The following is a 54,815-nucleotide window of genomic DNA, read 5'->3' on the forward strand; positions in this document are numbered from 1 at the left end:
GCAGTACTACTTCGGCACGAAGCGGGAATTCCTTCTCGCGACGCATCAAGCTGTGCGTCAGGATGCGGGTGCTCGCTTGATGCAGGAGTTGTCTGTTCTTGGCGCGGAAGCGACACCCCGCGAGGTTATTTCAGCGTTCCTTGTTGGCATGCTCCCGCTCGATCGACAACGTCGGGAGGAAGCGATTGTTCTCGGCGCCTTCCATGCTGCCGCACTGACCGGACAAGGAATCGCCGCCGAGGAAACCCTCACTGCCCCAAGAGAGTTGACAGCACTCATTTCCGGCCAGCTTCAACGAGTGACCAATCGGGACGCGGTTGCGCCGTCAATGGATCCCGACCTCGACGCCGAGCTCATTCTGGCGGCTGTCGCCGGGCTCGCCCAGGGGATGCTTCCCGGCTACGCCACAGCAGAATTGGCGGTCCAGTTGGTTGAGCGTCTCCTCGATCGCATTCTCGGGCCAACGAGACCTCAGGCCACGAATCAACCCGAAGTCGGCCGCCGTTAGTATTCCGGGATGTCTCCTGTGAACCCAGCGCTCGCCGGCCGGGTGTTTCCCTCATCTTCGTACCTTGTCGGGCGCGAGAAGATTCGCGAGTTCGCTCTGGCGGTGCGTTCGAGCAATCCCTTGCACCATGATGTCGGTGTCGCCAGGGAGGCCGGGTTCGTCGATGTCATCGCACCGACAACATTCACAACCGTTGTCCAGCAACGAGCGATCATGGCACTGCTGCGCACGCCGGATACCGGGCTCGATCCGACTCGTGTGGTCCATACTTCCGAGAAGATCGAGCATCAGCGTCCGATAGTCGCCGGCGATGACCTGTCTACGACACTGACGATTACAGGGGTGACAGTGCGTGCAGGCAGTGCGATCCTGTCGACAGTTTCCGAGATCCACGACGTGACCGACGCTTTGGTAGCAACGGTCACCTCGACGCTGCTGGCGCGAGGAGAAGGCGCATGACCGTACCCGTCGTGCCGGTTTTCGAAAACCTCGTCCTCGGTGACATCGTCGCGAAGGTTGATCTGGTCCTCACTCGTGATGACCTAGTTCGCTACGCCGGTGCCTCCGGCGACATGAACCCGATCCATTTCAACGACGCAATCGCTACCGCGGCTGGGCTACCGGGAGTTCTGGCTCACGGAATGCTCACTGCCGGAATTGCTTTGCAGGCCATCGTCGACTGGGTTGGCGATCCGAGCGGTGTGTTCTCGTACGAAACTCGCTTTACTCGACCCGTCGTAGTCGATGCCGTCGATGGTGCTGATCTCTCCATCACTGCGAAGATCGCGCGGATCGACGCCACGATGCGGACAACGCGGATCGATGTCACAGTCACGCACAAGGGCCAGACGGTTCTGGGAAAGACCCAAGCGCACCTTCAGTTCCCGGGCGCCTGACAGGATTGCGGGCTGTCACTGGTCACATCGGGACCTACGCATCCGGGCGGGAGATCAACTGCATTGTGGCGCAGCACTACCGGAAAGACACCAACAGCTCGTCCGACGCTTGCATCGGTGCGTATCCGTCGGCGATGACGCGCCGACAGCCGTCGATCTCGACGGTGAGTAATCGTTCCTCGTTCGTGGGACGGTCCACGTAGATCGTCGACGCCACCTCGGTGGCCACCGCGTCACAGTCGGGAGCGGGTGGAAGTCCGTCGAAGGTTTCCGTCGTAGACGATGTGCCTACGAATTCGGTGGAGGAGAATCGGCAGAAAACGCTGCCCGCCGACAGCGATGTCAGCGCCGTTGTACCTGTCGTGGCTGGTCGGTAGGTCGGCCTGCAATGCGACAGTTCGTAGATCTGATCGTCGGACAACGCTATTCGGTGTTCGGTACTGCCGACCGGTGTCAGTTCCTTGATGGCGGCCAGGCCACCGGGTTTCGGTAGTCCACACGAATCGGAGGGATACCCCGGCCGAGTTGCTCGGCCTCGATCGTCGACCAACCAGAATTGCTCCAGGACAGCCAGGCTGTAGTTGTCACCGCAGCCTTCGGGGAACCAAGTCTTGTGCGCGGACGAGCGGTTCAGCATTTCCACCGCCCGACTGAAATCGCCCTCCCAACGGTGAGCAGAGAAGCTGACGGTTCGGTCGGCTGCCACGTTGTCGCTGACAAACGGGTCGCACGTGACGGCGGCGACGGGTACGAAATCGTCTGGAACTGTCGCAGTTGGTGTCGTCTGGAGCGGGCCGATCGGATACGGGGTCGCGCACCCCAGCGTCTCGGCGTCGACTATTGCGGCAACAGGACGGTCGGGGATGGTCACGTGCCAAATGCCGGCAACAGCGAGGATGACGATCACGACTGCGAACCAACGCCAGAGCATGAGCACACCGTATCGGTCCCGATGTGCGCCGAGGCTTAGTCCTCCGTTTACCGCCGAAGTCCTCGCATCCAAATTGAGTGGATCCAGGTTGCGGCTCGCAGATATGGTCCACTGGTGGCGCATCCGAATGGTCGAAACGACAGTCCGATCCTGGTGATTGGTGCCGGCGTCGTCGGCGCGTCGATCGCGTATCACCTGGCGCGCGTTGGTCTCCGAGTCACCGTGCTGGAGCACGGCTCGGTGGCGGGAGGGGTGACCGGCAACTCCTTTGCCTGGGTCGGCCTCTCGAAGAGTGCCGCAGAAACTTACTCAGATCCGTTCCGGCAAGGCGCTGCAGTCGAAATCGACCGCCTGGAGCGCGAACTCGTCGAGCCAATCGGTTTGCGCCGCAGAGGCGCGATCACCTGGGAAGAGACGGAAGCGGAGACCCGGGCGTTCGTAGATGCTCATCGAGCACTCGGCCATCCCGTCGACCTCATCGGTAAAGAGGAGATCCTTGCTCGTGAGCCGGGATTGCGGACGGCCCCCTCGGTCGCAGCGTACGCGCCTGATGACGGTGGCGTTGACCCGGTTGCGTTCGCTCGATCGCTCCTGCGAGGTGCCGAAGAGTACGGTGCCACAGTGTATTCCGATGTCAGTGCGCTCGGGGTGCTCGCGGAGGGCATGAGAGTGTGCGGAGTAATGACTGCCGACGGTCCCGTCTACGGATCGGCCACCGTGCTCGCTGCGGGTACCGCGATTCCTGGACTCGCGGCGTCGGCGGGAGTCGACGTCGAGGTCGACGCCTCCCCGTGTTGCCTCATCAGATTCTCGACGCCCTACCCATTGGTGAACGGAATACTCTCCTCTCCGGATTTCGAGATCCGGCAATTGGACGACACGACACTGATTGCGGCTGAAGATGTTCCGGTCGGGTTCTCCGGAGATGCTCGTGAGCTTGCGGGGCCGACGCTGCGCGCGATCCGCAGTCAGCTCGAGGACGGTGACCAAGTGGAACTGATCGAGGCGGTAGTCGCTGACCGTCCCATCCCGCGTGGTGGCCGCCCGCTGCTGGGCTTCGCCGAAGGCGTGTCGGGGCTCTATCTGGCCGCGACGCATCCGGCGATCATTCTGTCCGGAGCAATTGGAGCCCACGTGGCCGGGGACTTCGCCCGAGCGTCAACCCTGGACGGTTAGACGACGACGCCGGAGCCCGGTTCGACAAGGTTCGAGCCGATATTGCGGTTCCTAGTTCTCTCTAGGACACGCGCTAGAGAGCGGGATATTCGTCTACTCGGCTTGTACCGTCGATGGGCATGGACCCCGTGCGCAATCCGTATGCCCCCGGTGCCGGTCAACGCCCGCCGGAACTCGCCGGGCGCGACAAGCAGATCGACGCCTTCGACGTCGTTCTCGAGCGAATTGCGCGTGGCCGCCCGGAACGAAGTGTTGTCCTCACCGGATTGCGTGGCGTCGGCAAGACCGTCCTGCTCAATCAGTTGCGTTCGGCCGCGATCTCCCGAAGCTGGGGGACAGGCAAGATCGAGGCGCGCCCCGATCAGGATTTACGACGCCCACTCTCGTCAGCGCTCCACATGGCAGTCCGAGAGATCGCGGTCTCCCATCGCGATCCGGAGCGGGTCGAGCAGTTCCTCGGAGTCCTCAAATCGTTTGCCCTACGCGCCACTGCAGACAAGGGAATGCGCGAGCGCTGGCAACCAGGCATCGACGCACCTGCGATCAAAGGTCGCGCGGACAGCGGCGACATCGAGATCGACCTGGTCGAGTTGCTGCTCGACGCGTCGTCGCTGGCCAGAGATGTCGGCGTCGGGATCGCCATCTTCATCGACGAGATGCAGGACCTCGGAGCAGCGGATGTCTCGGCGATCTGCGGGGCCTGCCACGAGTTGAGTCAGGACGCGGCACCGCTGATCGTCGTCGGTGCAGGGCTTCCGCATCTGCCTGCTGTGCTGTCGGCGTCGAAAAGCTACTCGGAGCGCCTGTTCAGCTACCACCGGATCGATCGCCTCGAGCGTGAAGCTGCAGATCAGGCACTGATTGCACCTGCCGAGCGTGAGGACGTCGAGTTCACCGAATCCGCGCTCGACGCTCTCTACGAAGCGGCTGACGGGTACCCGTACTTCGTTCAGGCCTACGGAAAGGCCACGTGGGATGTGGCGGCGTCGAGTCCGATCACGGCAGAAGACGTGCGCGTCGGCGCGCCGACGGCTGAGGAAGAACTCGCTGTCGGTTTCTTCGGATCGCGATACGAGCGAGCAACGCCCGCGGAGCGTGAGTACATGCGCGCCATGGCCGATCTCGCCGGTGACGACGGGCCCGTCGCAACCGCGAAGATCGCCGTCGAGTTGGGGCGCAAACCGGCTTCCCTGTCGCCGGCACGCGATGGACTGATCAAGAAGGGGCTGATCTATTCGGCAGAACGTGGATCCATCGGATTCACGGTCCCGCACTTCGGCCGATACCTGCGCGGACAAGCGGAGTGAACGCGCTCGAAACCGCGTGGGATCGGGTGGCGGCGCTCAGTCCCAATCCGCCGGCCTGGGTGGTTCAACTGGCCGCGTTGATCGCCGTGATCATCGTTCTCGAACCACACCTGTGGCGGATCGCCCGCAACGTCGTCACCATCGCACACGAGGGCGCTCATCTGATCGTCGCCGTCCTGGTCGGTCGACGGTTGAAAGGTCTTCGCCTGCATTCGGATACGTCGGGGGTCGCGATTTCGTCGGGCAAACCGACCGGCTTCGGCGTCATTCTGATGACGTTCGCGGGGTACGTCGGACCGTCGATTCTCGGACTCGGCGCGGCCGGGTTGTTGGGCGCGCAGCGTGCGGTCTCGGTGCTGTGGATCGGCGTATTCGTCATCGCGGTGATGATGGTCCTGATCCGAAACCTCTACGGAGTCTTCTCACTGGCAGTCGTGGGAGCCGTGTTGTTCGGGCTCGTCTGGTGGGGGACCCAGGAGCAGCAAGTGGCCGCAGCGTACTTCCTGACGCTCTTCCTCCTCTTTGCCGGACCACGCCCGGTCGTGGAACTTCAACGGCAGCGAATGCGACGAGGCGGGGCACCGGACTCGGACGCCGACCAATTGGCCAGGCTCTCACCGATACCCGCGATCGTCTGGGTCGGGTTGTTCCTGCTCGTGAACGTCGCGGTGCTCGTGCTCGGCGGATGGTGGATTCTGCGCCCGGTGGGTGGCTGACCGGATTGATCCGTTGTCCCGTCAGGACAACGGACCAACGATTGTTGATGCTCTGCGGACGTAGTCATCGCATGAAGGCGCTCATATCGTGGAAGTCGACGAGTGGTCGTGCCGGGACTTCCCGCGGCCACACCCGCAACGACGAAGACCGTCGACGATGACAAGGATTCGTTTTGGACGACAAGAACTTCCGCGGACGAACCGCGATCATGTCCGGGGGAAGCCGTGGCATCGGACTTGCCATCGCCCGTGCGATAGCGCGCCGCGGCGGAAACATCGTGTTGCTCGCCAAGACCGATACGCCGGATCCCAGGCTGCCTGGAACTATCCACACGGCTGTGGACGAGTTGAACGAGCTCGAGGGTCATGCCGTTCCGGTCGTCGGCGACGTGAGGAACGACGACGACATCGCGCGGGCCGTGGCTGCAGCGGTAGAGCACTTCGGTGGCATCGACATCGTGGTCAACAACGCGAGCGTCCTCGACATCTCGAAAACCGAAGATCTCGCGATGAAGCGATTCGATCTGATGCAGCAGGTCAACGTCCGTGGCACCTTCGCGCTCACCCGCGCGTGCCTTCCGTACCTTCGGGTTTCGGCCAATGCGCACGTATTGACGCTGTCGCCGCCGCTCAACTTTTCGCCGCACTGGTTGGGTGCTCATCCGGGCTACATGTTGGCCAAATACGGAATGACATTGGCGGCCTTGGGCATCGCCGCAGAGTATTCAGGTGCACCGATTTCGAGTAATTGCCTGTGGCCGGAGACCATGATCGCCACGGCCGCTGTCGGAAACCTGCTCGGGGGAGACGACAGTATCGAGCACTCGCGTTCACCCGAGATCATGGCCGATGCGGCTGTCGAGATTCTCGGGCGTCCCGCCGGCACGGATACCGGTCGTACAGTGCTCGACGTCGAGATCTTGCGCGAGGCGGGGATCTCGGATTTCTCGCAGTACGGCGGTCGGTCACCGTTGGCGATCGACATCTTCGTCGACGCGCCAATTCCGTGATCTCGGGCGATCTACAGGTATCTAGCCAAATCGCTAGATACCTGTAGATCTTCCTCACGCCACCTCGTGCTCGCCGCCCGGGGCAACCTTCTGAAGTCCGCGATATGCGTCGCTGGCACTTTGGCGACCACCGATGACGGCCTCGACCTCCGCGGCAATCGGCATGTCGACGCCGTATTCACGGGCCAGATCCATGACAGTGGGGGCGGTCTTGACGCCCTCGGCGACCTGACCGAGCTTGGCGACCGCCTCCTCGACGGTCAATCCCTGCGCCAGAGCTTCGCCGACGCGACGATTGCGAGAAGTCGGAGCCATGCAGGTGGCAATCAGATCGCCGACGCCCGTCAAGCCGGCAAAAGTGCGCGGGTTGGCGCCCATCGCCTCACCGAGTCGGGTCATCTCGGCGAGACCGCGTGCGAGCACCATCGCACGAGTGTTGTCACCGACTCCCAGACCGTCGGCCATGCCCGAGGCGATGGCAACGATGTTCTTGAGGATGCCGCCGAGTTCACAGCCGAGTACGTCGGTGTTGCGGTAGACGCGGAAGACCGACGATGCGAACAGGGGTTGCAGCGCGGCGGCGACGCGATCGTCCTGGGTGGCCACGACCGATGCCGCGGCCATGCCGTCGACGATCTCCTTGGCGATGTTGGGGCCCGCGAGCAGTCCGACGGGATGGCCGGGCAGGCACTCGGCGATCACTTCGGTGGGGCGCTGCCGGGTGCCGGGCTCGAGACCCTTGGACAGTGACAACACCGGGACCCACGCCCGAACCTCGTTGGCGATCTCGGCGAGGGTGGAGCGAACGGCGTGCGAAGGCACCCCGCATACGAGTACGTCCGCTTCGCGGGCGGCTTCGACCAGATCCGAGGTTGCCTTGAGCCCCTTGGGAAGTTTGCGCTCACCAAGGTATTTGGAGTTGGTCCGTTGCGAATTGATCTCGTCGGCTGCTTCGGAATTGCGTGCCCACAACAGGGTCGGGGTGTTGCGGGCAGCGAGGCCGGCCACCGTGGTTCCCCACGATCCGGCACCGAGGACGACGACGCGTACCGGGCGGGCCATCAGAGTGCGCTGTTCTGGGTAGCGAGTGCTGTCATGGCGCCAAGCGTTCCACTTGCGGAGCAGTTGCGGGCCAATTCCGCCGAGTCTGTGGCTCGACTTACAGATGAGGCGGCGGTTCGGGGCTTTCGCGCATTGTTTCGACCGCTTCTGCGGATTCCGCGACGATCGAGCGCATGGCGGCTTCCGCGGCGTCGGCGTCTCCGGCCTGAATGGCCGATGCGACCACTCCGTGCAGGTGAATCGCTTCGGGGTCGGCCTCGTGGGGCATCAACGAGTGGCGGGTGCGGCCTTCGAGTATCTCGACGACGATCTGCGACATCGCCCGCAGCATCGGGTTACCGGAGGCGGCGAGCAGGGTGCGGTGGAAGTCGGAGTCATGGCCGAGATAGGCGCCGGTATCGGCAGCGCGAGAGGTAGCTGACATGCCGATGACGGCTGCAGTGAGAGCGCCGCACTGCTCAGGTGTGGCGCGAGTTGCGGCGAGTCGCGCAGCCAGAGGTTCGATGCCGGAACGGAGTTCGCTGAGGATAGACAGCTGCTCGAACCGATCAGGACCGGCCAGTTGCCAGCGGATGACATTGGGGTCGAGCGAGTTCCAGTGTTCGGAGCCCAGGATGGTGATTCCGACGCGTCGACGAACCGAGGCAAGTCCGAGGGATTCGAGAACGCGGACAACTTCGCGGATGACGGTTCGCGACACGTCGTAGCGCGTTGCCACCTCGTCGGCGGAGATCGTGGTACCCGGAGCGAGCACACCACCGACTATGTCTTGGCCGAGCTGTTCCAGCATCGAGTCGTGTAACTGCTGAAACGGGACAGAAGGCATACGTAGATCGTCCCATGCGTATGGAGTAAGCCCGGTGGAAGCCGAATAAATACTACAAATTAGTGTCTGCTCTTGAAATTGTAGGTTAATTAAGGAACAGTGACCTCAATCACTCATCGGACTGGGAGTCCCTATGAACACCACAGCATTGCTGGCGGCCGAGGTCGTCCCCGCTGGTAGCGACGCACGATTGATCATCGCTGCAGTCGCCGGCGTCGCGGTTATCATCGCGCTGATCACCTGGCTCGACCTGCACCCCTTCCTCGCACTGTCCATCGGTGCGGTTGGTGTCGGTCTGGCGGCCGGCCTCGGATCGGCCGAGTCGGTCGCGGCGTTCGCCACCGGCTTCGGGTCGACCATGGGAAGCGTCGGAATCCTGATCGGTTTCGGCGCGATGTTCGGCAAACTCCTCGCCGATTCCGGCGGTGCCGACCGAGTGGTCGACACGCTGGTCGGCCGCTCCAGCACCAAGGCGCTTCCGTGGACCATGGCTCTGGTCGGCGCAGTGATCGGTCTGCCGATGTTCTTCGAAATCGGTCTCGTCCTGTTGATGCCGGTCATCATCCTCGTCGCGCGGCGTTCCGGCTTGTCCCTGATGCGCATCGCGATCCCCACCCTCGCCGGCCTCTCGGCCATGCACGGGTTGGTTCCCCCGCACCCCGGGCCGCTGGTTGCAGTCTCTGCTTTGAACGCAAACCTCGGCCTCACCCTCGCACTCGGTGTCCTCGTCGCGATCCCCACTGTTGTTCTCGCCGGACCGGTCTTCAGTAAGTACGCCGCACGGTGGGTCGACGTGAAGGTCCCGGATCTTTTTGTCACAGGCGAAGATCGAGGCGAGGAAGAGAAGAAGCAGCGTCCCTCGTTCGCGGCTACTCTCGCAGCGATCCTCCTCCCGGTTGTTCTCATGCTGGGCAAAGCATTTGCAGACGTGATCGCACCCGATTCCGAGGCACTCCCCAAGTCCGTCCTCGACTTCCTCGGAACACCCGTTGTGGCTTTGGGTCTCGCGGTTCTGGTCGGTATGGTGCTGCTGGGTCGCGGCGGCGGAATGGACCGCAAGGCCATCTCGAAGTCACTCGAGAGTTCCCTACCTCCCATCGCAGGCATCTTGTTGATCGTCGGCGCCGGTGGTGGTTTCAAGCAGGTCCTGATCGACACCGGTATCGCCGGAGTGATCGCCGACGCGATCAAGGGCAGCAGCCTCCCCGTGCTGTTCCTGGCCTGGCTGGTAGCGGTATTGATCCGCGTCGCAACGGGTTCGGCAACGGTGGCAACGGTGACGGCGTCGGGCATCCTCGCTCCGGTTGCGGCAGACCTCTCGTCCGCACATGTCTCGCTGATGGTCTTGGCGATCGGTGCGGGCTCGCTCTTCCTCTCGCACGTCAACGACGCCGGATTCTGGTTGGTGAAGGAGTATCTGGGCGTCAGCGTGGTACAGAACCTCAAGACCTGGACCGTGATGGAATGCATCATCTCGGTATCGGGCCTGGCCGGAGTGCTCGTGTTGAGCGCATTCATCTAGGTAGGCGAGCACATGAACAGCGAAGCGGCACAGCAGAAGCAGTATCCCGTGCTCGTCCTGATGGGTGTCTCGGGTTCGGGAAAGTCGACGGTCGGCGGCATGCTCGCCGGAGCGATGGGTTGGGACCTTCAAGAAGGCGACGATCTCCACCCGCAGGCGAACATCGACAAGATGGCGACCGGGCATCCGTTGAACGACGAAGACCGCTGGCCCTGGCTCGACAAGATCGCCGTCTGGATCAAGAGCCATACCGACGCCGGTCAGCCGGGCATCGTCACGTGTTCGGCACTCAAGCGCAGCTACCGCGACGTGCTTCGCGGTGAGCACGTCGTGTTCGTGCACCTCGCCGGTTCGCGGGATCAGATCGGCCAGCGATTGACCGCTCGCCTCGATCACTACATGCCCGCCTCGCTGCTCGACTCCCAGATCTCGACACTCGAGGCCGTCGACCCGGACGAACAGGCCATCGTCGTCGACGTGGGCGGGAGTCCCGCCAAGATCGCGGAGGAGATCCTGCGACGCGTGGAGACATTCGAATACTGAGCAAGCCCGGCGTGTAAGCACCCGAGGTTCGGGTTACGGTGCTTGGGTGACTGCTGCTGAAGAAGGCCACGACGTCGATCAATTGCGTGTCGATGCCCAAGCGCGTCTGGAAGTCGCGGTGGGTGAGGGGCGTTTGACCCTCGAGGAGTACTCGGACAAGGCGGCAGTGGTGTGGTCGCCCACCGCAGATCGAGGGCAGCTCGAGCAGATCGTGCCGTTCAGTGCGGCACCACCTGCTGTGGTGTCGCCGCCGCAAGCAACGATCGTCGGTGTCTTCGGTGACACGAAGCGCTCCGGCCGTTGGTCTTTGGCGAAAAAGACACTCGCTCTGCTGTTGTTCGGGGACGTCAAGTTCGATCTGCGATCGGCAACCATCACAGCGTCCTCCTCGACGATCACCATCGTGTCGATCTTCGGGGACACGAGGCTGCGGGTTCCGGAGGGTGTTTCAGTCGAGTTGGGTGGCTTCGACCTTTTCGGAGATCGGGAATTCGACGGGGGTCGACAGGATCCCGGCCCAGGTGCACCGGTTATTCGTGTCGTCGCGTATTCGTTGTTCGGCGATCTCACCGTGCGTACCGGCTAGCTCGGACGCCGTGACCGACTTCGACTTCCACAGCGTCTGGACGCTTCCTGCCTCTGCTGACCGCGTCTACGAGGTTCTCGCGGATGCCGAACGGTATTCGCAGTGGTGGCCTCAGATACGCCGAGTCGGGACGATCGACGAGCATTCAGGCTCCATGTCCATCCGCAGCGCTGTCCCTCTGACGCTGCTGGTCTTCGGGCGACGCGAGGTGGAAGACTCAGTTGACCGCTTTCTGAAAGTGCGTCTCACCGGCGCAATGACCGGGTGGAGTAGCTGGGCGGTGCGCCCCGCTGGATCTGGTTGCACAGCCGAATTTCGGCAACAGGTAGCGGTGTCCGGAGCGCTTGGTCTGGCCGCGAAGGTCGCGAAGCCGCTGTTCGAGTGGAATCATGAAGCGATGATGCGTGGAGGGCACCGCGGACTGTGCGCATATCTCTCCCGGCCGTGATCGCGACCAGAACTTGCACACGCTCGAGCAATTGATCCATACCCGTCGTGTCATTTTGACGCAGCGTCAGTTATCGTTCACATCAGCAGCCGACAAGTATGTGTAACTCGAATGCACAAAACGGCTTGACCTGGGAGGACGCTATGCGGACGCGAGATTCGACGGTATGGCATTGGAACGTGAGTCCGCGAGCGCGGGTCATCTTCTGCCTGACCAGGACGTTCGTGAAGCCGATGTTCACCCTCTGGCCGACCACCGAACGTGGTATCCACCAACTCGAGCGACTCGACGCGATGGCGGACAAACTGCCGAAGCCGAAGAACCTCGATATCGAGCCTTTCACGCTGGGTGGTGTGCCCAGCGAGAAGGTGCAGCATCCACGCAAAGCGCAGGGCGAGTTGGCCGGCGCCACGATCCTCTACTTCCATGGAGGGGGATTCGTCTTCTGCGGTCTGGCAACGCACCGGGCACTGTGCGGTTTGCTCTCTGCGAAGGCCGGAGTACCGGTGATCTCCGTGCGCTACCGCCAGCTGCCGGAAGGTTCCATCGGCACCTCCGTCAAGGACGCAATGGCCGCGTACACCGCGTTGCTCGAGACAGCCGAAGACCCGAACAAGATTGTGGTTGCCGGTGACTCGGCGGGCGGATACCTGGCCATGAAGGTCGCCGAAATTGCCGCACTGCGCGGAATCACGCGGCCCGCTGCCGTGGTGGGATATTCCCCTCTTCTCAACGTGAACCTCGAGGACCATGATCCCGATTTCATGAAACGTGATGCCTACCTACCGATGTCACAGGTGGAAAAGCTCAAGGACCGGTGGCTCGAGGGTCCGGACGAGATTCCTGGTGCGCAGTCGCCGATCAACGCCGACGCCAGTCTGATTCCGCCGTCGTTCCTGGTGTCCGCCGAATACGAACTGATGCGTCCGGACGTCGAGATCATGACCGAAAACTTGATCAAGGCAGGACAAGCCGTCGAAACGCACATCTGGAGTGGGCAGATCCATGCTTTCCCGGTGATCGGGAAAGCTCTTCGGGAGGGGAAGGCGATCGTCGATCTCACGATCAAGTTCCTCGAGCGAACGATGGCCTCGCAGAACCAGATCAGCGCCTGACGCTTTTCAGCCGATCGATGTGAGTGTTGCGTAGTCGTCGTTGTCGAGAACGCCGTCGACGACTGCGCGAACTTCCGAGGCGTGCAACGTGATCGAACCGCCGTGATTGTCGAGGAAGGCTGTGTCTGCGGCATCTCGGCCGGTCGAGATGCGCACAAGATTGCTGCGCGGCGCCAACTGCGTTGCATCGACCACGCGCCAGACGTGGTCGATATTGGCTTCGACTACGGCGTGAAAATCCATCGGATCGCAGCCCGGCGCGTAGACGGCCACCAGTCGAGCGGGAATCCCCACGGCGCGCAGCAGTGAGATGGTCAGGTGCGAGTAGTCGCGGCACACTCCGGCGCCGGCGAGCAAGGTGTCTACCGCACTGTCGGTGCCGCGACTGGTGCCGGGAACATAACTCAAATGTGTACTCACCCAGCGAGTGACTTCGAGGAGGAGTTCGGCCGGGGGAGTGGCGAGATCGAATTGCCCGGCGACAAAACCGAAGAACTTGTCGGCCTCGGCATACCGGCTGGGGCGCAGATATTTCGACACGTCGTAGTCGCTGACCGACAACGGTTCTGCGCGGCCGATGACGGTTGCGTCGTAGCTGGCAATCAGTTTGCCTGGGGCACAGTCGAGTAGGTGGATCCGGGTACCGTGTTCGGCGGTGATCTCGCGGGGTTCGAGCGGATTGCCGTCATGGACGAACGACATCGTTTCCAGCAGTTCGACACCCGGCGCGCGCGTCACCGCGATCTTGAACTCCAGGTTGGTCGCCTCGTCGATCTCGATGTCGAGCAGGGCGGCGACGGTACGTTTCATCGGGCCATCTTTACACCGAATACGGACACCCACCACCTGGGAGGATTGTGACGTGCGATCAGGCTTCGGGATAGTCGACGTCGACGCCGCTGCTGAGGTCGCTGCACTCCACCAACTCGACCCCGTGTTCGCGTAGGTAGGTGCTGGCGCCGCCGTCCCCGGTGAGTGACTTTGCAAGCGTCGGCCAGTGGTCGCGTCCGATCAGGACGGGATGGCCGGGTCTTCCGTGAAAGACAGCTCTTCGCAGTATGTTTCGTGATGGGGAGCTGTGACCCACGATCCGCGTCACGGTGTCGGCGTTGAGGTCCGGGACGTCGACCAGAGAGATCGCTGCCGCATCTGCGTCGTCGATTCGCATGGCGGCCTCGAGTCCGCAGCGCAGTGACGCGCTCATTCCGTGTTGCCAATCCGATATCACCACAATGACATCGGTGGTGGGCAGTAGTTCGAGGGCGTCCTCTGCCTGCGCGCCGAGGACCACGATGACCGGTGAGAGGCCTGCGGACTGCAGTGTCGTCACCCCGTGGTGGAGCCAAGACTGACCCTCGGTGTTTGTGACGAGCGCTTTGGGTTTGCCCATGCGGGATCCGGCCCCGGCCGCCAGCAGGATCCCGCACGTAGACATGACTATGCTCCGGTGACCCGCGGACGCAGCCACTCGATCAGATCGTTCAGAACTTCTTCCTGCTCAGGCTCGTTGAAGATCTCGTGGTACAGGCCGTCGTACACCTTCAAGGTGACATCCGAAGAGCCGGCCAGATCTGCGACGAGCTTGCTGCCGGCCGGGTCCGTCAAACGGTCGTCCGAGCCGTGTTGAAGCAGTACGGGAATGGTGAGCGAGGGCAGCCGCGCCGGGAAGCCTTCCGCGGCGGTGATCATGCCGCGCGCGATGCCGGCGGGAACCTTGCCGTGGTGAACCAGCGGGTCGGCGTTGTACTTGTCGACGACCTTCTGATCACGCGATACGGCAGCAGCTTCCAGGTTCTCGACGGGCACGTCCGGGAGGTATTTGCCGACGATCTTGCCCAGCTGCATCACGATCTTCGGAGTGCCGGTTGCGATGATCACCGCAGGTCCGGACAGGGCGAGGGCTTTGAGATCGGCCTGATGGTCGAGGGCGTAGGAAAGGGCGATCGCGCCGCCCATGCTGTGCCCGAGCAGGAACTTGTCCTTGCCGGGATGTGCCGCCGTCACGATCGAGAACAACGTGTGGACGTCGTCGGTGAAGTCGGAGAATTCCTTGAGGTGAACGCGCTTGCCGCCAGAGCGTCCGTGCCCGCGATGGTCGGGTGCGTACACGATGAGCCCGAGTTCCCCGAGTCGCGCAGCCACGTGGTCGTAGCGCCTCGCATGTTCGCCGAGTCCGTGGCACAGGACGAGAACCCCGGTGGGTTCGCGGTCCGGTGTCCACACGTCGTAGACGATCTTGGTGCCGGCCACTCCGGTGAACGACGACTCTTCGTGCTGCATTGTTGCGCCCTCTCTGCGACCGGTTCCGGTACGCGGATTCTCACATGCTATTCGCCGCGTGCGCAGGGCGCGGGTGTTCAGGGTGTGAGGTCGTCGAGGAAAATTCGACACTTGTTTGTTACGTCTGGTTACATTAACTTAGGGGCGTGACCGGACAAACCGTTGATCGTTCCGACCCTGTTCCCGCCACCCGCTCGCGCCGATTGTGGCGACCCGCGGTTCGGGCCTTGCTGGACGGCGCGCTACCGCTGATCGACAAGCGAATGGCGGAATCGGTACGCCCGTTCGATCGGCCCGACATGATGCGTCCGCACCTGGCTTCGCGGAAGTTCGCGTGGACGCACTACGGGATCTTCGTTCCCCGGCTGCCAGGGCCTCTCCGTTACCTCAACACCATGACGTTGATCGGTGCAACCGGGACGGTGGTGTTCGACAACGACTATCTCGCTGCACCAGACGCGCGAAACACCGCAACCGTGCTGAGTTCCACCGCAGCGCCGGGCCATCACTTCTACCGGGCGTACGACGCTGCCGATGAGTGTGCATTCGAAGAAGATGGTTCGCGAATCGCCTTCGGTGACAACCTGATCATCGAGAACAGCTATCCGAACTTCCGTGTCACCGGGCGATACGACTCATTCGACGTCGATCTCGAGATCGTGGCAACGGACCAAGCGTCGTGGTTCGTGCGTAATCCCGTCTACGACCACGTCAGTCTGCTGGCAGAGTGCTCCGGAACAATTGCGAGTCCGGATGGACCGATGAGTATTTCGGCTCCGTGCACCGTCGAGTACGCGCGGTGCATGACACCGCAATCGTTGACTCGCCGCGCGCTTCCCGAGTCGTGGAAGCTCCCGGCCGACTTTTTCACCTACCAGATCGTTCAACTGGACGACCGGCATCAGTTGTTGCTCAACGATGTTCGAGCGTCAGGGGTTACGGCGTGCAAGCTCGCCTACATTCGGACTGTCGACGGTAGTGCGAAGGTCTTCGACGACGTCGAGTTCGACGTGCTCGAGTACGCCGACGCATTGCACGTCGACCCACAGGGTCGCGAGATGCGTGTGCCGCGCGTACTGCGTTGGCAGGTACGCGATCACGGCAGGACGGTCGTGGAGTTCGAGGCCGAGATCGACTCGGAGTGGCGCTACGGTCACGGCAAGGGATACGTCGGCGCGTACACCTACCGGGGAAGCTTCGACGGTGCGTCGATCAACGGCACCGGTTACATCGAATGGGTGGACTGCGAAGTGTAAGGCCCCTAGGGTGTATCGGTGCCTTTCGTAGACCCCGCCGCGCTGACGATTCGTCCGCAGAAGATCCTTGTCGCGGGGACTTCCGGTGCCGGAAAGACGACTCTCGCCGGTCGAATCGGGCGGCTTCTCGAGATCGAACACACTGAGCTGGACTCGCTGTTCCACGGGCCCGACTGGATTCCGCTCGACAGTTTCGAAACCGAAGTACGACGCTTTTCCAGCGAGCCGGCCTGGGTGACCGAGTGGCAGTACGGTGCGGTGCGTGAGCTTCTGGCCGAGCGTGCGGACCTGATGCTGTGGTTGGATCTGCCTCGGCGGACGGTGATGCGCCAGGTGATCACACGAACCGTGCGTCGGCGATTGCATCGAGAGGTGTTGTGGAATCGCAACATGGAGCCGCCACTGCACACCATTCTGTTCGATCCGGATCATGTGGTGCGCTGGGCCTGGCGAAGCGACGGACGCAACGTCGGGCGTATGGCCACGGTCCTTGTCGATGTGCCGTCGTTGCCGATAGTTCGGCTTCGCAGTCGAGAAGAGATCGAGGCTGTGCTCGAAGTCCTCAGCCGTCTGCCCTCAGATCGTTTGAGCTAGGCGAAATCCCAGGTCGTCGATTGCAAACGTCGGATGGCTTCGCCTCCTTACGGTAGCGCCGCAACCGCGCTCGCTTTCGGCCCAACTGCCGCCGCGAAAGATCCGGTACGTGCCGTAGACCTCGGGGTCGTAGAGATCCCAGCACCATTCCCAGACATTGCCGATCATGTCGTACAGGCCCCAGTTGTTGGGTGCCTTCGTTCCGACGGGACGAGCCCTACCCTCTGAATTGTCGCTGTACCAAGCAATCTCGTCGATCTCGCCGTAGCGGTAGCCGGAGGTGCCGGCCTTGCATGCGTACTGCCACTCGGCCTCGGTGGCGAGCCGGTAGCCAGTTGCGCCCCGGTCCCACTGCGGAGAATCGGTGTCGACGTCTCGATATGCGGGTGTCAGACCGTCCGCGACCGAAAGTGCGTTGCAGGTTGCGATGGCGTCCTTCCATGAAAGGTTGACCGCTGGTTTGCTCGAATCGTCCGACGAATCTCCGTGAAGCAGCGCCCTGGTGGTGAGATGGCGTGCGAGGCGGAAGGATTCGACTTTCGAGGTCCACGCAGTACCTTTGCGGTCGTCCCGAAGGTGCACCTCGCCGGCAGGGATCTCGATCATCAACTCCGCTGCTCCGGTCATTCGTTCATCATCGCAGAGGTTGTCGCTCACCCGGGGAGACGCTCGAACGCTGCTTGTGGATCAAGGCCGGTGCGCATGCGCCATGCGGTCAGCGCAAGCCCGAGGCAGACCACCTGTGCTGGATCGTCGAGGGAAACACCCATCAGCTTCTCGATACGCGTGAGCCGTGCATAAAGCGACTGACGCCGAATGCCGAGGAAATCCGCGGTTCTCGCCTTGCCGCCCCGATGTGCGAGGTACGCGTCGAGCGTTCGGACGAGATCGGCGGAATGTGCTGTGTCGTATGCGATCAGCGAGCCGAGTTGCTCGGTTACGAACATGGACAGCGAAGCGGGAGTCGTTCCGGCGGCGAGCAGTCGCTGGACGCCGACGTCCCTCGCGAGGATCACTCCGGTCCGGGTGCCGAAGCGCCGCGCGATCTGGACGACTTCGCGAGCTTGCGCGACCGCCGCCCCGACGCCCGACAGGTCCGCGACCGGCGTCGCCACTCCGAGCGTGCGTACCGCGGAACCGCCCGGCCCGCGGCGTAGCAGTTCGTCGGCTTCGGTGAACTCAGTCCGCACTCGAGCGGGGGATGCGGACGCCCACCCGTGCGCAAGCACGACGACGTGATTGGCCGCAGTCCCGACGACACAGGAGCCGAATACGGCCCGCACGGCGTCGCGTACTTGGTCAGCGAGCTCTCGAACCGGCGTTTGCCGATCGACGTCGACAGCGGCGACGAGGACATGGTGCCCCTCCGACAACGGCGTCCACCCTGCCGCTGTCAGTCGCTCGGACAAGTCGCCGTGCGATGTGAGCACACCGCCCACCACGTCGGTGATCACCGATTGGGCGAGTGACTGTCTTGGGCCGAGATCGCCGTGACGGCCGAGTTCCAGAGCTACCGCGACGGCGGCGCAGTTTGCGACGGCGGTTCGGCGTGTGGTTGCCGGCCCGCACAGGACAAGTCGACCGAGTGAGTTCGTCGGGCCGCGTACGTCGTGGATAGTGCGTTCGGTCTCGGATCGCTCTGCGCCGGTTGTGCTGCGCTCGACGGTTCTGCCATCCGCGTCGAGCAGATCGACGCCGCACCCCGCGAGTCGTGACACTTTGTCGAGCAGCGCAGTCATGCCCTGGCCTGCAACCACGAGACTCAGAAGTTCTTGCCAGACAGGCTCGCCCGCTTGCGCCGAACCGAGAGTGCGGCGGAGCATGAGGTCGTGAAAGTCTTCGACCATCCGCTCGAAGGGCACTACTGCGTGCAGGGCCAAGAACGCGAGTCCCCGTCGGCGCGAAGCTTCGACGAGTTCGGGAGGGGCCGTGAGGAACGAGCGCCCGACTTCCATCGCGAGTGCGACGCATCCCGCGTCCGCCAATTGGTCGATGTAGGCGGTGAGCTGCTCGGGAGATCGCCCGTGCAGACCGAGGCCCGTGGTCAGAAGGACCTCACCTCCGGACAGCAGCCCACCCATCTCGTACACCTCGGACGAATGGACCCAGCGGACCACCGCGGTATCGACGTCGCCCGCGAGCACCTCGATTGCGGCGGCCTTGAACGAGGGCATCGCAAGAACTTGTCGCAGAGTCGGGAGCATTTCTATATCGTCCGCCGAGGGGGCACTTCGTCATAGAGCTAGTTCTGCCGAACTGACAGGTTGTCCCTTGTCGGGCTGTTACCACCGTGGTCGGATTGTGACACGAGCCACAATCGACGATTTTGGTCAGACTCCAGGAGCGCACATGAATCATCCGGCACACACCGATGAGTATTTTCTCGGACTTGCGATCGAACAGGCGAAGATCGGTTGGGAGGAGGGCGGCGTGCCGATCGGCGCGGCGCTGATTCACCGGGGCGAGGTTCTCGCAGTCGGACGTAACCGTCGGGTCCAGATGAACAGCGCCATCCGTCATGGAGAGACCGACTGCATCGAGCGCGCCGGACGACTGCCGGCCTCGGTGTATCGCGAGTGTGTCCTCTACACGACTTTGTCGCCGTGCTTCATGTGCGCCGGAACGGCTCGCCTGTACGAGATCCCTCGAATCGTGGTCGGCGAAAATCGTTCCTTCGAGGCATCGGAGGAATGGTTGCGCAGCAGCGGAATTCAGGTCGACGTCGTCGACGACGCGGAGTGTGTGGCACTGATGGACCGCATGCTGGCCGAGCGCCCGAGCCTGTGGCTCGAAGACATCGGCGAAGTTGTATGAGCAGCGCCGTCGAACCTGCCACGGTCGCAGGCGATTCGGAGAGCGCAGGCCCCCCGGTCGATCCAGACTATCCCGTCACTCCGGTACCGCTTCATGCACGAAAGCCGTTCTTCTCGCTCGCGGTGGTGTTGTTGGGGTTCACCATCTTCACGCCGACGATGTTGGCCGGAGCAGCGCTCGGTACCGCGTTCTCGTTCTGGAAACTGATGGTGGTGATCGCCGCCGGATCCGCCATCTTGGGGGTTTACGTCGCCATGATGGGGTTCGTCGGAGCTCGAACCGGACTGACCACAGTTGTGATGGCGCGTTACAGTTTCGGCACTCGCGGGTCCAAGCTCGCTTCGATCCTGCTGGGCGGTACTCAGATCGGCTGGTACGGCGTCATCATCGGCACGATCGGCGATCTCACCGCCCAGGCGCTGGGCTGGGATTCCTACCTCGCCAGGGCGTCGGTGATGATCGCGGCGAGCATCTTGATGTGCGTCACCGCCTGCTACGGCTACCGCGGAATGTATTGGGTCTCGCTCGTCTCGACGCCCTTGATCCTGGCGTTGGCCTGCTGGGTCGTGTTCAGGTCCCTCGAAGAGGTCGGTGGATTCTCCGGCCTGGTCTCGGTTCAACCGCAGACGACCATGACGATCGCGCTCGCAATCACCACTGTCGTCGGCACGTTCGTATCGGCGGGAACGCAAGCGCCCAACTGGACCAGGTTTGCCCGTTCCGGATCACAAGCGGTGTGGGCCTGCGTTATCGGGTTCCTCCTCGGAAACGGATTGATGATCCTGTTCGGCGCCATCGGAGCCATCACGTTCCACGAGGGTGACTTCGTGTTGATCCTCTACAACCTCGGGCTTGTCGGCTGGGGTCTGGTCTTGCTGTTCGGAAACCTCTGGAAGAGCAACGCAGACACCGCATACGCATTCGGAGTGGCCGGTGCCGAGCTGTTCAGAAAGCCCCGCAAGACCCCGTTCGTCATCGGTGGATGTGTGATCGGCACGGCGCTCGCTCTGACCGGTGTGCACAACCATCTGGTCGACTACCTGAGCCTGCTCGGAACTTTCATCCCGCCGTTGGGCGGCGTGATCATCGCTGACTTCCTGTGCCGGTGGCGGCGAGGCATACCCGAGGGGTACACCCCGCAGCCGGTCCACTGGCGAAACCTGGCCGTCTATGCCGTCGCAGCGTTCCTCGCTTGGCTTTCCGGTGAGTTCGAGGTGGGAATCCCGCCGCTGATCGGCATCGTCGTAGCAATTGCTCTGACGATGTTCCTGCACCGGGTGTTTGGCAACAGCTCGGCAGATCGGGAGGTCTCGACCTCCACCGTCTGAATCGTGCTTCAGGCACCAGCGAGCCCCCGGCGGTATCGACCGCGCCGGGGGCTCGCGTACTTGATGGAAAGGGCAGACGCTTCCGTCTCAACCGTCATCGCAGAACAGGCAGGTACGGTGCCTCGATTCCCTGCTCTTCGAACGCAGTCAGCGCCGAGCGCGCAAATGCGCGCTGGACTGCCCATTGGCGCCCAGGCTTGACCTGCGCCGTCACTCGAATGGTAATCGCCTCGGCAGTAACCGAATTGACTCCCAGCATCTCCGGCTTGTCGATCATGTCCGCCCTGATCGGTTCGGACTCCGCCGCCTCGAGGACAGCTCGCGTCGCCACCTCACACGCTTTGTGCACGTTCGCATTGTGGGCGATCGGGAGATCGAGAACTGCAGTGGCGTAACCCTGACTCATGTTGCCCACTCGCAGGATTTCGCCGTTGCGGCAGTACCACAAGGTGCCGTTGACATCTCGAATCGTGGTGACGCGCAGGCCCACTGTTTCGACGGTGCCGACCGCGTCGCCGAGATCAACGACGTCGCCGACACCGTACTGATCCTCGAGCAACATGAAGATGCCGGAGAGGAAGTCACGCACCAGGTTTTGTGCACCGAAACCGATGGCAAGGCCGATGACTCCTGCGGATGCGATGAACGGCGCGACGTTGATCCCGAGGATGCCGAGAATCTGCAGCACACACCAGACCAGGATGACGATGGACACCGTCGATTTGAGTACCGAACCGATGGTCCGGGCTCGCTGCGATCTGCGCTCGTTCACCTTGGCGTTCGGAGACTTGCGAGGCTTCGACATTCGATCGATCCCGCGGTGCAGTGCGAAGCGCAGAACGACTGCGAGTGCCACGTAGATCGCGATCTCGACGGGTCGGTGAATCAACCAGTCTCGGTTGGTATCGGTCAGTTCCCATGCTTGTATTTCGGAAATCATCTCCATGCAGTCTACGGATTCGGGCCGATCCGGGCATCGGTGCAGCGCAGACGGTCCAAAGCCGAACAGGCAGCTAGGCTTACGTCATGGCTGCGTTCACTGGCATACCCGTTGCTGCACTCGATTTCTACGAAGACCTGGAAGCCGACAACAGCAAGACCTGGTGGGCAGCGCACAAGGAGACGTACGACGAAGTGGTTCGTCGTCCGATGGCGTCGTTGACCGCGGCGTTGGAGGACGAATTCGGCACGGCCAAGCTCTTTCGGCCGTATCGTGACGTTCGATTCTCGAAGGACAAGATCCCGTACAAGACGCACCAGGGAGCGTTCGTCGGTCTCGCCGAGAGCTGTGGCTACTACGTGCAGATCGACGCGGCAGGGTTGATGGTGGCCGGTGGTTTCTACGCCAGCAGTTCGGAGACCATCGCGCGTTATCGTGCGGCTGTCGACGACGACGTTCGAGGGCCGGAGCTCGAGAAGATCCTGGCCTCCGTCGAGAAGGCCGGATTCACGATCGGCGGCGACAAGCTCAAGACGGCGCCTCGCGGATACACGGTCGATCACCCGCGGATCGAATTGCTGCGTCACAAGTCGCTGACTGCTGGTCGTAGTTACCCAAGCCCGTCGTGGCTGGACAGCGCCAGGACATTGAAGGAAGTTCGCACAGCGTGGCGCGCACTGACGCCTTTGGTCGAATGGTCCGGACAGGTGCTCGGACCGAACTGACCGTCCGACAGAAAAGTGTGACGTAGCCGTAGGAGAGTTCACCTCGAGTTCATCAAAACTCGAGACGCCTGGGGCTAGCGTGGTGTGTGTAACCGAAAGTTTCGGCCCCGCTTCGAGTCGCAGCGCCGCAGTTCGAAGCCATTTTCTCTCGATCGACATCGTGAACAACCCGTGTCAGTGGAGACCATCATGGCTATGTTTCTCGCTCTCGTCCTGATCATCTCGGTCCTCGGAATCGTCGGCACCTACCTCGCGTTCAGTGCGGTCTACTTCGTCGAGATGCGCAAACTCGACAAGTAAGGGGTGCGAATTGGCCTGATTCGACTATTTCTGGGCCGATCGCGACGACCCTCCCTGCGTACGCTGTTAGGGCATCCTTATCCGCTCGCAACAGTGGATGATTCATTTCTTTTGGAGGTTCGACACGCATGCCCGCTCAATCCACGCTCTTGCTTCCCGAGGGCTACTCCGACAACCGCCTCGTTTCGGACCTCACACGTCGGCAGTTCTGCTTCGGTGCCGGAATCGCCGGGCTGGGCGCGTTCCTGGCGGCCTGCGGTGACAGCGGGAGCAGTTCGGGTGAAACCGAAATGCGTTCTGTGACGACACCTCTCGGAACGTACGACATTCCTGTCAATCCGAAGAGGGTTGTCGCGATCGACTCGCGGCTCGATCTGGAACCTGCTGTAGCGCTGGAACTTCCGCTCGTCGGCTACGCGTACGCCCAGGCGACACCGTGGGTGCCTATCGATTCGTCGGTACCGTTCCTGTCGGAGATCCCCAACCGCGAGCAGATCTTGGCGCTCGAGCCCGACCTGATCGTGTGCCTGAACTACGAGAGCGAGTGGTGGCCGGTGGCCGAGATGTCCACCATCGCACCGGTTCTGACGACAGAGTTCACCGACGACTGGCGCACAAACCTCTCGCGGTTGTCGGGCTGGCTCGGTCGAACGGCCACACTCGATCGATTGACGCTCGACTACGACAATCTGATTTCCGACATCCGCAGTCGTCATGCCGAGAAGATTGCGTCCAAGACCGTCGCCAGTGTCTCGTTCATGCCGGACACGAACACGCTGTACGTCACGAGCATCCGTACCTCCGAGAAGGGCGACAAGCCCAGCGACATGACGCTCGGCGACATCGGTGGCAAAACCGCCACCTCGGAGGGGCTCGATCCCGAGGGCGGCGTCAGCCTCGAAGGCCTCGACGTGCTGGCCGGCGTCGACGGCTTCATGATCACCGAGAACGAGGACAGTGCCGCGTACCAGGCATTGGTGGCGAGCAAGCTGTGGCAGCGACTCCCGGCAGTGCAGGCGGGCAACGTCACCAGTCTGGGTGGCTCTACGTTCTACGGTTCGATCTACACGATTTCGTACGTGGCACAGGGTTGGGATGCCCTGTACAACAAGATCAGCTGAAGCCTCTGCCGACCGGACCGATGAGTTTCGGTAGCGCGGGCGGTCTAATCAGGTAGGCATTGACCAGACCTGAGGAGATCGACGTGCAAACAGAGCAATCCCCTGCGGTAGTGCAATCCCGCGACGGTACGACCATCGCATACGAACGCTCCGGTGCCGGACCAGCAGTGGTCCTGGTCGCCGGAGCGTTCTGCGACCGCGGATGGTTCGATTCCCTGGCTGCAGAGTTGGCGGCGGACTTCACGGTGTATTCGTACGACAGGCGCGGACGCGGGGACAGCGGTGACAGTCGCGCGTTCTCGATCGACGCCGAGGTGGAGGACTTGCGGGCGGTCGTCGCTGCCACCGGTGAAACACCGCTCGTTTACGGATTGTCGTCGGGTGCCGCGCTGGCTTTGGAGGCCGCTGCGCAGGCCGTTCCGATGCGTAAGCTCGCCGTCTACGAGGCGCCGTACATGGACGACGACCAGCGTGACGAGACTGCCCAAAGTGACCTGGAGCGATTGATTGCGGGCGGCGACAGGGAAGGTGCTGTGACGCGTTTTCTGGATCTGACCGGCGCGTCTCCGGAGATGGTCGACGAGATCAAGCGGAGTGCCGATTGGCCCGACATGTGCGCCATCGCGCACACCTTGCCTTACGACGTCGCGGTGTGTGATCACGGCTGCGAGTCGCTCGATTGGCTGGCCTCGATTACCGTCCCCACGTTGGTCATGTACGGCGGTGACAGTGGTCAATGGGCGCCTGCTTCGGCAATGCGAATTACCGCACAAGTCTCGGGGACAAAGACTTTGGAGATCCCCGGTCAGGGCCACGGCGTCGCCGACGACGCTATTGTCCCGGCTCTGCGTGAATTCTTTTCCGGCTGAGCACTGGGCGGCGAAAACGATCGTCAACCTAGGGTTGACGTTTTCGATTGCGTCAACCTATGGTTGACGCATGAGTAAACCAGTGGAAATGACCAACAAGGTTCGACTCGACGACCTCATCGACGCGATCAAGAAGGTGCACACCGACGCGCTCGACCAACTTTCCGACGCCGTGATTGCCGCTGATCATCTCGGTGAAGTTGCAGATCACCTGATCGGCCACTTCGTCGACCAGGCGCGTAGGTCGGGAGCGTCGTGGACGGAGATCGGCGCGAGCATGGGTGTCTCGAAGCAGGCTGCGCAGAAGCGTTTTGTTCCCAAGGCGCCGAGTGATCAGAAGCCGATGGATCCGAACGAAGGGTTCAACCGGTTCACTCCCCGGGCGAAGAACGTCGTCATGGCCTCGCAGAACGAAGCCCGCGCCGCCGGTAACGCAGAGATCCGGCCGGAGCACCTGCTCCTGGGGCTCGTCGAGGAGCCTGCCGGGTTGGCTGCGAAGGCGATAGTGGCGCAGGGGGTGGAGCTCGGATCCGTCCGAGCTGCAGTGGCCGGTGTACTACCGGCTCCGACTTCCGAACTACCAGAACTCATTCCGTACGACGCTCGTGCGCGCAAGGTCCTGGAACTGACGTTCCGTGAGGCTCTTCGCCTGGGCCACAACTACATCGGAACCGAGCACATCCTGCTCGCACTGCTCGAACTCGAAGACGGATCAGGTGTTCTGGCTGATCTCGGAATCTCGAAGTCGGTGGCGGAGTCGAACATCGTTGGAGCGTTGGCTGTCATTCAGGATCAGTGATTCAGAGGTGAATCCGATGCAGAAGAGGGCCGCACCCTTGCGGGTGCGGCCCTCTTCTTGTGTCACTGATCAGACAGCGCGCACATTGGTGGCCTGAGGACCCTTCTGGCCCTGGCCAACCTCGAACTCCACACGCTGGTTCTCGTCGAGCGACTTGTAGCCGTTGCCCGAGATTTCAGAGTAATGAACGAACACGTCCGGTGTTCCGTCGTCGGGAGCGATGAAACCAAAGCCCTTTTCGCCGTTGAACCACTTCACGATGCCCTGTGCCATACCGATACTCCCTACAAACTCGATCCGGGCCCTCACATCGAAGTCCCGATCTCGATATGTCTATCCTCCCACGCCGCGCAAGTCGAACGGTGGGCGACGTGCAGAAAGCGAGTTGTCAGGACTATCGGAGGTGGCTGCGCTACTGATCCTCGACGCTGGTTCTGACCAATTCACGGAAAGCGAGGACCAGTGGTTCGCGTGCCCGTCCGCGGCGATAGATCAGGGAGAACGGTGCCTGATATCCGAAGGAGGCGGGCAAGAGTGGGCGCAATCGTTGCTGGTCGACCCAGTATCCGGCGTAGTGCTCGGGCAAATATCCGATGTATCCGCCCGAGAGGATCAGAATGAGTTGCGCCTCCATGTTCTCGACGGTGGCCGATCTCTCGGTGAATCCTTGGCGAGCCAACTCGGCTTCGCTCCAATAACCCCTGGTGACCATTCGTTGACGGGTGATGACGTCCGGGTGCACCCGCTTGCTCGAGAAGAGCGGATGTTTGTCGCTGCAGTAGAGCCAGTGCTGCTCGCGGTGTAGAGCCTGCGCTGTCAGGCCGTTCATGGGCGAGGCGAACGCTCCGATCGCCACGTCGATGCGGTCGTCGAGAACGCCTACCTGAAGCTCGTGCGGAGTTTGGATTTTGAGGTCGAGATAGACACCGGGGTGTGTTCGGCTGAATTCACCGATGACGTCGGCGAGCGGGAGCGTCGAATCCGTGACAGTCGAATCCAGTACCCCGACGGTCATCGTTCCCCGAAGTTCGCCTTGGAGTGCGGTGGCATACCGCTCGAACCCCTCCAGCTCGCCGAGGATGCGGACGCATTCCTGGTGGTAGAGCTCGCCCTTGCTGGTCAGGCTGAACCCACTGCGACCGCGGTGGCACAGGACGATGCCGAGTTGGCGTTCGAGTTGGCTCATGTAGGTGCTGATCGCCGAGGCGGACAGTCCTAGATCCTGCTGTGCCGGCGCGAAGCCCTGATGGCGCACCACGGAGGTGAAGATCCGAAGCAGTTTCAGATCGGGAAGTGTGCTGCGCATCGGGTACCTCGGCAGAGTCGAGAACAGATACATCAGAAATTTCTGAAGTGATTATTTGTATCAAGTGATTTATTTCACGTCAATCGTCTTCTACGGTTTCCTCAGGCGGTCTGACGAGACCGGCGTCTGCTCTCGGACCTGCTGGTACTTCACGAAGGAATCGTCACCATGGACATAGCCATAATCCTGACCTACCTGGCCGCAATGCTGGCTTTCGGTTGGTGGGGCAAACGCCGCGCGAGCAACTCCAGTGAGTACCTCGTCGCCGGTCGAAGGCTCGGTGGAGTTCTCTACACGAGCACGATGGCCGCCGTCGTCATCGGCGGAGCGTCGACGGTCGGCGGTGTCGGCCTCGGCTACAAATACGGAATCTCCGGTATGTGGTTGGTTGTCTCCATCGCCGCTGGTGTGCTCCTGCTGAGTTTGTTGTTCGCCTCCCGGATTCAGCGTCTGAAGGTGTACACGGTTTCGGGAATGCTGAAGTTGCGCTACGGAATCGACGCAACCGGCGCGTCCGGCATCGTGATGATGGCCTACACGTTGATGCTCACCGTCACGTCCACCATCGCCTACGCCACTATCTTCAACGTGCTCTTCGGTTTCGACCGGACGCTCTCCGTAGTCCTCGGTGGATTGATCGTCGTCGCGTACTCCGCGATGGGGGGCATGTGGTCGATCACGCTGACCGACGTTGTTCAGTTCGTCATCAAGACGATCGGAATCTTCTTCCTCCTGCTCCCGTTCACCTGGTCGAAAGCGGGTGGGTACGACGGGATCAAGGAGCGTGTGGGCGACGCAGCGTTCTCACTCGGCACTATCGGCACCGGCACGATCATCACCTTCTTCGTCGTGTACACGCTCGGAATCCTTATCGGGCAGGACATCTGGCAGCGCGTGTTCACGGCCAAGTCGCCCGAAGTTGCGCGCTGGGGCGGCGTCGCTGCGGGCGTTTACTGCCTGCTTTACGGTGTGGCAGGTGCGCTGATCGGTCTGGCGGCTTCGGCTCTGATGCCCGACATCGGTTCGTCCGACGACGTCTACGCCGACGTCGCCGTTCACGTTCTCCCGATCGGTCTCAGCGGAATTGTGCTGGCAGCCGCCGTCGCAGCGATGATGTCGACCGCTTCCGGCGCACTGATCGCCACTGCCACAGTGGCTCGGCAAGACGTCTTGCCTCTCGTCTCGAAGATCTTCGGGCGTACACAGCCTGGCCTGGATACGTCCGATCCGGAAGCAGATGTGCGCGGAAACCGCCTGTACGTCATCGTGATCGGCCTCGTCAGTATCGTTCTCGCTGCTCTGATCAACGACATCGTCGCGGCGCTCACGATTGCGTACGACATCCTCGTGGGTGGCCTGCTCGTCCCCATCCTCGGTGGTCTGGTGTGGAAGAGGGCCACCGGAACCGCGGCAATGGCTTCGATGGCGGTGGGAACGGCGGCGACTCTGATCACGATGTTCGTCGTCGGCGACGTGCTGGCCAACGAACCGGTGTACGTCGGTCTGGTGAGTGCACTCGTTGTCTTCGTTGCGCTGAGTCTGACCACGGCGCCGACTCCGCCCGCGGTGATGAAGATCTGGAACGAGCGAGTTTCCGGAAAGGACACGGAGACGGCCGAACCGGAAGTTGCCCCGATAGCCTGAAGGTCGGTGCGTGCAGGAGTGCACGCCACAAGGAGGTAGATCGTGCCCAAGGTCGTTGATCACGACGAGCGACGGTTGGTGCTGGCCGACGCTGTTCTCAGCCTGATTGCCCGCGAGGGTATCTCGGCGGTGACCACCAGGGCGGTTGCCGAGGAGAGTGGATGGTCGACCGGAGTGTTGAACCACTACTTCAATTCTCGGCACGAACTTCTCCTTGCCGCACTGCGCCGGGCCGCGGACATCCAAGGTGATCAGTATCAGGTCATCCTGGATCAGGCAGACAACTCGGCGCTCGAAAAGTTGCGGGGAATCACCGCCAGTGTCTTGCCGCTCGACGATCGACGCCTGGCGATGACGCGCGTGTTCCTCTTCTTCTACGCCGAAGGCGCACAGGAAGAGAAGGCTCGCAGTGAGATCGCGGGCTTTCTCGCTCGGTGGCGCCGGATCGTTCGCGAGACGGTTCTGGAGGCGCAACAGGAGGGATCGGTGCCGGCAGATGTCGACCCCGACCTCGTGACGATCAGGTTGGTCGGACTCACCGACGGCCTTGCCATGCAGTCGATTCTTGATCCCTTCATGATGGACGCCATTCGGGCTCCCGGCGCGGTGGCCCGAGGCGTCGACGCAGTCTTGCAAGCGATATCCGCGGAGGCTCGGACGTGACGGATCGAATCGTGGTGCTCGACGATTTCATCGACCTCGGCACTCTGCGAGAAACTCTCGGCGCCGCCGGGATCGACGTCGGCGTCGAGTTCAGTTCCGAGATCCCGAGCGGCGCAGGCATAATCGCGCTACTGGTGGGGCCGGAGACTGTAGGGCTCGACGCACATCATCTCGACTCCTTGCCGGATCTGCGTCTCCTCGCGGCCACCTCGGCCGGGTTCGATCACCTGCCGGTGGGCGCGGCGAATGATCGGGGCGTCACCGTCACTCGCGCGGTCGACTACTGCACCGAGGAGGTGGCCGATCATGCGCTGGCGTCGATCCTGTCCTTGCTGCGCTCCATCGGTCCGCTTGATGCCGCAGTGCATCAAGGTCGTTGGAGTGTCGTGGAGTATCCGCCACGTCGGATTGCAGGAACAGTTCTGGGCCTCTATGGATTCGGACTGATCGCTCAGGCACTTGCCAGCCGTGCAGCAGCGCTGGGGATGACGGTCTTGGCAGCGGGGCGTTCGCTCTCGGCCGGAGCGCCCGGCGTCGAGGTCGTGGAGTGGGACGAGATTCTGCGCCGATCGGACGTGTTGAGCGTGCATGTTCCGTTGACTGCGGAGACCGCAGGCCTCGTGAACGCTCAGGCTTTGGCGTCGATGAAGCCGGGATCGTTCCTGGTCAACGTCTCGCGCGGAGGCCTCGTCGATCACGAAGCGCTCGGAAGTGCTTTGCGTAGCGGCAGATTGGCCGGCGCTGCGGTCGACGTGCTACCGGCAGAACCGCCGACTGCTGATGATCCGATACTGCAGATTCCGAACCTGACGATCACTCCTCATGCCGCCTGGTATTCGTCGGCGGTCTCGGGGACCCTGGCCAGGCAGTCCGCACTCAACGTCGTTGCGGTGCTGACGGGAAAGTCCCCGGTGGGCGTTGTAGCCGCACCGGGGTCCTGAGGGGCGCTCGCCTCAGTTCTTGTATTCCGGATCGATTCGATCGAGAAGGCGAAGTAGTGCAGCCCAGGCTAATTCGTAAGCCTGGTCGTCACTGAACTCGTCTTTCACCTCGCCCGCGAATTGTCTGGCGGTGTACTCCGCCAGTTCAGGGGAGGGTAGGCGCAGACTGCCGGAAGCCTGTGCGGCGATCTGGATGTCGCATGCTTTCTCCAGGTAGAACATTCGCAGAAATGCTTCCGACGCAGTCTCGCCGACAGTCAGCAGGCCGTGATTGCGGAGAATCAGCGCGGGGTGAGTGCCGAGATCCTTCACCAACCGCTCACGCTCGACGGTGTTGAGAGCGATGCCCTCGTAGTCGTGGTAGCCGACCCGATTGTAGAACTCCATCGAGATCTGGTTGAGCGGCAGCAGACCGTCTTCCTGTGCCGCTACGGCGCAGCCGGCCTTGGTGTGCGTATGAAGGACGCACTGTGCGTCTGACCGCGCGGAGTGCACTGCCCCATGGATTACGAATCCTGCTGGGTTGACCTGATATTCGGACGGCTCGACGAGGTTCCCGTCGAGATCGATCTTGACCAGGTTGGATGCTGTGATCTCTTCGAAGAGAAGGCCGTACGGATTGATGAGGAAGTGATGTTCGGGCCCCGGTACGCGCACCGAGACGTGCGTGAAGATGAGGTCCGTCATCTTGAAGTGGGCGAGCAACCGGTAGACGGCGGCGAGTTCGCGGCGAAGTTCCAGTTCGGACTTGGCAATTGTTGGCGGGGTGGTGGCCGGCGCGCTCATGCGGTCTCCGTTTCTATGAGCAGTAACTTTCGTTTAAATATATCAATCGATATATTTAAACGTCAATGGTTGCCGTACACCAAAACGTAGGAGCCCCACTCGTGCTCAGGGTGGGCTAATCTCGCATTCGCTGTGCCCTCGGCGCGCGCAGCAGTCGCCGAGAAGGGGAGTGCATACATGTACGGAACGATTCGCGAATCACCGACGACCGCTGAACTTGTGGACCAGCTCAGTCGCCGTGGGTTCTTCGGGGTCGGCGCAGTGGCAGCGGCCGCCATCCTTGCGGGGTGTTCGACTACATCAGATGCTTCTGATGCCGGCGAACAACGTGAGGTGATCAATGCGCTCGGAACCACCACGATCTCGGGAAAGCCGGAAAGGATCGTTGTTGCCAGCGACTTCACGGATCTGGAATTCCTGCTCTCGCTCGGCGTTCACCCAGTCGCCTACGGCAGCACAGGATCGTGGGACCGCGGTTCACTGCCTTGGCAGAGCACCGCGGGAATAGCCGACCTCGAAAGCTTCGGCACCACAGGCGAAATCAACCCGGAAATCATCGCGCGCTACTCGCCGGACCTCATCATCGGAATGAAGACTTATCTCGAACCTGCAGCCGAGAGGCTCAGTCAGATCGCTCCGGTCATCGCGCTGGACTGGACCACCTCGTGGCGTGACGGCGTCGCCACGGTCGGGCAGGCAGCTTTTGTCGACGAGGCTGCTGCTGCAGCGATCGCCCGGACCGACGCTCTGATCTCCGACACCGCAGCTTCCCTGAACGGCTTGGGTGGCAAGACGATCATGATCGGCTCGATGTACGGCGATCAGTTGTATGTGCAGGGGGATGCCAGTGCGCCCGGGGTTCTGCTGCGCGAACTCGGACTCGACTATCGCGGATACAACGCCGAGCAGATGACTGCGCTGTCGATGGAGCAGGCGGAGGTACTCGCACCCGCAGACATTTTGCTCAGCCTCGCTTCTGATCAGGAAGCGACGACGAGGTTGGAGAACTTCGCAGTTTTCCAGAACCTCCCCGCGGTGAAGGCGCGAGCCTATGCGCCGGTCGAACTTCTGCTCTCGAATGCCTTTGTCGACAATTTCGGTCCACTGAGCGCACCGTACGCCTTGCCGCAGCTCGCCGAGGTCTTGACCGGGCTTGCGGCGGGCCAGGGAAAACAGCTCCCCTGACCTCGCTTCCGAGCCTATTGACGCCGCGTCGGCCTAGCATCGAAACATGGTGGACATAGATCTGACGGGCCGCGCCGCAGTAGTCGGCGGATCACAACCGCTGCGAGCGATACTCGAAACCCCCACTACCCCCGGCCCGTGGCCGGGGGTAGTGATGATTCACGAGGCCTTCGGGCTCGAGGAGGTGATGCAGCGGCAAGCCAAGCGGCTGGCCGCTGCGGGGTTTTTGACGCTTGCTGTCGACCTCTACAGCGCGGGCGGGGCGAAGCGGTGCCTAGTGCCCACCATGACGTCGATGCTTCGAGGACACGGCAAGGCGTTCACCGACATCGAAGTCGCTCGCAGTTGGCTGGTGGAATCCCGGGACTGCACCGGAAAGATCGGTGTCATCGGATTCTGCATGGGCGGCGGCTTCGCGATGGTCAGCGCCGGAGATTTCGACGCTGCCTCGGTCAATTACGGTCAGCTTCCACGCAAACTCGATGAGGCCGTGGTGGATGCGTGCCCGATCGTCGGGAGTTTCGGAGGCAAGGACTTTTCGCTCCGGGGCGCGGCAGCGAAGCTGGAGACGGCGCTCAGCAATGCCGGTATCGAGAACGACGTCAAGGAGTACCCCACCGCCGGCCACGCGTTCCTCAACGACGCGGAGGCCGGACCCAAGGTGCTTCGTCCTTTGGAGCGCATCCTCGGAATCGGTCCCGATCCTGTTGCAGCGCAGGATGCCTGGAAGCGAATCGACTCGTTCTTCGAGCGCCACCTGGCGTGATCAGCGACTGGTTCTCTCACCGCCGTTGACTGCCAATACCTGACCGGTGATCTGCCGGGCACCCGGTGAGGCCAAGAAATGGACGGCTGATGCGATGTCGTCCGGGGTTCCGGCGCGCTTGGTGCTGGTGGATTCGATCAGCATCGCGCGACGCTCGTCCGTCAGAAAGTCCCGGAAGAACTCGGTGTCGGCGATGTAACCGGGGGAGACGATGTTCGCCGTGATGCCTTCTGGGCCCAGTTCGGCGGCCAGATCGACATTCCACGTCGCAACTGCTGCTTTGGCAGCGCCGTACGCTCCAGCTCCCTTGTCGGCGGCAATCGATCCGATGGTGATGACGGCACCGCCACTGGGGATTCGATCTCGAACTGCTGCTGTGGTCAACACTGCCGAGATCAGATTGGAGTCCAGATTGGCCCGCCACCCGGCGGCCAGGGATTCCAGATCTGACGGCGCTTCACGATCGAAGTCCGTGTTACCGCCGGCGCAGTGCGCCACGACGTCGATGGTTCCCGGAAGCGAATCCTGCAGCCGCTTCAGGTCTTTCGGGTCGGAGTTGTCACACGTCAAGGCGTGAACATTATCGCCCAACTCCTCCGCGGTCTTTTCGAGTGGTTCCGTGCGTCGGCCGGTGACAAAAACGGTGTCTCCGTCCCGGGCGAACGCCGCTGCAATTGCGCGCCCGATCCCTGTTCCGCCGCCGGTTACCAGAACTGTGCGTGTCATGCCTACCTCCGTGAGCTACGTTTAGACCTATACGAAGAACGTATCATTTAGAGCTAAACGAGGTGTGCAGTGGTGGGCGACTACAACCCGGACGACGCGGTGGACGCGGTTGCCTTGGCGTGGCTTCGCGAAAGGCCGGGCACGCCCGTAGAGGGTATCGGCATCGTCACCAGGCTGTGGATGTGCGCCAAGCTGCTCGGTGAGGATCGCCGACGGGTACTCGCCACGGCCGGTGCGGACACAGCGACGCTGGACCTGCTCAGTGTCCTGCGGCGATCCGGCGAGCCGTATCAGTTGACGACTCGCCAGATCACCGAGCAGACCGGAGTCACGGCCGGTGCGATCTCGCAGCGACTCGCGCGCGCGGAGAACGCGGGTCTGGTGGAGAGGTCCTCCGCCGCGCAAGGGTCACGAATAGTGCTCGTGACCCTCACTGCCGCCGGTCACGAACTGGTGGAGCAATTGGTGGACCGAGTTCTCGGCCGTGAAGCCGAACTGACGTCGATTCTCACCGAGCAGCAGCAGGCCGAACTCACCGAACTGCTGCGTGTCTTTCTCGACGGCCTACGCGGCGAACTCGGTGACTCCGGCGTCGCGCACGTCGGGGCTTGATCAGGACAGGCGCTCGAAGACCGCAGCCAGGCCCTGCCCGCCGCCGATGCACATCGTCTCGAGGCCGTAACGCGCTTCGCGACGGTCCATCTCGCGCAACAGGGTGGCCAGGATTCGTCCACCCGTGGCACCGACCGGATGTCCGAGGGAGATGCCGGAGCCGTTGGGGTTGATGCGTGGGTCGTCGGCCTCGAGATTCCAGCTCTGCAGGACTGCAAGTGCTTGTGCCGCAAAGGCTTCGTTGAGTTCGATGACGTCCATGTCCGCCAGGGTCAATCCGAGGCGGCCGAGTGCCTTCTCCGACGCCGGTACGGGGCCGATGCCCATGGTGCGCGGCGGAACGCCCGCAACGCTCCAACTCGCGAGGCGTGCGAGCGGTCGCAGTCCGAGGGTACGAGCTTTGTCGGCGGTGGTGACGATCGCCAGTGCTGCGCCGTCGTTCTGACCGCTGGCATTACCTGCAGTCACGGTGGAGTCGGGGTCGATCTTTGCGTGCATGGGACGAAGGCGCGCAAGCGATTCCATCGAGGTGTCGGCGCGTGGATGCTCGTCGGTGTCGACGAGCAGGGCCTCGCCCTTGCGCTGCGGAACGGATACCGGAACGATTTCCTCGGCGAAGACGCCGTTCTTCTGTGCGGCGACTGCACGCTGATGGGACTGAACCGCGAGTGCATCCTGATCCTCGCGGCTGATGGAGAACTCGGCGCGCAGGTTCTCTGCCGTTTCGATCATTCCGCCGGGAACCGGGAAGTCACGTCCGCCGGCTGTGACGCGGGCCCGCGCGAGACGATCGCTGAGCGCAACTCCTTCACCCTTAACGCCCCAACGCATTCCGGTTGCGTAGAACTCGGCCTGGCTCATCGACTCGGCACCGCCCGCGAGGACCAGGTCACTGCCACCGGACTGAACCTGCATGACGGCCTGGATGACTGCCTGTAATCCCGACCCGCACCGGCGATCCACCTGCATGCCGGGAACATCGATGCCCAGACCCGCGTTGAGCGCCGCGATGCGTCCGATCGCCGGAGCCTCACCGTTCGGCGAAGCCTGGCCGAGAATGACGTCGTCGATCTCCGCGCCGGAAATGCCGGTACGCGTGACGAGTTCGGTGATCAGCGTCGAGGCGAGATCTTCCGGGGCTACGTCACGGAAGACACCGCCGAAGCGGCCGACAGGGGTACGGAGCGGTTCACAGATGACAACGTCAGGCATTGGTTCTTCCTTGGGTCTGCTCGGTCAGCGGGTGGCAGCCGAGTGATTGTTGGACGACTGAGTACGTCCGAGATCGACGGAGATGGCGTCCGCGGTGGCGACTGCGGCCGGAACTAGTTCACCGCGAACAGCTTCGGCGCTGTAGCGGGCGGCTTGGGTGGAGATGTTGACGGCCGCGACCACGTCACCGGTCGCGTCCCGGATGGGTGCGGCGAGCGAGCGCAGACCCTCTTCGAGTTCCTGATCGACAATCGCGAACCCGTCGGCGCGAATCTTCTCGAGTTCGGCACGCAGACCGTCCGCGGTGGAGATGGTCTTGCCGGTCAGGCGGGCGAAGGACACTCGGGCGAGGTAGGCGTTTAATGCGTCGTCGGGTAGGCCCGCGAGCAGGACCCTGCCCATGGACGTCGCATAGGCGGGAAAGCGCGTGCCGATGGTGATGGACACCGTCATGATGCGGCTGACCGGAACACGAGCCACGTACACGACGTCGTCACCGTCGAGGATCGACACGGACGTGGATTCACGGACCTTGGCGGACAAGGCTTCCAGATGCGGCCCGGCGATCTCGGGAAGGGACAGACTGGAGAGGTAGCTGTAGCCGAGTTCGAGGACACGGGGCGTCAACCAGAACACCGAACCGTCAGTACGTACGTATTCGAGTTCGACGAGTGTGAGTAGGAAGCGGCGAGCGGTCGCACGCGTGAGATCGGTGTGCCGGGCAACCTCGCTGAGGGTGCGACGCGGGTGCTCACCGTCGAAAGCCTTGATGACGGAAAGCCCACGGGCCAGCGACTGCACGTAGTCCGGGGACGGTCCCGGCGCCTGCTCGCTGCTGTTCTCACTCATGTTGTCTCGTTCTCCTCAGGTTCGGCCGAGAGGTCCGCGAGTGCTTGCTTTCCCAGCGCAAAAGCCAAGTTGCTGTTCGGCACACCCGCGTAGACCGCGGTATGGAGAAATACTTCCACGAGTTCGTCGGGATCGATCCCGGCACGCAGCGCAGCGCGAATGTGCATGTCGAGTTCGTGTTCGTTGCCGACGGCGGTGAGGATCGCGAGAGTGAGGAGCCTGCGGGTGTGGTGATCGAGGCCGGGGCGCGACCAGATGTCACCCCACGCCGTGCGAGTGATGAAGTCCTGGAAAGGGGCGGTGAACTCGGTGGCACCGGCAATGGAACGGTCGACGTGGGCGTCGCCGAGCACCTGGCGTCGTACGGTCATGCCGGCCGACACCGCGGCGCTACGTTGGGCGAGCGCAGATGTGTGCGAGGCAATATGCGTTGCAAGTAGTTTGGTGACGCGCCCGGCTTGTTCGACGTTGGCCAGGTGTGCGCCCGGATCGACCACGTGCAGTACCGCATCGGCGATGCCGTCGGCGATCGCACCCAACGTCGACGGAGGCGTCGCCGGATCCTGCTCGCCCGCGACGAGGAGCGTCGGAGCGACGATGCGGGCCAGGTCGTTGCGGCCGTCCCACGTCGAAAGCGCCTCGCAGCAGGCGGCATAGCCCTCGTCGGGTGTGGCTTCGACCATCGCGACGTGGCGGGCGACAAGCTCCGGATCGTTTTCGGCCAGTCCCGGCGTGAACCAGCGTCCGACGACGGCGGCCGCGATGGACGCGATGCCGTCCGCACGGACAGCCTGCGCACGATCGATCCACGGTTGAGCCGGGGCGAACTGCGAGGACGTGCACATCAACGTCAACGTCTCGACGCGAGTGGGGTGGTGCGCGGCGATCCATTGGCTGACAGCGCCGCCGAGGGAGAGCCCGACGAGATGTACGGACTCGAGTTCGAGCGAATCGAGGAGAGCGATGACATCGCCGGCGAGATCGGCAATTGAGTAGGGGCCCGTAGCCACCGGTGACTTGCCGTGGCCGCGATGGTCGACGGCGATGACGCGGTAGCGATTCGACAGCGCGTGAATCTGCGGCTGCCACATGGACAGATCGGATCCGAGTGAACCCAGGAGAACCACTGCCGGGGCATCGAGATTGCCGGTCTGTTGAAAGTTGAGCGCGACGCTCATCGAGATCCTCCTGTGGGGCGTTCGGCGAGGGCGCGGTCGACCAGATCGGTGGCGTGGCCCAGATAGTGTGCGGGGTCGAGTAGTTCGGCGATCTCGGTTTCGCTCAGGTGCTCTGCGATGGCGGGATCACGATCCAATCTGGTTCCGGAAGTGGCTGCCGCGGTGACGATGTCGCGCGCTCGATCAGTGTGTGCGGACAGGGCCTTGGTGACACGCTCGGCGAGAATCAGGCCACCGGTGATGTCGAGATTGCGAGCCATCGACTCGGTGTGTACTTGCAGGCCGGTGAGGCTCACGGAAAGCTGGTGCGCCGCTCCGCCTGCCAGACGCAGGAGATCGGTGACTGTTTCCCACTCGGCGTGCCAGGGGCCTGCGGCGCGAGCGAATTCGTGATCCATGTTCGACAGGGCTGTGGCCACCAGCGCGGGAGCACGTCGCGCTGCCGCGCGGGCGGTGATCGCGGCAACCGGATTCTGCTTGTGCGGCATGGCCGAAGAGCCGCCCGGAGCGCTCTCGGCGACCTCGGACAGTTCGGTGGACGCCATGACGGAGATGTCGGTGGCGGGCTTGGAAACGGCGCCGGCGACGATACCGAGTGTGGTCGCGAGTTCTGCGATGGTCACGCGGTCGGTGTGCCACGGAGTGACCTGCCTGGCCAGACCGAGTTCGTCGGCCAGCGCGTCGGCGATCCTGAGCCCGTCGGGATACAACGCAGCGAGTGTTCCTGCGGCTCCGCCGAACTGAACCGGCAACGTGGACAGCACGATCTCGAGGCGAATCGCTGCGGCGTCGAGTGCCGTGAACCAACTCGATGCCAGAAGGCCGAAAGTGGTCGGAAGTGCTTGCTGGCCCAGAGTTCTCGCGACCATCGGAGTGGAGCGATGGAGGCGGGCGAGGTGGGCGGCGGAATCGGCGGCGCGCGTCAGGTCGGCCAGAACCACCGCGCCCGCGCGTCGCGTCAACAGCATCAGCGCACAGTCCATGATGTCCTGGCTGGTGGCTCCCGGATGCACCACGGAGGCAGGCACACCTTCCTGTCCCACCCTTTCGCGAAGCGTCTTCACCAGCGGAATGACGGGATTTCCACCGGCTGCCGACGCCCGGCCGAGCGCCACGATGTCCAGACCACCCGGTTGTGAGAGTTCGGCCGCAGCAGCAGCCACCGCGGCGCAATGTTCCCCGTCCGCCAATCCGACGGTGGCCATCGCACAACTCAGTGCGGCCTCCACGTCGAGCAACGCGGTGACCCACGCCTGGTCGGACAGGTGCTCCGATACGCGGGTGGCCCCGAACACCGGGTCGAACAGTGCGCCGCGAGTGGGCATGTGTACTCCTCTTACAGCTCGAAGAAGGGCGTCTCGACGCCGTTCGCGTCCTCGTCCTGAACATAGACCGTCCAGGAGTACCCACCGTCGACCTTGGTTGCAACCAGCTTCGCGCGTTCGGTTTCGCTCAGTGAGGACAGCACCGGATCTGTTGCGTGTGCGTCGGCGTCTTCGGGGAAGTACAAGCGGGTGACCAGGCGGTCGAGCATGCCGCGAGCGAAGACCGACACGTTCACGTGTGGGGCCTCGTCCGCATCCGTTTCAGTGGGCTGCGCACCGGGCTTGACAGTGTGGACCAATGCAGTGCCCGTGGGATCCGCTGCGCTGCGGGCGAATCCGCGAAAACCAGCCGGAGTGAGCTCCACTGCGCCACGGGGATCGTCCGGATGGTTGAAGCGTCCGAGCGTATCGGCCTGCCATGTTTCGATCATCGCGTCGGCGACGGGTGTACGGGCGCCGTCGATCACCGTGATGGCCAGCGTGATTCGTCCGGGGGCATCGGCGGGAGCGGCGTCGGGGCCGTCCGTCCAGGGGAGGCCGATGTGCCAGTACGGCCCGACGGTCTGAGAGGGCGTGACACCGAAGGGGGCGGTGGTGAAGTCGCCGGGGACGACCGGATAAGTGGGTGCGGGCTTCGCGGTGTGATCAGTCATCGTGGTCTTCCTCGTTCTCGAATACGGAGGCGTTACGGCCGCGCAGGACGATGTCGAAGCGGAACCCGAGAGCCCAGTTGGGGACTGTGGCGTCGTAGTCGAAGACGCTGACCATGCGGTGACGTGCTGCTTCGGGTACCGCGTTGTAGATCGGGTCCTGGAAGAACATCGGATCGTCGGGGAAGTACATCTGCGTCACGAGGCGCTGCGTGAATGCCGTGCCGAACAGCGAGAAATGGATGTGGGCCGGTCGCCAGGCGTTGTCGTGGTTCATCCACGGGTAGGCGCCCGGCTTGATCGTGGTGAAGCTGTAGTGGCCGTTCGCGTCGGTGACGCAGCGACCCAGGCCGTTGAAGAACGGATCCAGCGGCGCGGGCCAGTTGTCGCCGGTGTGGCGGTAGCGTCCACCTGCGTTGGCCTGCCATACCTCGAGCAGTGTGTGGGGGACGGGTTTTCCGTCGCCGTCGAGTACGCGGCCGTGAACGACGATGCGCTGTCCCTGTGCTTCGCCGCCGTTGGCAATGGTCAGGTCGTTTTCGCCGGCGCCGACGCGATCCTCGCCGAATACCGGCCCGGTGAGCTCCGTGAGCCGCTGGGGGAGCAGCTTCAGCGGCTGCTTCGGGTGGCGAAGGGAAGTCGTCTTGTAGTCCGCGAAATCGGCCGGGGCGTTGACGCCAGTCGGCCGCTGGTACCTCGGCGGTAGATGCAGCATAGGGAACCTCGTCGTTCGGTTACGTGAAGTTGTTCGCAATGTGTACATGTGTTGCGCTCTGCGAACAGAATAGTTCGTAGATGTGACCCAGGCAATGCCGGGGGCGAAAAATGTTCGTTATGCGGACGGGGGTTCACAATACGTACGGGTCGCGCTACTGTGATCGACATGATGGACAAAGTCATTCCCACTGCTGCCGAGGCCGTCGCCGACGTGCCGGACGGCGTCACGATCGCTGTTGGAGGTTTCGGGCTCGTCGGAGTGCCGGAAATCCTCATCGATGCGCTCCTCGAGCAGGGCGCGACATCACTCGAAACGGTGAGCAACAACTGCGGCACCGACGGGTTCGGGCTCGGAGTGCTTCTTGAGAAGGGGCGTATCCGTCGTACTGTCAGCTCGTACGTCGGCTCCAACAAGGAGTTCGCGCGTCAGTACCTTTCCGGTGAGCTGGAAGTCGAACTCACGCCGCAGGGCACGCTCGCCGAGCGCATGCGCGCCGGGGGAGCGGGCATCCCCGCGTTCTTCACCCCGGCCGGCGTCGGCACCCAGGTCGCCGACGGCGGCCTGCCACTGCGTTACGACGGTAACGGCGGCATCGCAGTTGCCAGTCCGCCCAAGGAAACTCGTGACTTCGACGGCGTCACCTACGTGATGGAGCGCGGCATCGTCGCCGACTATGCACTGGTCCATGCCTGGATAGGTGACCGGCACGGCAACCTCGTCTACCGCGCGAGTACCCAGAACTTCAATCCGGCTGCAGCAACGTCGGGGCGCATCACCATTGCGCAGGTCGAGCACCTCGTAGAGCCGGGTGAGCTCGACCCCGCCGAGATCCACACGCCGGGCATTCACGTTCAGCGTGTTGTCCACGTCGGCCCCGTGACGGTCGGCATCGAGAATCGGACGGTACGAGCATGACTTCTGTACTACCCACCAAACTCACCCGCGAAGAGATGGCGGCCCGCGTCGCGCGCGAACTCGAGGACGGGCAGTACGTGAACCTCGGCATCGGTATGCCGACGCTGGTTCCGAACTACCTCCCGACCGATATCACCGTTGTATTGCACTCGGAGAACGGCGTTCTGGGCGTGGGGCCGTACCCGACCGAGGACGAACTCGATCCCGAGCTGATCAATGCGGGCAAGGAGACCATCACCGTTCTCCCCGGTGCGTCGTTCTTCGACTCCTCAGCGTCGTTCGGCATGATCCGCGGCGGCCAGGTCGACGTTGCCGTGCTCGGTGCCATGCAGGTCAGTGCCACCGGAGACCTCGCGAACTGGATGATCCCCGGCCACATGGTCAAAGGCATGGGCGGCGCGATGGATCTGGTCCACGGCGCAAAGCGCGTCATCGTGATGATGGAGCACGTCTCGAAGAAGGGTGAGCACAAGATCGTCGAGGAGTGCTCGCTTCCGCTGACCGGTAAGGGCTGCGTCCAGCGAATCATCACCGACATGGCCGTGATCGACGTGACTGACGACGGTCTCCGCCTGGTGGAGACGGCGCCGGGCATCAGCGTCGAGGACGTGGTTGCTGCTACCGGAGCGAAACTGATTCTTTGACAGTCTGTTTCATCTGATGGCTCAGCCGCCGGGTCGTGACTTCCATCCGACCTGGCGGCTGTTTTACGCCCCGACGTCGTTCAGCTCGCTCTCGACCGGAATCCAGAGCTCGAACCGTGCGACGGTGAAATCGTCGTTGTATTCGGTACGCATGATCTCGGGACCAGGTACGGAGCGAAAAGGGTTGGCAGGGAACCATTCCGTGTAGATATCTCGCCACAAATACTGCACAGATTCGATTTCCGACCCGTCGGCGGTGAAGACGGCCCACGTGTGTGCGTCGACCGTCAGCACATCGAAACCCGTGGGTGAAGGTTTGCCGGTGACCACTCCCAGGTAGTAATCCAGTTCTGTGCCTTCGGTTCTGGGATGCGCCAAATTGTCGACGACACTGACGATTCCCGCCGGGTCCTGATCGGAGAGCTCGCGCAACCCTCGCAACGCAACCTTGTCCACGGAGCGGGTGAAATCTTCGATCGCAGAATTGGGACCTTCGTGAACCAATGGAACCCGGGTCTTGAACCCGACTACCGTCAGGGCAGGTTTGTCCACAAGCATGTAGTCCATCGGTGTGGCTCCTTCCAGTGTCACGTGAATGACAAGTTTCTGTTGGGATTTGAGAACGGCGGGAGCGCGTGTGACCGCGCCGGGGCTCACGCCGTGAAATGCGGTGAACGCTCGTGTGAAGGCCTCCGCGGACGAGTAGCCGTACTTCACGGCGGTCTCCAACACTCCTGATCTGCTGACGGACAACTCGGCACCAGCCAGGGTGAGTCGACGTCGACGGATGTATTCGGATACGGGAATGCCGGCCAGGGCCGAGAACATCCTCCGAAAGTGATACTCCGAGGTGGTTGCCAGCCTTGCCATCTCGGCTGTCTCGATCTCGCCGCTCAGATTGCTTTCGATGTAGTCGAGCGCGCGGTTCAGTCCGTCGATCATCGTGTCTTCCTGTTCACGGGTTTCACGCTACGCAGATCACTTGGGCCGTACCCGACTATCCGTGCCCGAAAAAGTAGGGCAGGAAATGCATCTGGACAACTCAGTTAATCATCATTATCTTGAATCGAACATCGATGGTTGACCAGGAGGCACAGTGAGCACCCGTTTTCCGCAGGCTGAATTGACCGAGGTGCCCGAGGACATCGCCGCCAAGATTCTCGAGATCCAGGAGAAGTCGGGGTTCGTGCCCAACGTCTTCCTGATGTTCGCTCGGCGCCCAGCCGAGTTCCGGGCATTCTTCGCATACCACGACGCGATCATGCTCAAGGAAGATTCCGCACTCACCAAGGGTGATCGAGAAATGATCGTCACCACGATCTCTGCGGCCAACAAATGTACGTACTGCGTTGTCGCGCACGGCGCAATTCTGCGTATCTACGAGAAGAAGCCGTTGGTTGCCGACCAGGTTGCGGTCAACTATCGCACCGCAGAGATCTCCGATCGTCAGCGCGCGATGCTCGACTTCGCCACCAAGGTGAACTCCGCCTCACACGAAATCGCCGACGCCGACTTCGACGCCCTCCGTGTGCACGGCTTCGGCGACGAGGACGCGTGGGACATCGCCGCGATCACTGCATTCTTCGGGCTCAGCAATCGCATGGCGAGTTTCTCCGGCATGCTGCCCAATCCGGAGTTCTACCTGATGGGGCGCGTTCCGCGGTCCTGATTCCTGCGGGTAGAGCAGCAGCTCTCAATTTTTCGGACCGACCGGTCGTAACGTCTGGAAGTCAGCCGACGAAGTAAAGGCTGTCCACGCCGGAATTGCCGTCTTCGTAAAGAAGGCCGAAAGGTTGAGCGCTATGTCGGAGAAGTCCATCGCCCATTCTCGGAGGGTCCGCTCTGCGGCCGCCGGTGCCGTACTAGCTCTCGGATTGGCGGTGGGCGGCACGGGAATTGCATCGGCAGAGCCGGAAACCGTGTGTACCCCGAGCGCTGATCCGCTGGTGACCTGCGCCGAGGAAGAGGCAGCTGCCACCACCGACGCCGACGCGGCGACGAGCACCGAGACCACGCCGGAGAAGGTTGAAGCCGGGGTCGCGGGCACGGGCAGTGCCGAAACCGCTGGTACGGACGCTGCAGCACTGGCGGAAGCCGAAGCAAAAGCCAAGGCAGCTGCCGACGCGGCAGCGAAGGCCGCCGAAGCAGCCGCGACGGCAGGGGTCGACTCGTCCGCAGCGACAGACACTTCGGTGAAGGCGACCGAGGCAATGACCCAGGCGAGCGTCGAGGCAACCAAGGCGGCGGTCGAATCGACCAAGGCCAAGGCGGAGGCCGGGGCCGCGGAACAGTCTGCCAAGGAAGCCGAAGAGGCGGCCAAGGTTGCGGAGTCCGCGGCGGCCGATGCCAAGGAGGTAGCAAAAACAGCTCAGGCAGAAGCCGACACGGCCGCAGCCAAGGCTGCGGAACTCGAGGAGGCTGCGAAGGCCGCCGGTTCGGGGCCCAAGACCGAAGAGGCAGCAAAGGCGCGCGCCGAGGCTAATGCTCTGCAGGCCAAGGCCGATGAGGCGAAGGCTGCCGCGGATGCAAACGCCAAGCTGGTCGCGGACAAGAACAAGGAAGCCGAGGAAGCCTTCAAGAACTGGGATTTCGCGAAGGCAGCCGTCGCTAAGGCTCAGGCGCTGGCCGCGGCTTGGAACGCCAAGCAGCTCGCGATCACCGTCAAGGAAACTCAGAAGGTGGCCACCGCCGCTGAAACCACGGCCAAGGCAGCCGAGTCCGCAGCTGCCACCGAGGTAGAAGCTGCTACCGCCGCCCGTAAGGCCGCAGATCAAGCGGCGGCTACTGCGGCTTCCGCGCAGAAGGATGCCGACGCTGCGCAGAAGGCCGCGGAGACGGCCCAGGCCGAAGCCGATGCTGCGGGCGAGGCTGCCACCGACAAGCGAGCCATCGCCGACGAAAAGGCTGCCGAAGCCGCCAAGAAGGCCGAAGCTGCCGAAGCGGCGAGCAAGAAGGCGCAGGATCTCTACCTGGCCGCCGAAGACGCGAAGGCCGCAGCCGACGCCGCGGCAGCAAAGGCCAAGGAAGCTCAGGCCGCTGCAGCCGCCGCAAAGGCCGAAGCGGATGCAGCGCAGAAGATCGTCGACGAGCTCAAGGCAAAGGGCGAGAAGGAGATCGACAACGGAACAGGCGTCGGCGGTGAAGTGATCATCGGTGAGCACACTGACGACGGCTCCGGGGTCACGAAGGTCGACGAGACCACCGCTGTAGTGAACAAGACCGGCGTCAAGCTGGTCGGCTACTACAACAACAAGGGAGCCTTCGACGTCGTCGACTACTACGTCACCGATGCCGACGGCGATCCGGCGCTCGCCGGAAGCCTGCCCCCGGTCGACCTTGCTCTCGGTGACACCGCAAGCAGCAGCACCAGCGGTAGCAGCAACTCCAACCTGCCGGCTGTATTGATCGGCGTCGGAGTCGTGGGCGCTGCCGCCGCAGCAGCTACGACGGTGGTTGTTCGTCGCAAGCGTCATGACGGCCCGGGCAACACGTCTGCGTAGCGCCGGTCTCTCGGCGGTAGCGATCCTCGCCCTCCTCGTATCCGGATGTTCGGGCGAGAACGCGGGATCGCTACCTGACCGCTCGCCGGTGCAGTCGCATATCGCGGCTGCACCGGCTTCGGTGACCGTCGATCCGGCAGAACCCGAGAGGATCGAGTTGAGGTCTGCGTCCGGGGTCACGTACCTGAGCAGTCCGTTGCACTCGGAGAAACTGATGCGCGGCGGCGAGAGTGGGCAGCAACTGAATCCCGTCGACGAACTGCCGGTGTGGTGGGGTGAAAGCGGAATGCCGGGAACGTCGACCACACAAACAGTTGTCGTGGTCGGCCACAACTACACCACTCGCGAAGCACCGTTCCGGGCGCTCCGGGTAGTGGAGCCGGGCGATCGAATTCTCCTGGGTACACCGAACGGCACGCTTGAGTACGACGTCGAAACAGTCGGACCGCTGCACAAAGGTTCGCTGCTGGGCGCTCACGAGTTGCGCGAATCGGTTCCGGGACGGCTGATCCTCGCCAATTGTGATGTCGTCGAAGGAGAGTCGACCGACGACAATTACGTTGTCATCGCCCAGCTGGCAGCGCACTGAATCCGTGGCAGTGCAAGAATAGGTACATGGATTCCCTCGGACTTCTCTCGGAACTGGTAGCTCTCGACACGGTCTCGGGGGAGGCCGCTCCTCAACGGCGGGCGATGGATTCGATTGTCTCGTTGGTTCTCTCACGTGCGCCACAGGCGAAGGTGGAGTCAGACCTGACCGGCAATCATCCCTGGGCCTTGATCACCAACGAAGCTGCACCCTCGGCCGCGAGACTACTGTTCGCCTGCCACGTGGACACGGTGCCAGTGGGCACTGTCTCCGACTGGGAGTTCGACCCGTACGCCGCACAGGTCGACGGCGAATTGTTCCTCGGCAGAGGGACATCGGATATGAAGGCCGGCCTTGTTGCCGCTACTGCCGCGGTTGTCGACGCTTTCGAACGTGGAGTCCCGGTCGCGCTGTTGCTGACGAGCGACGAGGAAATCGGATCGCTCGGGGCTGTTCGTTCGGCCGACGCCGTTGCGAATCTCGAGGTCGGGGCCGTCATCGTTCCCGAGGCGACCGGCAATCGCATCAACCTGGGGCACCGCGGCGCACTGTGGCTCGAAGTGTCCGTCAAAGGAAAAGCCGCGCACGGGAGTACGCCGCAGCGAGGAACCAACGCCGTCCTCAAACTGCTTGACGTCGTCGACCGAGCCCGGCGTGAGCTTCCGCTGTCGTCCGACGCGTTTCTGGGTGCCGAAACCTGGAACCTCGGCTTGGTCGGCGGGGGTTCGGCTCCGAACATCGTGCCGGACAGTGCACGTGCGGTGATCGATCACCGCACGGTGGGAGACGGCGCCGACCTGCTCGCGTGGTGGCGAGCCCAACCAGAAGTCGACTCGGTGGAGACGTCGATTCATCTGGGAGGTGTGCGTACCGACGCGTCGGATCCGTGGTTGGCTACCTTGCCTATCCCTGTTGCAACCGAACCGGTTTCGTACTTCACCGACGCTTCGGTACTGGCCGCCGCCGCCCCTGGTGCTCCCGTCGTGATCTGGGGCCCTGGCACTCCCTCGCTGATGCATGCGGCCAACGAAAGCGTCAAGGTTTCCGAACTGGACGATGCGATCGCTGCTTACGGTGCGGTTGCCGCCGCTTGGCCGACGGTGGACTGACGGACAATCAGTTCAGGAGCAAGCGCGATGTGGGCTGTCGACTCGGAAGAGTTGTTCATCGCCTGATCCAGAAGTCGCACAGCTTCTTCCGCGATTCTTTCCTGCGGCTGCCCGACGGTGGTCAACGGCGGGTTGCACAATTCGGAGAATGGGATGTTGTCGAAACCGGTGACCAGAACGTCGCCGGGAACGTCGATGCCCAATGTGTGACACGTCTGCAACACGCCAAGTGCGATCAAGTCGTCGGCGCAGACCAGGGCGTCGGGGCGAGTTTTGCCGGTCAGGATGATGTTGGATGCCGTGCGCCCCCACTCGATCGAGTACTCGCCGAGTTGTGTCCACTCGTCACGAGTTTCGATGCCCATTCGATCCGCGTGGCGGAAGAAGCCGGCCCGGCGAAGTTCTGTTGACGAATTGGTCAGCTCGGAACTGATGAAGGCGGCTGATTGCGCGCCACGCTCGGACAGATGCTCCATCACCAGGGATTGAGCGGCGTCGTCGTCGACGCCGACCCAGTCCGTCTGGGTATCCATTGCAAACCGGTCCAGTTGAACGACCGGAAGCGTTGCCGCGCTGGCTCGGACGGCTTCGGCACTCAGTTCGCCGTGGCACGGGCTGATGATGATTCCGTCCACTTGCCGGGAGACGAGCGACTTGAGTCGCTGCGCTTCCACGTCGGGATCGGAACGAGAATCGCACAGGAACAGTTGTAGTCCGCGCCGAGCGAGGACGTGTTCGACGTTGACCACCAGCGAAGTGAAGAAGGGGTTCGCGATACTCGGAACCACCATTCCGACAGTGTCCGTCCGATTGCGACGCAGTGAGCTGGCGATGATGTTTCCCGAGTATCCGAGAGAATCCGCGGCTCGTTTGATCGTCGCTGCAAGCTCGTCCGAGACAGGGCGGGAGCCGGACAGTGCCCGCGACACGGTGGCCGTCGACACCCCGGCCAGTTCCGCGACATCGCGAATGGTCGCCTTGCGCATGCGTCCCCCGTTTTCTGCTCGATTCGGGTCCGAGGTTATCGAACCGCACGGTCCAGTGTCCCGCATGTAACGCGATTGAGGCAATCGTTTACAAATTCGAATTGTGAAATCCTTGACACAACCCGGTGTTGATCGCATAACCTGCTAATTCATCAAGGCAATCGATTACATCGTGTGCAGATCTTGTGCATGGACATACAGCGCAAATCTTGCGCATGGAATGGGGTAGCTGAAGTGACCGCATCACCGCTCGGAGTCTTTCCGCCCAAGCCCTCGGCGCTGGCAGAGATGTTCACCGGCACGCCATCTCTCATCGGGGCCATTCACCTCCCGGCCCTGCCGGGCAGCCCGCACTACACCGGGCAGCCGGTTTCGGAAATTGCTCGCTTCGCCGTCGAGGAAGCACACGCGTATGTCGACAACGGTTTCGACGGGGTGATCGTCGAAAATCACTGGGACATACCGTTCCTCAAGCCCGGCGAACACGGATACGAAACCGCCGCGAGCATGGGAGTCATCACGGCAGCGGTGGTCGGCGAGTTCGGCAAGGCCGTCGGCGTCAGCATCCTGTCCAACGCCGGCGAGTGCGGAGTGGCCGCAGCGTGGGCGGCAGGCGCGAGTTTTGTGCGCGTCAATCAGTGGGCCAATGCCTACATTGCCAATGAGGGCTTCATCGAGGGCCAGGCCGCCAAGACGACGCGCTTCCGCCATCGCATCGGCGCCGACCCGGTCCGGATCTTCGCTGACGTGCACGTCAAGCACGGTGCGCATGCCATTGTCGCGGACCGCACTGTCGCGGAACAGACCGAAGACGCCGAGTTCTTCGACGCAGATGTTCTGATCGCGACGGGTTCGCGCACCGGTGACGCCGCTTCGGTCGACGAGGTTTCCGTGATCCGAGACAACACCGTTCTTCCCGTGATCATCGGATCCGGCATCACGGCTGCCAATGTCGCAGCGCTGATGAAGGAATGCGACGGCGCCATAGTTGCATCCTCGGTGAAGGACAATGGACGCTGGTGGGGACGGGTCGCAGGCGAGAAGGTCCGCGAACTGTCCCGGGCCGCAGGAAAGTAACCATGATTGTCTTTTGTGGATACGCCAACAACGATGTGACGGTACATGTCCCACACGTACCGGTACTCGGTGAGCGCGTTCAGGCAACGGCCATCAGTCAGATCGACGGTGGAATGAATGCAAATGCTGCGGTATCCGCGGCCAGAATGGGCGCGCAAGTGATCTTTGCCGGTGCCGTGGGCCCGGACGCGCGGTCCACCGAGTTTCTCGAATCCCTCGAGGCAGACGGCGTCGACACCAGTTGGTCGCCGCGAGATGCGTTCCTGTCGACGGCAGTTGTTCTCATCGCGCAGGACGGCGATCGCTCAATCATCAGCCAGGACGACCCGAACGATGCCGAACGAATCGGGGTTGTCATCACCCGATTGGCTGCTGCCGGTGGTGGACGGCTGTTCCTCGACGGATACCGTGCGGGCTTCCTGCCAGAGGGATTGCCGGGAAGCGTAAGTCTGGTAATCGATCTGGACGGTTGTGAAAACAAAGCCGCGGCACTGCGCGCGTTCGCTCTGGCCGACCACGTCGTCGTAGGGCGTGCCCTGTGGGAAGGCGAGTTCGGGATCGGTTTCGACCAGTGGCAGACTCTGGCCGCCGAGCACCACACCCACCTGCTGGTGACCGACGGCTCGCGAGGTTGGACACTGGCCACACCGGACGGCGAGGTGACGAGCGAACCGGCAGTAGTGGTCGACGTCGTCGATGCCGTCGGGGCCGGTGATTGCTTCGGCGGTACGTACATCGCTTTTGTCGACGCCGGGCGCTCACCGGTGGACGCCGCACGACTCGCCGGGGCATCGGCTGCATTGGCTTGCGCCACCGCAGGCCCCCGCGGATGCCCCACCCGAGATGAATTGGACAGCTTCACAGCAACATTGACCCCTCACACCCTTTTGGAGACTCGATGATGAAACGTGCATTGCCTCTGGCGCTGGGAGCTGCAGTCGCGCTCACGCTCACCGCTTGTGACTCGGCTTCGTCGAGTGACTCGAAGGACGCATCGGGGGGCTCGTCCATCCCGCAGCCGACCCGGGTCGCCGAAAGCTGTGACGGGACGAACGGCAAGCTCAAGGTCGGTCTGGTGACCATCAACCTCCAGGCGCTGTACTTCAACCAGATCAACAATGCCGCGAAGAACGTCGCGGACAAGGCAGGCGTCGACCTGCAGATCATCAGCGGCAACGACGATTCCGTCGCGCAGGCCAACGCCTTCGACAATCTGATCGCCGCCGGAGTCGACGCGATCATCGTCGATGCAATCGACACGGACGGAATCAAGCCGTCGGTGGTCAAGGCCAAGAACGCGGGCATCCCCGTCGTCGCGGTGGACGCGACCATCGACGATCCGGCACTGTCGACTCAGGTCGGTACGGCCAACGCCGAGGGTGGTGCCAAGATCGGAAACACCTTGGCCGACGTCGCGAACAACACCGGAACGGTCGGTATCGTCGGCGCGCTCAACAGCACTGTTCAGTTGGAGCGGCAGAAGGGCTTCACGGAGACCGTGACCGGCCGCGGAATGACCGTCGGCACCGTCGTGGACGGACGTAACATTCAGGAGAACGCACAGACCGCGGCGGAGAACCTGCTGACCGGCGGTGGCGACATGAAGTACGTCTACGCAACCGGTGAGCCGGCACTGATCGGTCTCGTCGCGGCGGTCAACAGTCAGAAGGCGCAGGATCGCATCGAAGCAGTCGGTTGGGATATTTCGGATCAGGCGGTAGGCGGACTCAAAGCCGGTTGGCTTAAAGGCGTGGTCCAGCAGAACACCTTCGAATTCGGCCATGAGGCAATGAATTCGGCAATCGACCTGGCTTGCGGACGCGGCGCTCCGACAAACATCCCGGTTCCCACCCAGATCGTGACCCCGGAGAACGTGGCCGACTACATGTACTACTTGGAGAAGTAATCATGGCACCTCCACTGATCGAACTCTCGGGCATCACCAAGTCGTACGGACCGGTGAAGTCCCTTCAAGGAGTGGACCTTCGGCTGGCGAAGGGTGAAGTACTCGGAGTGGTCGGCGACAACGGCGCCGGTAAGTCCACTCTGATGAAGATTCTCGCCGGTGCGGTTCAGCACGACGGCGGCGAAATGCGCGTCAACGGTGAACCAGTGCGCTTTTCGACGCCTCTCGACGCCCAGCAGAAAAAGATCGGAATCGTCTACCAGGATCTGGCTCTGTGCGACACGCTGGACGTCGCCAGCAACCTGTTCCTCGGCAGAGAACCGCGAAAAGGCCCCTTCCTCGACCGGCATGCCATGCACGAGAAGGCGGCTCACATTCTTGCCGACCTGCATGTCAAGGTGAAGTCGACCTACCAGGAGATCGGGCAACTGTCCGGCGGACAGCGGCAAACCGTCGCGATCGCCCGCGCAGTCTCCTTCCGCCCAGACGTACTGATCCTCGACGAGCCCACCGCAGCGCTTGCCGTCGCCGAGGTCGAGTCGGTGCTCAAGCTGATCACGGACGTCGCAGCGGCCGGCGTGGGCGTCATTCTCGTGACACACCGCCTGCAGGACCTGTTCCGCGTGTGTGACCGAATCACGGTCATGTACGAGGGGCAGAGTGTCGACGACGTTCCGATCGGCGACCTCAACATCGAGTCCCTCGTCGGACTCATCACTCGAACTCCGGTGCCGCAACGGACATCGGCAGCAACACAGGGAGCCACGGCATGACCACTCTCGAGAAGACCCAGGCGCCGATCGAGCGCAAGCTCGCCGCGAAACCCTCCTTGTGGGACAGCGTCAACAAGCCCACCCTCGCGATGCTGGCGGTGACAGTTGCTGTCGCAGCCGTCTTCTCGGCGACCACGTCGTCGTTCCTGACATTCACGAACCTGTCGAACCTGGCAACCCAGATCGCTCCGGTTCTGATCATCGCGGTGGCGATGACTTTCGTGATCACGGCAGGTCAGATCGACCTGTCCGTCGGTGCGATCGTCGCGTTCGTCGCGGCGATGAGTGCCGAGCTTATCCAGGCCGGCGTCGATTCGTCCCTGGTCTTCGTCGCCGCCCCGGTGATGGGTGCGGCCTGGGGCCTGGTCAACGGATGGCTCGCTGCCTATCAGGGTATTCCGCCGTTCATCGTGACCCTGGCGACGATGTCCGTCATTCGCGGTATCGCGCTGTATCGGACCGAAGGATTCTCCGTTCCGGTTCCGGCCGACACCTACTTCGCGAAGCTCGGAACTTCGGAATTCCTCGGGTTCTCCGCCAGCGCCTGGATTGCTCTCGTCGTCGTGGTCATCGGAGCAATTGCGCTCAACCGCATGCGCTTCGGGCGCTACGTCACCGGTATCGGTTCCAACGTCGAATCCGTACGACGGTCCGGTGTCAACACGCGTCGTGTGCTCATGATGACGCTCGTCTTCACCGGCCTGGCTGCCGGCATCGCGGGACTGCTGATCGCGGCTCGACTGGGCTCGGGTTCGGCCAACTCCGCAACGGGATTCGAGCTCACCGTGATCACCGCGGTGGTTCTCGGTGGCACCAATCTCTTCGGCGGTCGCGGCACCGTGATCGGTACCGTCATCGGCGCCGTCCTGACCGGAATCATCGCCAACGGATTGACCCTGCTCGGCGTGAGCCCGTTCCTGACGCCGATCATCACCGGTGTCGTTCTGCTACTGGCCATCTGGATCAACATGCGCGGACACACGCTGAGCGCGCTGTGGCGACACCTGCAGTCCGCACCGTCGGGGCCCGCACGCTCATGAGCAAGGTTCGTACTGTCACGGGAACTGTGGACAGCTCGGAACTCGGACTGGTTCTCCCACACGAACATCTGCACAACGACGTCACCGGTGCGTACACCGAGGCCCCGGATCCGGTTGTGGCACAGCGGTTGGCCGGTCCGGTACGCGCCGAGGATGCCTGGCTTCTTCACGACAATCCGTACTACAGTCTCGACAATTGTCGAGTCGACGACGGATCGGCCGTGGTGGAAGACCTTGCGGACTTCGCCCGCCTCGGTGGTCGGACGATCGTCGATCTGACACCGCCGGGACTGGGCCGGGCACCGGAGAAGCTGGCGGAGTTCTCGCGAAAGTCAGACGTGCGAGTGATCATGGGTTCAGGGTGGTACCTCGAGACGACCCATCCGGTCGAGGTCCACGAACTCGGTGTCGACGATCTGGCAGGTTCGCTCGTCGAGGAGTTCGATCCGGCAAAGGAATTGGCTCCTGGCGTGATCGGGGAGATCGGAGTCTCCCCGCTCTTCACTCAGAACGAGGCGAAAGCGTTGCGGGCGGCATGCATCGCCCAGTGCGAGGTGGACGTGCCCCTGTTCGTCCACCTTCCGGGCTGGCAGCGCGTGGGACATCACGTCGTCGACATCGTGGTCGACGAGATGGGCGTCGATCCGCAAGCAGTGGTGCTGTGCCACATGGACCCGTCCGGACACGACGCCGACTACCAACGATCGCTCGCCGACCGCGGTGTCTTTCTCGAGTTCGACATGATCGGGATGCCGTTCGATTTCCCCGGCGAGGGTCTTTCGCCGCATCCGGCGGAAACAGCCACTGCGGTAGCCGGATTGGTCACCTCCGGTCACGCATCACAGCTCCTGCTCAGTCACGACCTCTTCCTCAAATCAATGCTCAGAAAGCACGGCGGAAACGGATTCTCCTACGTACCACTCGCCTTCGCCGCCCGATTGGTGCGCGCAGGCGTAGATCCCCAGCAAGTGTCCGCGTTGATGCGAGACAACCCGAGGTCGCTCTTCGAGCAGGCCGCGAAAGGAAACAGAAGCAGTCATGGGTAAACGAGTACTGATCGCCGGCGAGAGCTGGATGACGACGTCGACGCACGTCAAGGGCGTCGACGAGTTCAGTGTCCATTCCTACGTCGAGGGAGTCGGTCCGCTTCGGGATGCGCTCACCTCACGTGGCCACGACGTGACACACATGCCCGCACACCTGGTGCCGACGCAGTTCCCCGGTACCGCAGAAGCACTGTCGCAGTTCGACGTCGTCGTTCTCTCCGACATCGGAGCGAACTCGCTGCAGCTGGCTCCCGGCGTGTTCGACCAGTTCCGCGCCGGCGAGGATCGTCTTGTCGCGCTACGTGACTGGGTGAACGCCGGCGGCTCACTGATGATGATCGGTGGCTACCTCTCGTTCTCCGGATTCCAGGCGCGAGCAGCTTTCCGCCAGACCGCGATCGCCGAGGTACTGCCCGTGACGATGCTGGCCGAAGACGATCGCGTCGAGACACCGGCTGGGATCGTTCCCACCGTCGTCGATGCTGCTCACCCGGCTCTCGGTGGTGCCGGCGATTCCTGGCCGGCGCTCCTGGGATACAACCGCGTCGTCGCGAAGGACGGTGCCGTGGTTCCCGCCACCATCAACGGCGATCCGCTTGTCGCTGCCGGTGAATACGGCGCCGGACGGTCGATCGTCTTCACCTCGGACTGCTCGCCGCACTGGGCTCCGCCGGAGTTCTGTGAGCAGTGGCCCGGATACACCGACCTGTTCGACGGCTTGATCAGTTGGGTCGCCGGCGAATGAGTCGCTCCTCAGACCTGCTCGCGCGGCAGCAGAGTAATCTCGCTGCCGCGCGGGCGGTTCCATTCATCGAGGACACCATCGGCGGGACGTTGAGTGATGAGGGATTCCGCCGGTACCTCGTGATCGAAGAGGCATTTGTACTGACGGCCGTCAAGGTGTTGGGGTTGGTGGTCGCCGAATCCCCGACGCTCGACGACGCGCTCGACCACGTGACGTCGATGTCGAACCTGGTGGGCGAGCAGCGCGAGTATT

Annotated in this window: 61 protein-coding genes (2 of these 61 only partly in view); 40 read left to right on the plus strand and 21 right to left on the minus strand. The window is 62.7% G+C overall.

Translation table 11 applies throughout. From position 1 onward, the window contains the following. The 3 genes in view from RhoBH5_RS16915 to RhoBH5_RS16925 are tightly spaced (at most 9 nt apart) and all read left to right on the plus strand, a layout consistent with a single transcriptional unit that may run on beyond the window. A protein-coding gene (locus RhoBH5_RS16915) for a TetR/AcrR family transcriptional regulator (protein WP_003939902.1) crosses the window boundary here: on the plus strand, window positions 1-508 show its 3' portion. Its footprint begins 137 nt before the window's first position; only the last 508 of its 645 coding nucleotides appear in the window; its start codon lies off the left edge, out of view; its stop codon occupies window positions 506-508. A gap of 9 nt (window positions 509-517) precedes the next feature. Beyond that, window positions 518-967, plus strand: a complete 450-nt coding sequence (locus tag RhoBH5_RS16920; protein WP_019745537.1) for an FAS1-like dehydratase domain-containing protein — start codon at window positions 518-520, stop codon at window positions 965-967. Then, on the plus strand, window positions 964-1,404 hold the full coding sequence (locus tag RhoBH5_RS16925) for a MaoC/PaaZ C-terminal domain-containing protein (RefSeq protein WP_030536527.1): 441 nt from the start codon (window positions 964-966) through the stop codon (window positions 1,402-1,404). The genes RhoBH5_RS16920 and RhoBH5_RS16925 overlap by 4 nt, the downstream gene beginning before the upstream one ends. 76 nt (window positions 1,405-1,480) lie before the next feature. Here the strand turns inward: RhoBH5_RS16925 and RhoBH5_RS16930 are convergent, their stop codons facing one another. Next, a complete protein-coding gene (locus RhoBH5_RS16930; protein ID WP_058037950.1) occupies window positions 1,481-2,335 on the minus strand; it encodes a hypothetical protein in 855 nt (284 codons plus the stop codon). 114 nt (window positions 2,336-2,449) lie between these two features. Between RhoBH5_RS16930 and RhoBH5_RS16935 the strand changes: the two genes are divergently transcribed. The 4 genes from RhoBH5_RS16935 to RhoBH5_RS16950 all read left to right on the plus strand — a co-directional run bounded on the left by RhoBH5_RS16935 (window position 2,450) and on the right by RhoBH5_RS16950 (window position 6,544). After that, window positions 2,450-3,511 (plus strand): NAD(P)/FAD-dependent oxidoreductase, encoded by a 1,062-nt coding sequence (locus tag RhoBH5_RS16935; protein ID WP_058037949.1) that lies wholly within the window; start codon window positions 2,450-2,452, stop codon window positions 3,509-3,511. Between the two features lie 119 nt (window positions 3,512-3,630). Then, the gene (locus RhoBH5_RS16940) at window positions 3,631-4,818 is read left to right on the plus strand and encodes an ATP-binding protein (protein WP_007729973.1); all 1,188 of its coding nucleotides are present in this window, start codon (window positions 3,631-3,633) and stop codon (window positions 4,816-4,818) included. Next, complete coding sequence (locus tag RhoBH5_RS16945) at window positions 4,815-5,534, plus strand: M50 family metallopeptidase (RefSeq protein ID WP_003940327.1); 720 nt, start codon at window positions 4,815-4,817, stop codon at window positions 5,532-5,534. Before RhoBH5_RS16940 ends, RhoBH5_RS16945 begins: the two co-directional genes overlap by 4 nt. Before the next feature lie 173 nt (window positions 5,535-5,707). Then, a complete protein-coding gene (locus tag RhoBH5_RS16950) occupies window positions 5,708-6,544 on the plus strand; it encodes an SDR family oxidoreductase (protein ID WP_118606969.1) in 837 nt (278 codons plus the stop codon). Window positions 6,545-6,598: 54 nt separating this feature from the next. Here the strand turns inward: RhoBH5_RS16950 and RhoBH5_RS16955 are convergent, their stop codons facing one another. Both RhoBH5_RS16955 and RhoBH5_RS16960 read right to left on the minus strand, forming a co-directional pair. Next, window positions 6,599-7,606, minus strand: a complete 1,008-nt coding sequence (locus RhoBH5_RS16955; protein ID WP_003940093.1) for an NAD(P)H-dependent glycerol-3-phosphate dehydrogenase — start codon at window positions 7,604-7,606, stop codon at window positions 6,599-6,601. Window positions 7,607-7,703: 97 nt separating this feature from the next. Continuing rightward, complete coding sequence (locus RhoBH5_RS16960) at window positions 7,704-8,432, minus strand: FadR/GntR family transcriptional regulator (protein WP_030536531.1); 729 nt, start codon at window positions 8,430-8,432, stop codon at window positions 7,704-7,706. 133 nt (window positions 8,433-8,565) lie between these two features. Here RhoBH5_RS16960 and RhoBH5_RS16965 point away from each other — a divergent pair, with 133 nt between their 5' ends. From RhoBH5_RS16965 to RhoBH5_RS16985, 5 genes are all read left to right on the plus strand, one after another. Next, window positions 8,566-9,954, plus strand: a complete 1,389-nt coding sequence (locus RhoBH5_RS16965) for a GntP family permease (protein ID WP_003939838.1) — start codon at window positions 8,566-8,568, stop codon at window positions 9,952-9,954. Between the two features lie 12 nt (window positions 9,955-9,966). Then, a complete protein-coding gene (locus tag RhoBH5_RS16970; RefSeq protein WP_003940404.1) occupies window positions 9,967-10,497 on the plus strand; it encodes a gluconokinase in 531 nt (176 codons plus the stop codon). 46 nt (window positions 10,498-10,543) lie between these two features. After that, window positions 10,544-11,083, plus strand: a complete 540-nt coding sequence (locus RhoBH5_RS16975; RefSeq protein ID WP_030536533.1) for a LiaF domain-containing protein — start codon at window positions 10,544-10,546, stop codon at window positions 11,081-11,083. A gap of 10 nt (window positions 11,084-11,093) precedes the next feature. Then, a complete protein-coding gene (locus RhoBH5_RS16980; protein ID WP_007729979.1) occupies window positions 11,094-11,531 on the plus strand; it encodes an SRPBCC family protein in 438 nt (145 codons plus the stop codon). 143 nt (window positions 11,532-11,674) lie between these two features. Continuing rightward, complete coding sequence (locus tag RhoBH5_RS16985) at window positions 11,675-12,646, plus strand: alpha/beta hydrolase (protein ID WP_270008558.1); 972 nt, start codon at window positions 11,675-11,677, stop codon at window positions 12,644-12,646. A gap of 6 nt (window positions 12,647-12,652) precedes the next feature. On the opposite strand, the gene RhoBH5_RS16990 is transcribed toward RhoBH5_RS16985, so the two are convergent. From RhoBH5_RS16990 to RhoBH5_RS17000, 3 genes are read right to left on the minus strand one after another with little or no spacing between them, the layout of a single operon-like run. Continuing rightward, window positions 12,653-13,456, minus strand: a complete 804-nt coding sequence (locus tag RhoBH5_RS16990; RefSeq protein ID WP_270008559.1) for a transglutaminase-like domain-containing protein — start codon at window positions 13,454-13,456, stop codon at window positions 12,653-12,655. A gap of 58 nt (window positions 13,457-13,514) precedes the next feature. After that, window positions 13,515-14,081 (minus strand): nucleotidyltransferase family protein, encoded by a 567-nt coding sequence (locus tag RhoBH5_RS16995; protein ID WP_270008560.1) that lies wholly within the window; start codon window positions 14,079-14,081, stop codon window positions 13,515-13,517. A gap of 2 nt (window positions 14,082-14,083) precedes the next feature. Further along, on the minus strand, window positions 14,084-14,926 hold the full coding sequence (locus tag RhoBH5_RS17000) for an alpha/beta hydrolase (RefSeq protein ID WP_019745522.1): 843 nt from the start codon (window positions 14,924-14,926) through the stop codon (window positions 14,084-14,086). Between the two features lie 146 nt (window positions 14,927-15,072). On the opposite strand from RhoBH5_RS17000, the gene RhoBH5_RS17005 reads away from it, so the two are divergent. Together RhoBH5_RS17005 and RhoBH5_RS17010 are read left to right on the plus strand one after the other, a co-directional pair. Then, the gene (locus RhoBH5_RS17005; protein ID WP_270008561.1) at window positions 15,073-16,182 is read left to right on the plus strand and encodes a DUF6670 family protein; all 1,110 of its coding nucleotides are present in this window, start codon (window positions 15,073-15,075) and stop codon (window positions 16,180-16,182) included. A gap of 18 nt (window positions 16,183-16,200) precedes the next feature. Then, window positions 16,201-16,776, plus strand: coding sequence for an AAA family ATPase (locus tag RhoBH5_RS17010; RefSeq protein ID WP_270008562.1), 576 nt, complete (start codon window positions 16,201-16,203; stop codon window positions 16,774-16,776). Here the strand turns inward: RhoBH5_RS17010 and RhoBH5_RS17015 are convergent. Then, window positions 16,759-17,403 (minus strand): formylglycine-generating enzyme family protein, encoded by a 645-nt coding sequence (locus RhoBH5_RS17015; protein ID WP_030536540.1) that lies wholly within the window; start codon window positions 17,401-17,403, stop codon window positions 16,759-16,761. The genes RhoBH5_RS17010 and RhoBH5_RS17015 overlap by 18 nt on opposite strands. Before the next feature lie 26 nt (window positions 17,404-17,429). Next, complete coding sequence (locus RhoBH5_RS17020) at window positions 17,430-18,950, minus strand: PucR family transcriptional regulator (protein WP_270008563.1); 1,521 nt, start codon at window positions 18,948-18,950, stop codon at window positions 17,430-17,432. 175 nt (window positions 18,951-19,125) lie between these two features. Here RhoBH5_RS17020 and RhoBH5_RS17025 point away from each other — a divergent pair, with 175 nt between their 5' ends. Further along, on the plus strand, window positions 19,126-19,590 hold the full coding sequence (locus tag RhoBH5_RS17025) for a nucleoside deaminase (RefSeq protein WP_003940577.1): 465 nt from the start codon (window positions 19,126-19,128) through the stop codon (window positions 19,588-19,590). Further along, on the plus strand, window positions 19,587-20,918 hold the full coding sequence (codB, locus tag RhoBH5_RS17030; protein ID WP_058037944.1) for a cytosine permease: 1,332 nt from the start codon (window positions 19,587-19,589) through the stop codon (window positions 20,916-20,918). The genes RhoBH5_RS17025 and codB overlap by 4 nt, the downstream gene beginning before the upstream one ends. A gap of 94 nt (window positions 20,919-21,012) precedes the next feature. Here codB and RhoBH5_RS17035 read toward each other — a convergent pair whose 3' ends face one another. After that, a complete protein-coding gene (locus RhoBH5_RS17035) occupies window positions 21,013-21,864 on the minus strand; it encodes a mechanosensitive ion channel family protein (RefSeq protein WP_007729990.1) in 852 nt (283 codons plus the stop codon). 80 nt (window positions 21,865-21,944) lie between these two features. Between RhoBH5_RS17035 and RhoBH5_RS17040 the strand changes: the two genes are divergently transcribed. The 4 genes from RhoBH5_RS17040 (at window position 21,945) to RhoBH5_RS17055 (ending at window position 25,672) form a co-directional block, all read left to right on the plus strand. Continuing rightward, window positions 21,945-22,583 (plus strand): DUF2461 domain-containing protein, encoded by a 639-nt coding sequence (locus tag RhoBH5_RS17040; protein ID WP_003939783.1) that lies wholly within the window; start codon window positions 21,945-21,947, stop codon window positions 22,581-22,583. Window positions 22,584-23,011: 428 nt separating this feature from the next. Further along, window positions 23,012-24,004 carry an ABC transporter substrate-binding protein gene (locus tag RhoBH5_RS17045; protein WP_270008564.1) on the plus strand — a complete coding sequence of 331 codons (993 nt, stop codon included), beginning with the start codon at window positions 23,012-23,014 and terminating at the stop codon, window positions 24,002-24,004. A gap of 83 nt (window positions 24,005-24,087) precedes the next feature. Next, complete coding sequence (locus RhoBH5_RS17050; protein ID WP_270008565.1) at window positions 24,088-24,873, plus strand: alpha/beta fold hydrolase; 786 nt, start codon at window positions 24,088-24,090, stop codon at window positions 24,871-24,873. A 70-nt stretch (window positions 24,874-24,943) separates the two neighbouring features. Next, window positions 24,944-25,672, plus strand: coding sequence for a Clp protease N-terminal domain-containing protein (locus RhoBH5_RS17055; protein WP_081558480.1), 729 nt, complete (start codon window positions 24,944-24,946; stop codon window positions 25,670-25,672). 69 nt (window positions 25,673-25,741) lie between these two features. Here the strand turns inward: RhoBH5_RS17055 and RhoBH5_RS17060 are convergent, their stop codons facing one another. Together RhoBH5_RS17060 and RhoBH5_RS17065 are read right to left on the minus strand one after the other, a co-directional pair. Then, window positions 25,742-25,945, minus strand: coding sequence for a cold-shock protein (locus tag RhoBH5_RS17060; protein ID WP_003939930.1), 204 nt, complete (start codon window positions 25,943-25,945; stop codon window positions 25,742-25,744). A 139-nt stretch (window positions 25,946-26,084) separates the two neighbouring features. Then, window positions 26,085-26,978, minus strand: a complete 894-nt coding sequence (locus RhoBH5_RS17065; protein ID WP_003939834.1) for a LysR family transcriptional regulator — start codon at window positions 26,976-26,978, stop codon at window positions 26,085-26,087. A gap of 168 nt (window positions 26,979-27,146) precedes the next feature. Here RhoBH5_RS17065 and RhoBH5_RS17070 point away from each other — a divergent pair, with 168 nt between their 5' ends. Genes RhoBH5_RS17070 through RhoBH5_RS17080 form a run of 3 tightly spaced genes read left to right on the plus strand, consistent with a single transcriptional unit; the run spans window position 27,147 to window position 30,226 of the window. Next, a complete protein-coding gene (locus RhoBH5_RS17070; RefSeq protein ID WP_003940304.1) occupies window positions 27,147-28,622 on the plus strand; it encodes a sodium:solute symporter in 1,476 nt (491 codons plus the stop codon). Window positions 28,623-28,664: 42 nt separating this feature from the next. Beyond that, a complete protein-coding gene (locus RhoBH5_RS17075) occupies window positions 28,665-29,285 on the plus strand; it encodes a TetR/AcrR family transcriptional regulator (protein ID WP_065351461.1) in 621 nt (206 codons plus the stop codon). Continuing rightward, window positions 29,282-30,226: a C-terminal binding protein gene (locus RhoBH5_RS17080; protein ID WP_270008567.1), complete on the plus strand. Its 945-nt coding sequence runs from the start codon at window positions 29,282-29,284 to the stop codon at window positions 30,224-30,226. Before RhoBH5_RS17075 ends, RhoBH5_RS17080 begins: the two co-directional genes overlap by 4 nt. A gap of 12 nt (window positions 30,227-30,238) precedes the next feature. Here RhoBH5_RS17080 and RhoBH5_RS17085 read toward each other — a convergent pair whose 3' ends face one another. Continuing rightward, window positions 30,239-31,012 carry a class II aldolase/adducin family protein gene (locus RhoBH5_RS17085; protein WP_003939863.1) on the minus strand — a complete coding sequence of 258 codons (774 nt, stop codon included), beginning with the start codon at window positions 31,010-31,012 and terminating at the stop codon, window positions 30,239-30,241. Between the two features lie 132 nt (window positions 31,013-31,144). Between RhoBH5_RS17085 and RhoBH5_RS17090 the strand changes: the two genes are divergently transcribed. Continuing rightward, the gene (locus RhoBH5_RS17090) at window positions 31,145-32,197 is read left to right on the plus strand and encodes an ABC transporter substrate-binding protein (RefSeq protein WP_270008568.1); all 1,053 of its coding nucleotides are present in this window, start codon (window positions 31,145-31,147) and stop codon (window positions 32,195-32,197) included. 46 nt (window positions 32,198-32,243) lie between these two features. Beyond that, a complete protein-coding gene (locus RhoBH5_RS17095; RefSeq protein ID WP_050654570.1) occupies window positions 32,244-32,963 on the plus strand; it encodes a dienelactone hydrolase family protein in 720 nt (239 codons plus the stop codon). Here the strand turns inward: RhoBH5_RS17095 and RhoBH5_RS17100 are convergent, their stop codons facing one another. After that, entirely contained in the window at window positions 32,964-33,689 is a 726-nt protein-coding gene (locus RhoBH5_RS17100; protein WP_270008569.1) for an SDR family NAD(P)-dependent oxidoreductase, read from the minus strand. A gap of 72 nt (window positions 33,690-33,761) precedes the next feature. Here RhoBH5_RS17100 and RhoBH5_RS17105 point away from each other — a divergent pair, with 72 nt between their 5' ends. Beyond that, a complete protein-coding gene (locus tag RhoBH5_RS17105; protein WP_234551249.1) occupies window positions 33,762-34,301 on the plus strand; it encodes a MarR family winged helix-turn-helix transcriptional regulator in 540 nt (179 codons plus the stop codon). Here the strand turns inward: RhoBH5_RS17105 and RhoBH5_RS17110 are convergent, their stop codons facing one another. The 6 genes from RhoBH5_RS17110 to pcaH are packed head-to-tail and all read right to left on the minus strand — an operon-like array spanning window position 34,302 to window position 40,230. Further along, on the minus strand, window positions 34,302-35,513 hold the full coding sequence (locus RhoBH5_RS17110; protein WP_270008570.1) for an acetyl-CoA C-acetyltransferase: 1,212 nt from the start codon (window positions 35,511-35,513) through the stop codon (window positions 34,302-34,304). Window positions 35,514-35,537: 24 nt separating this feature from the next. Then, window positions 35,538-36,362 carry an IclR family transcriptional regulator domain-containing protein gene (locus tag RhoBH5_RS17115; protein WP_054828151.1) on the minus strand — a complete coding sequence of 275 codons (825 nt, stop codon included), beginning with the start codon at window positions 36,360-36,362 and terminating at the stop codon, window positions 35,538-35,540. Then, on the minus strand, window positions 36,359-37,540 hold the full coding sequence (gene pcaDC, locus RhoBH5_RS17120; RefSeq protein ID WP_218695750.1) for a bifunctional 3-oxoadipate enol-lactonase/4-carboxymuconolactone decarboxylase PcaDC: 1,182 nt from the start codon (window positions 37,538-37,540) through the stop codon (window positions 36,359-36,361). Before pcaDC ends, RhoBH5_RS17115 begins: the two co-directional genes overlap by 4 nt. Continuing rightward, entirely contained in the window at window positions 37,537-38,865 is a 1,329-nt protein-coding gene (gene pcaB / locus RhoBH5_RS17125) for a 3-carboxy-cis,cis-muconate cycloisomerase (RefSeq protein WP_270008571.1), read from the minus strand. Before pcaB ends, pcaDC begins: the two co-directional genes overlap by 4 nt. Window positions 38,866-38,876: 11 nt before the next feature. After that, window positions 38,877-39,518 (minus strand): protocatechuate 3,4-dioxygenase subunit alpha, encoded by a 642-nt coding sequence (pcaG, locus tag RhoBH5_RS17130; RefSeq protein ID WP_042446987.1) that lies wholly within the window; start codon window positions 39,516-39,518, stop codon window positions 38,877-38,879. Continuing rightward, a complete protein-coding gene (gene pcaH / locus RhoBH5_RS17135) occupies window positions 39,511-40,230 on the minus strand; it encodes a protocatechuate 3,4-dioxygenase subunit beta (protein WP_007730015.1) in 720 nt (239 codons plus the stop codon). The genes pcaG and pcaH overlap by 8 nt, the downstream gene beginning before the upstream one ends. Before the next feature lie 171 nt (window positions 40,231-40,401). On the opposite strand from pcaH, the gene RhoBH5_RS17140 reads away from it, so the two are divergent. Both RhoBH5_RS17140 and RhoBH5_RS17145 read left to right on the plus strand, forming a co-directional pair. Continuing rightward, the gene (locus RhoBH5_RS17140) at window positions 40,402-41,148 is read left to right on the plus strand and encodes a CoA transferase subunit A (RefSeq protein WP_270008634.1); all 747 of its coding nucleotides are present in this window, start codon (window positions 40,402-40,404) and stop codon (window positions 41,146-41,148) included. Beyond that, window positions 41,145-41,792 (plus strand): CoA transferase subunit B, encoded by a 648-nt coding sequence (locus RhoBH5_RS17145; RefSeq protein WP_007730017.1) that lies wholly within the window; start codon window positions 41,145-41,147, stop codon window positions 41,790-41,792. The genes RhoBH5_RS17140 and RhoBH5_RS17145 overlap by 4 nt, the downstream gene beginning before the upstream one ends. Before the next feature lie 63 nt (window positions 41,793-41,855). Here the strand turns inward: RhoBH5_RS17145 and RhoBH5_RS17150 are convergent, their stop codons facing one another. Beyond that, window positions 41,856-42,734, minus strand: coding sequence for an AraC family transcriptional regulator (locus RhoBH5_RS17150; protein WP_063315728.1), 879 nt, complete (start codon window positions 42,732-42,734; stop codon window positions 41,856-41,858). Window positions 42,735-42,888: 154 nt separating this feature from the next. Between RhoBH5_RS17150 and RhoBH5_RS17155 the strand changes: the two genes are divergently transcribed. The 4 genes from RhoBH5_RS17155 to RhoBH5_RS17170 all read left to right on the plus strand — a co-directional run bounded on the left by RhoBH5_RS17155 (window position 42,889) and on the right by RhoBH5_RS17170 (window position 46,990). Then, window positions 42,889-43,461: a peroxidase-related enzyme gene (locus tag RhoBH5_RS17155; RefSeq protein WP_003940498.1), complete on the plus strand. Its 573-nt coding sequence runs from the start codon at window positions 42,889-42,891 to the stop codon at window positions 43,459-43,461. 133 nt (window positions 43,462-43,594) lie between these two features. After that, window positions 43,595-45,292 (plus strand): hypothetical protein, encoded by a 1,698-nt coding sequence (locus RhoBH5_RS17160; protein ID WP_270008572.1) that lies wholly within the window; start codon window positions 43,595-43,597, stop codon window positions 45,290-45,292. After that, the gene (locus RhoBH5_RS17165; RefSeq protein ID WP_007730021.1) at window positions 45,264-45,881 is read left to right on the plus strand and encodes a sortase domain-containing protein; all 618 of its coding nucleotides are present in this window, start codon (window positions 45,264-45,266) and stop codon (window positions 45,879-45,881) included. The genes RhoBH5_RS17160 and RhoBH5_RS17165 overlap by 29 nt, the downstream gene beginning before the upstream one ends. Before the next feature lie 26 nt (window positions 45,882-45,907). Further along, the gene (locus tag RhoBH5_RS17170) at window positions 45,908-46,990 is read left to right on the plus strand and encodes a M20/M25/M40 family metallo-hydrolase (protein ID WP_054828142.1); all 1,083 of its coding nucleotides are present in this window, start codon (window positions 45,908-45,910) and stop codon (window positions 46,988-46,990) included. Here RhoBH5_RS17170 and RhoBH5_RS17175 read toward each other — a convergent pair. Further along, window positions 46,951-47,976, minus strand: a complete 1,026-nt coding sequence (locus RhoBH5_RS17175) for a LacI family DNA-binding transcriptional regulator (RefSeq protein WP_003939717.1) — start codon at window positions 47,974-47,976, stop codon at window positions 46,951-46,953. The genes RhoBH5_RS17170 and RhoBH5_RS17175 overlap by 40 nt on opposite strands. 234 nt (window positions 47,977-48,210) lie before the next feature. Here RhoBH5_RS17175 and RhoBH5_RS17180 point away from each other — a divergent pair, with 234 nt between their 5' ends. The 8 genes in view from RhoBH5_RS17180 to RhoBH5_RS17215 are tightly spaced (at most 2 nt apart) and all read left to right on the plus strand, a layout consistent with a single transcriptional unit that may run on beyond the window. Further along, window positions 48,211-49,053 (plus strand): BtpA/SgcQ family protein, encoded by an 843-nt coding sequence (locus RhoBH5_RS17180; RefSeq protein WP_003940276.1) that lies wholly within the window; start codon window positions 48,211-48,213, stop codon window positions 49,051-49,053. Window positions 49,054-49,055: 2 nt separating this feature from the next. After that, window positions 49,056-49,955, plus strand: coding sequence for a carbohydrate kinase family protein (locus RhoBH5_RS17185; RefSeq protein WP_165638957.1), 900 nt, complete (start codon window positions 49,056-49,058; stop codon window positions 49,953-49,955). Further along, window positions 49,952-50,959: a substrate-binding domain-containing protein gene (locus RhoBH5_RS17190; protein WP_270008573.1), complete on the plus strand. Its 1,008-nt coding sequence runs from the start codon at window positions 49,952-49,954 to the stop codon at window positions 50,957-50,959. Before RhoBH5_RS17185 ends, RhoBH5_RS17190 begins: the two co-directional genes overlap by 4 nt. Window positions 50,960-50,961: 2 nt before the next feature. Further along, complete coding sequence (locus RhoBH5_RS17195) at window positions 50,962-51,732, plus strand: ATP-binding cassette domain-containing protein (protein WP_003939830.1); 771 nt, start codon at window positions 50,962-50,964, stop codon at window positions 51,730-51,732. Then, window positions 51,729-52,772, plus strand: a complete 1,044-nt coding sequence (locus RhoBH5_RS17200; protein ID WP_007730024.1) for an ABC transporter permease — start codon at window positions 51,729-51,731, stop codon at window positions 52,770-52,772. Before RhoBH5_RS17195 ends, RhoBH5_RS17200 begins: the two co-directional genes overlap by 4 nt. Then, window positions 52,727-53,818 carry a phosphotriesterase family protein gene (locus RhoBH5_RS17205; RefSeq protein ID WP_270008574.1) on the plus strand — a complete coding sequence of 364 codons (1,092 nt, stop codon included), beginning with the start codon at window positions 52,727-52,729 and terminating at the stop codon, window positions 53,816-53,818. Before RhoBH5_RS17200 ends, RhoBH5_RS17205 begins: the two co-directional genes overlap by 46 nt. Beyond that, window positions 53,811-54,563 carry a glutamine amidotransferase gene (locus RhoBH5_RS17210; protein WP_003939869.1) on the plus strand — a complete coding sequence of 251 codons (753 nt, stop codon included), beginning with the start codon at window positions 53,811-53,813 and terminating at the stop codon, window positions 54,561-54,563. The genes RhoBH5_RS17205 and RhoBH5_RS17210 overlap by 8 nt, the downstream gene beginning before the upstream one ends. Beyond that, window positions 54,560-54,815, plus strand: partial view of a TenA family protein gene (locus RhoBH5_RS17215; protein ID WP_270008575.1) — the 5' portion only. Its footprint extends 371 nt past the window's final position; only the first 256 of its 627 coding nucleotides appear in the window; it begins with the start codon at window positions 54,560-54,562; the stop codon falls past the right edge of the window. The genes RhoBH5_RS17210 and RhoBH5_RS17215 overlap by 4 nt, the downstream gene beginning before the upstream one ends.

This window comes from Rhodococcus sp. BH5, from assembly GCF_027583855.1.
In the GTDB taxonomy this organism is placed as follows: domain Bacteria; phylum Actinomycetota; class Actinomycetes; order Mycobacteriales; family Mycobacteriaceae; genus Rhodococcus_F; species Rhodococcus_F qingshengii.

Coding starts and splice junctions, on each gene's coding strand:
- RhoBH5_RS17040 (WP_003939783.1), top strand. CDS start 21,945: ATGGCTGCGTTCACTGGCATACCCGTTGCTGCACTCGATTTCTACGAA.
- RhoBH5_RS16970 (WP_003940404.1), top strand. CDS start 9,967: ATGAACAGCGAAGCGGCACAGCAGAAGCAGTATCCCGTGCTCGTCCTG.
- RhoBH5_RS17085 (WP_003939863.1), bottom strand. CDS start 31,012: ATGAGCGCGCCGGCCACCACCCCGCCAACAATTGCCAAGTCCGAACTG.
- RhoBH5_RS17095 (WP_050654570.1), top strand. CDS start 32,244: ATGGTGGACATAGATCTGACGGGCCGCGCCGCAGTAGTCGGCGGATCA.
- RhoBH5_RS17170 (WP_054828142.1), top strand. CDS start 45,908: ATGGATTCCCTCGGACTTCTCTCGGAACTGGTAGCTCTCGACACGGTC.
- RhoBH5_RS16960 (WP_030536531.1), bottom strand. CDS start 8,432: ATGCCTTCTGTCCCGTTTCAGCAGTTACACGACTCGATGCTGGAACAG.
- pcaB (WP_270008571.1), bottom strand. CDS start 38,865: ATGCCCACTCGCGGCGCACTGTTCGACCCGGTGTTCGGGGCCACCCGC.
- RhoBH5_RS16990 (WP_270008559.1), bottom strand. CDS start 13,456: ATGAAACGTACCGTCGCCGCCCTGCTCGACATCGAGATCGACGAGGCG.
- RhoBH5_RS16925 (WP_030536527.1), top strand. CDS start 964: ATGACCGTACCCGTCGTGCCGGTTTTCGAAAACCTCGTCCTCGGTGAC.
- RhoBH5_RS17000 (WP_019745522.1), bottom strand. CDS start 14,926: ATGCAGCACGAAGAGTCGTCGTTCACCGGAGTGGCCGGCACCAAGATC.
- RhoBH5_RS17165 (WP_007730021.1), top strand. CDS start 45,264: ATGACGGCCCGGGCAACACGTCTGCGTAGCGCCGGTCTCTCGGCGGTA.
- RhoBH5_RS17015 (WP_030536540.1), bottom strand. CDS start 17,403: ATGACCGGAGCAGCGGAGTTGATGATCGAGATCCCTGCCGGCGAGGTG.
- RhoBH5_RS16940 (WP_007729973.1), top strand. CDS start 3,631: ATGGACCCCGTGCGCAATCCGTATGCCCCCGGTGCCGGTCAACGCCCG.
- RhoBH5_RS17160 (WP_270008572.1), top strand. CDS start 43,595: ATGTCGGAGAAGTCCATCGCCCATTCTCGGAGGGTCCGCTCTGCGGCC.
- pcaDC (WP_218695750.1), bottom strand. CDS start 37,540: ATGAGCGTCGCGCTCAACTTTCAACAGACCGGCAATCTCGATGCCCCG.
- RhoBH5_RS17150 (WP_063315728.1), bottom strand. CDS start 42,734: ATGATCGACGGACTGAACCGCGCGCTCGACTACATCGAAAGCAATCTG.
- RhoBH5_RS17100 (WP_270008569.1), bottom strand. CDS start 33,689: ATGACACGCACAGTTCTGGTAACCGGCGGCGGAACAGGGATCGGGCGC.
- pcaH (WP_007730015.1), bottom strand. CDS start 40,230: ATGCTGCATCTACCGCCGAGGTACCAGCGGCCGACTGGCGTCAACGCC.
- RhoBH5_RS17115 (WP_054828151.1), bottom strand. CDS start 36,362: ATGAGTGAGAACAGCAGCGAGCAGGCGCCGGGACCGTCCCCGGACTAC.
- pcaG (WP_042446987.1), bottom strand. CDS start 39,518: ATGACTGATCACACCGCGAAGCCCGCACCCACTTATCCGGTCGTCCCC.
- RhoBH5_RS16985 (WP_270008558.1), top strand. CDS start 11,675: ATGCGGACGCGAGATTCGACGGTATGGCATTGGAACGTGAGTCCGCGA.
- RhoBH5_RS17210 (WP_003939869.1), top strand. CDS start 53,811: ATGGGTAAACGAGTACTGATCGCCGGCGAGAGCTGGATGACGACGTCG.
- RhoBH5_RS17190 (WP_270008573.1), top strand. CDS start 49,952: ATGATGAAACGTGCATTGCCTCTGGCGCTGGGAGCTGCAGTCGCGCTC.
- RhoBH5_RS17200 (WP_007730024.1), top strand. CDS start 51,729: ATGACCACTCTCGAGAAGACCCAGGCGCCGATCGAGCGCAAGCTCGCC.
- codB (WP_058037944.1), top strand. CDS start 19,587: ATGAGCAGCGCCGTCGAACCTGCCACGGTCGCAGGCGATTCGGAGAGC.
- RhoBH5_RS17035 (WP_007729990.1), bottom strand. CDS start 21,864: ATGGAGATGATTTCCGAAATACAAGCATGGGAACTGACCGATACCAAC.
- RhoBH5_RS17055 (WP_081558480.1), top strand. CDS start 24,944: ATGAGTAAACCAGTGGAAATGACCAACAAGGTTCGACTCGACGACCTC.
- RhoBH5_RS16930 (WP_058037950.1), bottom strand. CDS start 2,335: ATGCTCTGGCGTTGGTTCGCAGTCGTGATCGTCATCCTCGCTGTTGCC.
- RhoBH5_RS16955 (WP_003940093.1), bottom strand. CDS start 7,606: ATGGCCCGCCCGGTACGCGTCGTCGTCCTCGGTGCCGGATCGTGGGGA.
- RhoBH5_RS17110 (WP_270008570.1), bottom strand. CDS start 35,513: ATGCCTGACGTTGTCATCTGTGAACCGCTCCGTACCCCTGTCGGCCGC.
- RhoBH5_RS17175 (WP_003939717.1), bottom strand. CDS start 47,976: ATGCGCAAGGCGACCATTCGCGATGTCGCGGAACTGGCCGGGGTGTCG.
- RhoBH5_RS17025 (WP_003940577.1), top strand. CDS start 19,126: ATGAATCATCCGGCACACACCGATGAGTATTTTCTCGGACTTGCGATC.
- RhoBH5_RS16920 (WP_019745537.1), top strand. CDS start 518: ATGTCTCCTGTGAACCCAGCGCTCGCCGGCCGGGTGTTTCCCTCATCT.
- RhoBH5_RS17020 (WP_270008563.1), bottom strand. CDS start 18,950: ATGCCCTCGTTCAAGGCCGCCGCAATCGAGGTGCTCGCGGGCGACGTC.
- RhoBH5_RS17070 (WP_003940304.1), top strand. CDS start 27,147: ATGGACATAGCCATAATCCTGACCTACCTGGCCGCAATGCTGGCTTTC.
- RhoBH5_RS17185 (WP_165638957.1), top strand. CDS start 49,056: ATGATTGTCTTTTGTGGATACGCCAACAACGATGTGACGGTACATGTC.
- RhoBH5_RS16995 (WP_270008560.1), bottom strand. CDS start 14,081: ATGTCTACGTGCGGGATCCTGCTGGCGGCCGGGGCCGGATCCCGCATG.
- RhoBH5_RS17145 (WP_007730017.1), top strand. CDS start 41,145: ATGACTTCTGTACTACCCACCAAACTCACCCGCGAAGAGATGGCGGCC.
- RhoBH5_RS17195 (WP_003939830.1), top strand. CDS start 50,962: ATGGCACCTCCACTGATCGAACTCTCGGGCATCACCAAGTCGTACGGA.
- RhoBH5_RS17045 (WP_270008564.1), top strand. CDS start 23,012: ATGCCCGCTCAATCCACGCTCTTGCTTCCCGAGGGCTACTCCGACAAC.
- RhoBH5_RS17065 (WP_003939834.1), bottom strand. CDS start 26,978: ATGCGCAGCACACTTCCCGATCTGAAACTGCTTCGGATCTTCACCTCC.
- RhoBH5_RS17060 (WP_003939930.1), bottom strand. CDS start 25,945: ATGGCACAGGGCATCGTGAAGTGGTTCAACGGCGAAAAGGGCTTTGGT.
- RhoBH5_RS16965 (WP_003939838.1), top strand. CDS start 8,566: ATGAACACCACAGCATTGCTGGCGGCCGAGGTCGTCCCCGCTGGTAGC.
- RhoBH5_RS17140 (WP_270008634.1), top strand. CDS start 40,402: ATGGACAAAGTCATTCCCACTGCTGCCGAGGCCGTCGCCGACGTGCCG.